The sequence below is a fragment of the Geodermatophilus arenarius genome (assembly GCF_042654585.1).
Lineage (GTDB): Bacteria > Actinomycetota > Actinomycetes > Mycobacteriales > Geodermatophilaceae > Geodermatophilus > Geodermatophilus arenarius.
This window is the reverse complement of sequence record NZ_JBHSGR010000014.1, coordinates 1-56,604: the sequence shown is the minus strand read 5'-3', so window position 1 is coordinate 56,604 and position 56,604 is coordinate 1. Positions and strand designations below refer to the sequence as shown.

The window sequence follows — 56,604 nt, the reverse complement described above, 5'->3', positions numbered from 1 at the left end:
TCGGTGAGCACCAGGCTGCCGACGGCGAACGCGACGCCGAGCGCGACGGCGAGCCACGTCAGCGTCAGCCGGGAGCGGTGCGCGAGCGCGTTGGACCAGGACAGGCGCCACATCGCGATCACGCCCCCACCGGCTCGTCGCGGCGGGAGACGTCGAGGCGGGCGAGGCGGGCCAGCACGGTCTCGGCGGTGGGGCCGGTGAGCTCGTCGACGATCCGGCCGTCGGCGAGGAAGACCACCCGGTCGGCGTAGGCGGCGGCGACCGGGTCGTGGGTGACCATGACGATCGTCTGGCCGAAGCTGCGGGTGGCGTCACGCAGGAACGTCAGCAGCGCGGCGCCGGCGCGGGAGTCGAGGTTGCCGGTCGGCTCGTCGGCGAACACCAGCTCCGGGCGGGCGATCAGGGCCCGGCCGACGGCGACCCGCTGCTGCTGGCCACCGGACAACTGGGCCGGGCGGTGGTCGAGCCGGGTCTGGAGGCCGAGCATGTGCACGAGCTCGTCCGTCCACGCCGGATCCGGCCGCTTGCCGGCCAGGGTCAGCGGCAGCGCGATGTTCTCCGCCGCGGTCAGCGCCGGGATGAGGTTGAACGCCTGGAACACGAAGCCCAGCCGCTCGCGGCGCAGCAGGGTGCGGCCGCGCTCGGACAGCGCGCCCAGGTCGGTGTCGCCGACGAACACCTGGCCGGAGTCGATGTCGTCCAGGCCGGCGAGGGTGTGGATCAGGGTGGACTTGCCCGACCCGGACGGTCCCATGACGGCGGTGAAGTCCCCAGCAGGGATGGTGACGCTGGCCGAGTCGAGGGCGCGGACGGCGGCCTCGCCACGGCCGTGGGTCTTGACCACGTCGACCGCGCGGGCGGCGATCACGGGCCGGGTCGGGGGCGGGGCGGGCTGCGTGTCGGTGACGGTCATCGTCTCTCCCGGGAGGAGCGGGTCGTCGGGGGCGGCAAGCGGGTCGAGGTGGTGGAGGCGGCGGTCAGGCGCAGGGGCACGGGCGGGGGCGTCGCCAGGGCCGGGCCGGGCGCAGGCAGCGGACCAGCCGGGCGTGCTCGGCCTCGCGGATCAGTTCCTGCTGGCGCGAGCGAGTGAGGTGCTCGTGGGTGGAGGTCATGGCGGGCTCCTGGCAAGCGGTGGCGGACGGTGGACTCCGGACGCCGCTGCCCGGGTCGTGGGGCCGGAGTGCCGGTGGACGACCCGGACAGCGGGGTGGCGATGAGGGCTACGGGACGAGGGCGTAGCCGGCCTCGTCGACGGCGGCGGCGATGTCGGCGCGGTCGACCGGGCGGTCGGCAGTGACGGTGACGGTGCCGCTGGCCAGGTCGACGGTGACCGACCGGACGCCGGCCACGCCGGAGATCTCCTCGGTGACCGCCCGCTGGCAGTGCGCGCAGGTCATGCCGGTGACGGTGAAGGTGGTCGAGCCGACGAAGGTGCGGGGCGTGTTGGACAGCACGGGGACTCCTCGGGGTGGTGGTGGGGTCGGGGACGAGAGTCGGCGTGGGGGTGGGTCGCTCTCACCGGGGAAATCGCCGGGATCCACGCCGGGTTCGCCAGGAGGCCGGGAGCGCCGGGTGGCTCAGTGGCCGTGGGCGCCGTGGCCGTGGGCGCCGTGGCCGTGGGCGCCGTGGCCGGCGGCTGCGGCGGCCGGCCGGCCGCCGGGCACGGCGAGTGCGGTGAGGACGAACAGGGCGACCAGGACACCGGCGGCGGCAGCGAATGCGCGCCCGTAGCCGTCGACCAGACCGGCGGAGGTGGCGAGGTCACCGGCGACGGCGGTGAGCCCGGCGACGCCGAGGGCCGCGCCGATCTCGTGTCCGGTCATCATCAGCCCGCTCGCCACGCCGGAGCTCTCGCCCGGCACGTCGCCCATCGCGGCGACCGCGATCGCCACGAACATCGGCCCCACGCCCGCGCCGACGAGCAGGAGGCCGGGCAGCACGTCGGCGGCGTAGGAGGTGCCGCCGGCGTTCGCGGCCAGAAGGAGCGCGCCGCCGGCCATGACGACCAGGCCGCCGAGGACCAGCGTGCGGGCACCGACCCGGCCGACCACCTTCGACGCGGCGGTGGCGGCGAGGGTGATCGCGCCGGCCAGGGGCAGGAACTCCAGGCCGGCCACGACCGGCGAGGCTCCGACGACGTCCTGCAGGTACAGCGAGGTCAGGAAGACGGCGCCGACCACCACGCCGGTGACGCCGGCCATGACCGCCGAGGCGGAGACCAGCGACCGGATGCGCCAGGTCGCCGGGGGCACGAGGGGATCGGTGGTGCGCCGCTCGAACCGGGCGAAGGCGGTCAGCAGCACCGCGGCGGCGGCCAGCGCGAGCCAGGTGCGGGGCGCCGTCCAGCCGGCCGAGCGGGTGGCCTCGATGCCGGACACCAGGGCCAGCAGCCCGCCCACCAGGGTCAGCGCGCCCGGCACGTCGAGCCGGCGCAGCGCCCCCGCCCGGGAGGCGCCCCGGGCCACGGCGCGCAGGGTGCCGAGGACGACGGCGACGCCGATCGGCACGTTGACGAAGAACACCGCCCGCCAGCCCAGTGCGCTGGTCAGCGCCCCGCCGAACAGCACGCCGGCGGCGATGCCGAGGCTGCCGACGGTGCCCCACACGGCGAGCGCCGTCTGCCGCTGCCTGCCGGCGTAGGCGGTCATGACGATCGACAGCGCCGCGGGGGTGAGCAGCGCGGCGCCGGCTCCCTGCGCGGCGCGGGAGACGACCAGCATCCACGGGGCCTGGGCGAGCGCGCTGGTCAGGGAGGCGGCGGTGAACAGGCCGACGCCGGTGAGGAACGCCCCCCGGCGGTCGATCAGGTCCGCGATGCGACCGCCGAGCAGGAGCAGGCCGCCGGAGAGCAGCACGTAGGCGCTGACGGTCCACTGGTAGTCCGCGGCCGAGAGGTGCAGACCGCGGCTGATCGACGGCAGTGCGACGTTCACCACGGAGACGTCGAGGATCACCATCACCTGCGCGGTGATCATCAGACCGAAGACGGTCCACGGCCGGCGCGGCTCGTCGACGGTGGGCACGGTCGGGTGGGCTGACGGGTGCGGGTGGGCGGGCGCCGCCGGTCCGGCGGCGGAGTGGGTCGTCACGGGTTCCCTCCTCGGGAGGCAGGTCCGGGTGTGCCGCCACCGTCCGGCGTGGCGGAGTCCGGTCGCGCCGGTGGTTCCGCCGGGATGGCCTGCCCGCGGGCGACGACCCGTCCGGCCGGGAACCGCGCGGGGAAGGCGGCTCGGTTCCGTCCGGTGGCGCACTAGGGTCTCGGCGTGCTCTCCGGCAGGGACTCCGAGCGGGCAGCCATCGCCGCACTGGTGGACGAGGCGTGGGCCGGCCGGGGCGGGGCGCTGGTGCTGGTCGGACACCCGGGGGTGGGCAAGTCGGCGTTGTTGCGCGACACGGTGGCCCGGGCCGACGGCATGACGGTGCTCCGCACGCAGGGTCTGGAGTCGGAGTCCCCGCTGGCGTTCGCCGCGCTCCACCGTCTGCTGCGCCCGGTCGTGGCCGACTGTGCGCACCACCTGCCGCAGCCGCAGGCCCGGGCGCTGCGGGCGGCCTTCGGTGAGGTCGACGACGGCCCCGGCGACCGCTTCCTGGTCTTCCTGGCCGCGTTGAACGTCCTCGCCGACGCCGGACAGCGCCGCCCGGTGCTCGCCGTCGTCGACGACGCCCACTGGCTCGACGACGCGTCCGCCGCGGCGCTGCTGTTCGTGGCCCGGCGACTCCAGGTGGAGCGGGTCGCCCTCCTGTTCACCGCCCGCGACGCCGACGTGCGCACCTTCGACAGTGGTGACCTGCCCCGCCTCGCCGTCGGGGCCCTCGACGCCCAGGCCGCCGGTGACCTGCTCTCCGCCCGCGCCGGGGTCCCCGTCCCCCCGGAGGTGCGCGACGCGCTGGTCGCGAGCACCGGCGGCAACCCCCTGGCGCTCGTGGAGCTCGCCGGGGCCCTGACGCCGGAGCAGCTGTCCGGCCGGGTGCGGTTGCCGACCCGGCTGCCGCTGACCGAGGGCGTGGAGCGGGCCTTCCTCGACCGCTACCGGCGGCTGCCGGAGCAGGCCCGGACGGTTCTGCTGGTCACGGCCGCCGACGACTCCGGTCAGACGCGGGTGGTGCGGCAGGCGGCCGCCTCCCTGGGAGCCGGTGAGGACGCACTGCAGGTGGCCGAGCGCTCGGGGCTGCTCCAGGTCCGCGACGCCGCCGTCGACCTCCGGCACCCGCTGGTGCGCTCGGCGGTGTACGGCGCCGCCACCAGCACCGAGCGCCGACGGGCCCATCGAGCCCTGGCGGCCGTGCTGACCGGCCCTGACGAGGCCGACCGGCGCGCCTGGCACCTCGCCGCCGCCGTCGAGGAGCCGGACGAGGCCGTGGTCGCCGAGCTCGACGCCGCCGCCGAGCGGGCCCGGGCGCGAGGAGGTCTGGAGGCGGCCGCGTCCGCCTGGGAACGCGCCGCCGAGCTCTCACCGGCCGGGAACGCCCAGGCCGAGCGGCTCTACGCCGCCGCCCGCTCCGCCTGGCTGGCCGCCCGACCCGCCCGGGCCCGGGCGCTGGTCGACGCCGCCGCGGCGCAGGCGCGTGACGCGCTGCTGCTCGCGGACGTCCTCCGGCTCCGGGCGCGCATCGAGTGGAACACCGGCTCGCTGCACGCCGGGCAGCGGATGGTGCTCCAGGCCGCCGCCGAGGTGGCGCCGCACGACGCGCAGCGTGCGCGGGAGATGGCCATGTTCGCCGCGGCGCTGGCCGCGTTCGGTGCGCGCTCCGGCAGCGCCGTCGCCCCTCCGGCCCTGGTCCCCCGCCCCGGGCCCGACGCGCCGGTGCGCGCCCGGTGCTTCTCCGACCTGCTGCACGGCCTCGACGCCGCCGTCCACGGCGACTGGCAGGGGGCGATGCCGCCGCTGGAGGAGGCCTTCGCCCTCGCCGAGCACCTGGCCGAGGAGGACCTGGACCTGCTGCCCAACCTGGGCATCGCCGCGATGTACCTGGGCGACGACGCGTTGACCCGGCGCTACCACGAGCAGCTGCTGACCCGGGCGCGCAGCACCGGCGCCGTGCTGATGATCCTCTACTCGCTGGCCCGGCTCGGCTTCGCGGAGGTGGCCACCGGGCGGTGGACCGCGGCCCGCGCCGCGGCCGCCGAGGCGCTGCCATTGGCCGACCAGTCCGGGCACCGGGGGCTGGCCGCCCTGCCGACCGCGTGGCTGGCGTTGCTGGCCGCGCTGCGGAGCGACGGGGCGGTGGACCGGTACCTCGCCGACGCGGAGCGGATCTGCGCCGATCACGCGCTCGGCATCCTGGCCGAGGTGGTGCCCGACGTGCTGCGGTGGGCCCGTGGCGTGCGCGACGCGGCCGATCCGGCCGCCGCGCTGCACCAGCTGGAGCAGATCCGCCATCCGATGACCCGCCGGCTGGCCGCCACGGACCGCATCGAGGCCGCCGTGCGGGCCGGGCGGCCGCACCCGGCTCACGCCTGGGTGGAGGAGCTGGCCGGCTTCGCCGAGGCCACCGGCTCCGCCTGGGCCTCCGCCGTGGCCGAGCACGGCCGGGCGCTGCTCACCGACGGCCCCGAGGCCGAGCGCCACTTCGAGCAGGCCCTCGCCGCGCACGCCAAGAGCGACCGCCCGCCCGACCGGGCCCGCACCCAGCTGGCGTACGGCGCCTTCCTGCGCCGCTCCCGCCGCCGGGTCGACGCCCGGCCTCACCTGCGCGCCGCCCTCGAGACGTTCGAGGACCTCGGCGCGCAGCCGTGGGCCGAGCGCGCCCGGCAGGAGCTGCGCGCGTCCGGCGAGACCGCCCGCCGTCGCGACGCGTCCACGGTCGTGGACCTCACCCCGCAGGAACTGCAGGTGGCCCGGTTGGTGCGTCAGGGCCTGGCCAACCGGGACGTCGCCGCGCAGCTGTTCGTCAGCCCGCGCACCGTCGACTTCCACCTGCGCAACGTGTTCGCCAAGCTGGGCGTCACCAGTCGCACCGAGCTGGCCGCCCACCCGCTCGACTGACGCCCGCGTCGGCGGCCGGGACCCACCCGGCGGTCTCGCCGGTGCGACGGGAGCTCCGCAGCGCTCGGTACGGTCGGCGCCGTGCTGGCCGGACGGGACGCCGAGCGTGCGCGGATCGCCGCCCTGCTCGACGGCGCACGCGCCGGGACCGGGGGTGCGCTGGTGGTCCGCGGCGTCGCCGGGGCCGGCAAGTCGACGCTGCTGGCCGAGGCGGTGGACGCCGCCGCGGGCATGCGGGTGCTGCGCACCTCGGGCGTGGAGTCGGAGTCGCCGCTGGCCTTCGCCGCCCTGCAGCGGCTGCTGTGGCCACTGCGGACGCTCCTCACCGGGCTGCCGGCGCCCCAGCAGGCCGCGCTCGGTGCCGCCCTCGGCGAGGCGGCCGGTGAGGGCGAGCGCTTCCTGGCGTTCCTCGGCACGCTGAGCCTGCTCGCCGACGCCGCCGAGGACTCCCCCGTGCTGGCCGTCGTCGACGACGCCCACTGGCTCGACGACGCCTCGGCCGCGGCGCTGCTGTTCGTCGCCCGCCGGCTGCAGGCCGAGCGGGTGGCCGTGCTGTTCGCCGCCCGCGACGGCGACGCCCGCCGCTTCGACGCACCCGACCTGCCCGCCGTCGTCCTCGGCGGCATGGCCGGGGCGGACGCCGAGGCGGTGCTGTCCGCGCGGGCCGGCGCCACGGTGGACCCGGCGGTGCGCGACCGGCTGGTGGCGGCCACCGGCGGCAACCCGCTGGCGCTGGTCGAGCTGGCCGGGGTGCTCACCCCCGAGCAGCTGGCCGGGCGGTCGCCGCTGCCCACGCAGCTGCCGCTGACCGGTGGGGTGGAGCGGGGCTTCCTGGACCGCTACCGGCGGCTCGGCGAGCCGGCGCAGCGGTTGCTGCTGCTGGCCGCGGCCGACGACACCGCCCGGCTGACGGTGGTCCGGGCCGCGGCGGAGCACCTCGGAGCCGGTGACGACGCCCTCGACGAGGTGGAGCGCGCCGGGCTGCTGCACGTCGACGGGGACGTGCTCGCCCTCTACCACCCGCTGGTGCGCTCCGCGGTCTACCGGGCCGCCACCAGCGCGCAGCGCCGCGCGGCACACCGCGCCCTGGCCGCGGCGGTCGGCCCCGACGCGGACCGCCGGGCCTGGCACCTGGCCGCCGCCGCCGACCGGCCGGACGAGACCGTCGTCGCCGCCCTCAACGACGTGGCCGAGCGCGCCGCCACCCGCGGTGGCCACGAGGCGGCGGCCGCCGCGTGGGCCCGCGCCGCCGAGCTCACCACCGCGGGCGCGGCCCGTGGCCGGCGGCTGTACACGGCCGCGTCGTCGGCCTGGCTGGGGGCGCACCCCTCCCAGGCCACGGCGCTGGCCGCCGCGGCCGCGGCCGAGCCGCTCGAGCCGCGGGTGCGGGCGCGGCTGCTGACCCTGCAGGGGCAGATCGAGTGGAACACCCGCTCGCTCGACGACGGCTACGACCTCGTCCTGCAGGCCGCCCGGGTCGCCGCCGAGGCGGACGAGGCGATGGCGCAGGAGCTGGCGATGCTCGCCGCCTCACTGGCCGCCTTCGGTGCCCGGTCGCCCCGGGACGTCGACCCGGCCGCGCTGGTCCGCCCCCCGGCACCGGACGCGCCGCCCCGCGTGCGGGCGGCCTCCGCCCTGCTGCGCGGGTTCCGCGCCACCGCCTGCCGGGACTGGGCCACCGCCGCCGAGTGCTTCCGCGGCGCCTTCGCCCTCACCGACGCCGACCCGGTCGACGACCACGTGCTGCAACCCAACCTGGGGGTCGCGGCGATGCTCGTCGACGACGACGAGCGGGGTCTCCGGCTGCACGCCGAGCAGCTGACCGCCGCCCGCCGCGCGGGCGCGCTCACCATGGTCGAGCACGCCCTCACCCGGGGGGCGCAGTTCCAGATCGCCACCGGCGACTGGGCCCAGGCCGCCGGCGCCGCGACCGAGGCGCTGGCGCTGACCGCCGGCACGGGACACCCCGGCCTGACCGCGCTGCCGACCGCCGAGCTCGGGCTGCTGGCCGCCCTGCGCGGGGACGACGCCGCCGACCGCCTCCTGGCCGAGGCGACCGCGATCCGGGAGGCGCACCCGGTCGGGCTCGCGGACTTCCTCGTCGCCGACCTGGTGCGCTGGGCACGGGGCCTCCGCGCCCGGCAGCCGGCGTCGGCCCTGTACCACCTCGAGCAGATCAGCTCACCCGGATACCGCCGCATGGCCGCGCTCGACCGGCTCGAGACCGCGGTCCGCGCCGGCCGCGAGGACCTCGCCCGCACCTGGCTGGGCGAGCTGGAGGACTTCGCCGCGGGCACCGGCGCCCCGGCCGCGCGCGCCGTCGTCGAGCACGGTCGCGCCCTGCTCGCCGGGGACGACGCCGCCGAGGAGCACTTCCGGCGTGCCCTGGACGCGCACGCCGCGTCGCTGCGGACGCCCGCCCGGGCCCGCACCGAGCTGGCCCTCGGCGAGCACCTGCGCCGTGCACGGCGCCGGGTGGACGCCCGGGAGCACCTGCGCACCGCGCTGTCGCTGTTCGAGGAGCTGGACGCGACCCCGTGGGCCGAGCGGGCGGCGCAGGAGCTGCGTGCGTCCGGGGAGACCGCGCGGCGCCGCGACGTCTCCACGACCACCGAGCTGACCGCGCAGGAACGTCAGGTGACGGCCCTGGTCCGGCAGGGCCTGTCCAACCGGGACGTCGCGGCACAGTTGTTCGTCAGCCCGCGCACCGTCGACTTCCACCTGCGGAACGTGTTCAGCAAGCTCGGGGTGGCCTCCCGCGCCGAGCTCACCGCCCTCCCGCTGGACTGACGCGCGGCTGCCCGGCTCCCGGGGACGGCGGGGAACCCGGTGGTTCTCCCGGCGTGACGCCTCCCGTCCGCTCCTAGCGTCCGGCGCAGAGCCAGCCCGGACCGAGGAGCCTCCACGACCAGCACCGCCGCGCACGCTCACCGCGGCCTCGGCTGACCGCACCGCCCGTCCCCTCCCCCACCCCTGCCAGGAGCCGTCATGCCCACCCCCGTCCCCACCGACCGGTCCGTCGACGTGCTCGTGATCGGTGCCGGCCAGGCCGGTCTCGCCATCGGCCACCACCTCGCCCGCCGCGACGCGGACCTCCTGCTGCTCGACGCCGGACCCGAGGTCGGCCACTCGTGGCGCTCCCGCTGGGACTCGCTGCGGCTGTTCAGCCCCGCCCGGTACGACTCGCTGCCCGGCCTCCCGTTCCCCGCTCCCGCGGACACCCACCCGAGCAAGGACGACGTCGCCGACTACCTGGCCGCCTACGCCCGGCGCTTCGCCCTGCCGGTGCGGACGAACTCCCCGGTGCTGCGGTTGCACCGCGACGGCGACGGCGGCTTCACCGCGACCACGCCGACCGGGACGGTGCGCGCCGAGCAGGTCGTCGTCGCCACCGGGCCGTTCCAGACCCCGCACGTCCCGGCTCTGGCCCAGCAGGTGGACCCGGCGGTACCGCAGCTCCACAGCGCCGGGTACCGCAACCCGACCCAGCTGCCCGGCGACGGCCGGGTGCTCGTCGTCGGCGGCGCCAACTCCGGCCTGCAGATCGCCGCCGAGCTCGCCGCCACCCAGCCCGTCACCGTCGCCGTCGGCACCCGGCCGACCGAGCTGCCGCAGCGCATCGCCGGCCGTGACCTGTTCACCTGGCTGGACACGGTCGGGTTCTTCACCGTGCCCGCGCACACCCGCATCGCCCGCCGGCTGCGCGCCCGCGGTGACCTGGTCATCGGCACCCGCACCCGCGACCTGCGCCGCCGCGGCATCGACCTGCGACCCCGGCTCACCGCGGTCACCGGACGCACCGCCCGCTTCGCCGACGGCACCACCCTCGACGTCGACGCGGTCGTGTGGGCGACCGGGTACCGCAGCGACCACTCGTGGCTGCACGTGCCCGGCGTGGTCGTCGACGGGCAGGTCCGGCACGACGCCGGGGTCACCGCGGTGCCCGGGCTGTACTTCCTGGGGTTGCCGTGGCAGACGTGCCGCGGCTCGGCGCTGCTGGGCTTCGTCGGCGCGGACGCCGCCACCCTGTCCGACCGCATGGCCGCCGACGCGCGCGGGTCGCGGCCGCAGGCCGCACCCGGCCGTGGAGAGCCCGAGATCCCGGCGGTCACGCCGGCGTGACGCCTCCCCCGCGTCACCGTCCCGGGTGGGGACCTCGGAGGCGGCCGAGGTGGTCGTGGACCATGCGGATGGCGACCGCGCCCTCCCCGACCGCGGAGGCCACCCGCTTCACCGACCCGTGCCGGACGTCGCCGACGGCGAACACGCCGGGCACGCTGGTCTCGAACTCGCGGACCTCACCGCCGGCGGGGCCGCCGCGCCGGTCGGCGCCGGTCAGGACGTGGCCGGTGCCGTCCCGGTCGATCGCACCGGGCAGCCAGTCGGTGTGCGGCTCGGCGCCGATCAGCACGAACAGGCCCGCGGCGGGGACCGTCTCGGTGTCCCCGCCGTCCCCGTCGCGCACCACCAGGTGGGTCAGCCGCCCCTCACCGCTGCCGCCGACCGCCTCGGCGCCGTGGCGGACGGTGACGTTGGGCGCCGCGTCGATCTCGCGGACCAGGTAGTCGGACATGGTCGCGGCCAGTGAGGCGCCGCGCACCAGGAGCGTCACCCGCCGGGCGTAGCGGGCCAGGTGCAGCGCGGCCTGCCCCGCCGAGTTGGCCCCTCCGACGACGTACACCTCCTCCCCCGCCATCGCCTGCGCCTCCGGTGCCGCGGCGCCGTAGAAGACCCCCGCCCCGACGAGCGCGTCCAGGGACGGGACGCCGAGCCGCCGGTAGGTCACCCCGGTGGCGAGGACGACGGCCCGGCTGGTGACGGCGCTGCCGTCGCTCAGCGAGACGACGAGGCCGTCGCCCGAGGTCTCCAGGCCGACCGCGCGCGGTCCGTAGACGAACTCCGCGCCCAGCAGCCAGGCCTGCTCGTAGGCCCGCTGCGCCAGGTCGGCGCCGGGGATGCCGCGGGGGAAGCCCAGGTAGTTGCGGATGAGCGAGCTGGTGCCGGCCTGCCCACCCATCGCCTCGGCCTCCAGCACGACCGTGCGCAGCCCCTCGGAGGCGCCGTAGACCGCCGCGGCCAGCCCCGCGGGGCCCGCACCGACGACCGTGACGTCGTGGGGCCGCGGGTCCGGCCGGGTCCTGACGCCGAGCGCGTCGGCGATCTCGAGACCGGACGGGTCCTCGAGGACCCGTCCGTCGAAGAGGACGACCACCGGCAGGCGGGCGGCCGGCCGGCCCACCTCCCGCAGCAGCGCCCGGCCCTCCTCGGACGCCACGTCGTGGAAGCCGTAGGCCACGCTGTTGCGGCTGAGCAGGTCCCGGATCTCGTGGGAGCGCGCCGTCCAGCGCTCCCCGACCACCCGGGCCGCCAGGAACCGCGGCCGGTTCGGCAGCGCCCACTGGTACAGGAACTGCCCGATCGCCTGGTGGAAGTGCTCGTCCCCGGGCTGCCAGGGCTTGGTGACCCAGTCGATCTGCCGCAGCACCGACACCGGCAGCACGGGGGCGGTCGACCGGTCGTGCCAGGTGATCAGCACCGACCGTCGCGCCTCCGGGTGCAGCGCCCGCACGCGGTCGAGGAACTCGACGCCGGTCATCCCGGGCATCCACTGGTCGGCGAGGACCAGCGCCACCTCCCCGCCCGCCGCCCGCACCCGCGCCAGGTCGCCGAGCGCCTCCTCCGCCGAGGTGAGGCAGCGGACGTCGTAGTCGGTGCCGTAGCGCTTGGTCAGCTCCTCCTGCACCGGACGCAGCGCGGCCGGGTCGTCGTCCACCGCCATCAGCACGGGCCTGTCCATCGCGTCCCCTCCGCCGGTGACCGCGCAGTGTGCCGCAGGCCGGTTCGCGCGTGGGGTGGGTGCTCGGCCCCCGCCACGGCAGGAGGCCCCGCGGTCGCCGACCACGGGGCCTCCGTGCGTCCTCGGAGCGGCCTGACGTCAGCCGCTGCGATCAGGCGGCCGTCGCGCGGGCGGCCTCCTCGATCAGCCGAGCGACGACGTCGGGCCGGGAGACGGTCACGGCGTGCGACGCATCGACCTCGACGGTGTGCGAGTTCGCCCGCTCGGCCATGAACCGCTGGGCCCCGGCCGGGACGGCCAGGTCCTGGAGCGTGACCAGGGTCCAGGACGGGACGGTCCTCCAGGCCGCCTTCGTCGCCTTGTCCGCGAGCGCGTCGCCGGTGATCGGCCGCTGCGTGACGGCCATCAGCTCGGCGACGTCCGCCGGCACGTCGGCGGCGAAGACCGGCCGGAACCTCTCCTGCTCGATGTAGAGGTCGTCGACGGTCTGCCCGTCGGGACCCTGCACGGGCACCGGGCGCAGCGCCGACCCCAGCTCGTTGCCCGGGAACCTCCCGGCCAGTTCACCGGTGCTCTCCCCCTCGTCGAGCAGGAAGCTGGCGACGAAGACCAGCGCCCTCACCTGCGGGAGCCCCGCGGCCGCCTCGCTCACCACGCTGCCGCCGTACGAGTGGCCGGCCAGGACGACCGGCCCGTCCACGCTCTCCAGGACGTCGCGCAGGAGCGCGGCGTCGCCGTGCAGCGAACGGAGCGGGTTGGCCACCCCGATCACCGGATGGCCGTCCCGCCGGAGCCGGGCGATCACGCCGTTCCAGCTCGACGAGTCGGCGAACGCCCCGTGGACCAGCACCACCGTGGGCGGGGCGGTGCGGGTCTCGAGCGTGCTGCTGGTCATGGCTCCTCCTCATCGGTCAGGCGGGCGCTCCGACGTCGCCCGTCCGGTGGCACCTCTCCTGCGTCCCCCGCCAACGCCTCTGGTATGCGATATATTGCATGCAGGGATGATGGGCAGGAAGGGTCTCCTCCGGGCTTCCTCGTTCCGCCTCGTCCCGCCGTCCGTGCGCCCGGTACCGCCAGGAGGTCCACCCGTGCCGATCCCCCCGACGAGCCCCGGGGTCGACCGCGGCCTGCTGCGCGACGACGTCTACCGCCGCCTGCGCGACGCGATCGTCGACGGCACGTTCACCCCCGGCGAGCAGCTCAGGGACCTGGAGCTCGCCGCCTGGCTCGGCGTCAGCCGGACGCCGGTCCGCGAGGCGCTGCTGCGCCTCGCGCACAGCGGGCTGGTCCTGGCCCGGCCGGGCCGGTCGACGGTCGTGAGCCCGCTCGACGTCCGCGCGGTCCGGGACGCCCGCGACGTCGTCGCGGCGATGCACGAGCTCGCCGTCCGGGAGGCCGTCCCCGTCCTCACCGAGGCGGACCTGGCCGCCATGCGCGACGCCAACCGCCGGTTCGCCGCCGCCGTCGACTCCGGGAACGTCGAGTCCGCCCTCCGGATCGACGACGAGCTGCACGGCGTCCTGGTGCGCATCTCCGGCAACCGGGCGCTCGCGACCGTCCTCGAGCAGTTCACGCCCACGGTGCGCCGTGCGGAGCGGTTGCGGTTCGGCTCCCTCCGCGGCCGGGCGTCGGTCACCCGGCACGACGAGCTGATCCGGCTCTGCGCCGCCGGTGACGTCGAGGGCGCGGCCGCCGTCGCGTACGACACCTGGCACAGCCTGCCGAGCGCCGGGGCGTGACCGCCGGACGGCGGTCGTCACGGGGCGATGACCAGCCCCGCGACGAGGTCGCCGTCCATCGTGAAGCGGTAGCGGAGGTCGACGACGCCGCCGGGGAAGTCGCCCTCCAGCCGGTGGGTGGCGACCCAGTGCGCGTCGTCGACGCGCTCGGCACCGACGAGCTCGGTGGTGTAGCTGAACCCGGCGCCGGCCCCGGACAGGAAGCGCCGGATCTCCTCGGTGCCCCGGTGGGTCCTGCCCTCGTCGACGACCACCGCGGTCGGGGTGAAGGCGCGCAGCGCGACGTCGGCCTCCCGGGCCCGGTGCGCGGTGAGGAAGCCGCGGATCGTCGCGGGCAGCTGGTCGGGCCGGATGCCGGTCGGTGTGGTCACGCCCCGACGGTGCACCCTCCCCCTGGGGGAGGGTCGAGCGGTGGACCCTCCCCCAGGGGGAGGGTGCACAGTGCTCCGGTGCTGGCGATCGGCGAGTTCTCCCGGCTGACCCACCTCAGCGTGCGCACCCTGCGCCGGTACCACGACGCGGGCCTGCTCGAGCCGGCGACCGTGGACGAGGCCACCGGCTACCGCTACTACAGCGCGGACCAGATCCCGACCGCCCAGGTCGTCCACCGCCTGCGCGAGCTCGACGTCCCCCTGTCCGACGTCCAGCGCATCCTGCGCTCCCCCGACCCGGGCGCCCGTGCCGCGCTGGTCTCCGAGCACCTGCAGCGGCTGGAGTCCGAACTGGACCGCACCCGGGCCGCGGTGGCGTCGCTGCGCCGGCTGCTGCGACCGGAGCCGGCCCCGCTCGACGTCGAGGTGCGCGCGGTGCCGGCCACGACCGTGGCCGCGGTCGAGGACGACGTGACGCACGACCAGCTCCTCCCCTGGTACGCCGGCGCCACGGCCGAGCTGGACGCCGTGGTCGGCGAGCCGACCGGCGTCCCCGGAGGGCTGTACGACAACGCGCTCTTCGAGGCCGGCCGCGGGCACGCGCTCGTGTACCGGCCGACGGCCCGGCCGCCGAGCAGCGGCCGCGTGCACCCGGTGACCCTGCCGGCCGTCGAGCTGGCCGTCACCACCCACGTCGGCGAGCACCACGACATCGACGTCACCTACGGCGAGCTGGGGACCTGGGTGGTGGCCAACGCCCTCGCGGTGGCCGGGCCGGTGCGGGAGACCTACCTGGCCGGCCCGCGCGACACCCCCGACCCGTCGGCCTGGCGGACCGAGATCGGCTGGCCGGTCTTCCGCGTGGCCGCGCGCTGACGGTCACCCGCGCGGCGTCAGGCCCCGCCGCAGCTCCTCCAGGGCCTGCGCGAGGCCGACCCGGGGCACCCAGCCCCACCTCCGCGCGCGGTCGGTGAGCAGCTGCCCGGTCCACACCGGCTCGTCGGTCCACTCCGGGGCGACGCCCAGCGCGTCGGTCACCGCGCCGAGGTAGTCCCGCCACGTCGCGGGCTCACCGGCGACGATGACCGGGGTCGTGCCGCCGGCCACGGGGCCCCGCTCCGGGTCGTCGGACGTCGCGACGGCACCGGTGGCGACGTCCGCGACGAAGGCCGCCAGGTCCTCGACGTGCACCCAGGGCCAGGTCTGCGACGGGTCGGCCCGGCGGTCCCCGCCGTCGCGGATCCCCCGCGGTCGCAGCGTGTTCCACACCGAGGTCTCGCCGGTGCCCAGGACCGCCGGCGGGCGGACCAGCACGGTCGTGAGCCCGCCGACCTGTGCCAGCGCGGCGTCGGCGGCGTTCTTGGTGTCGGGGTAGTCGCCGCTGCCCTCGGGCAGGAGGGGGCCGTCCTCGGCGATGTCCCCGACGCCGGCCGAGCGGTCGTAGACCCCCGCCGTGGAGAGGTGCACCAGCCGGGCGACGCCGGAGTCGCGGGCGGCCCGGGCGAGGACCGCCGTGCCCTCGACGCCGACCCGGTGCTGGACCTCCCGCGGCGAGCCCATCGGGTGGACCGTCGTGACGACCGCGTCGGCGCCCCGGGTCACCGCGCGGGCGAGGGACTCGTCGGCGAAGTCGCCGACGTGCTCGGTGACCCCGTCGAGCGCGGGCGCGCCGCCGGCGCGGCGGACCACGGCGCGCACCCGCGCCGACCGCTCGACGAGCGCCCTGCACACCGCGGTGCCCACCAGGCCGTTCGCACCGGTCACCACGACGACGGGAGAGACGGGGGCCATGTCGCCCACCCTGTCAGCGAGCCCCCGACGGCGCTCGTCGGTGGGCCCCTCACGACGAGAGGTAGCGGATCACCGCCAGCACCCGGCGGTGGTCGTCGTCGCTGGGCGCCAGGCCGAGCTCGTCGTAGATGTGGGACGTGTGCTGCACGACCGCCCGTTCGGTGACGGACAGGGTCCGGGCGATCGACGCGTTGGTCCGCCCCTCGGACATCAGGGCGAGCACCTGCTGCTGGCGGGGGGTCAACCGGTCGAGCGCACCGTGGTGCCCCCTGGCGCGGGCGACCATGAGGCTCACGACCTCGGGGTCGAGGACGGTGCCGCCGGCAGCGATGCGGCGGATGTCGTCGGTGAACGTGTCGACGTCGGCGATCCGCTGCTTGAGGAGGTAGCCGACGCCCGACGAGCGGTCGCCCAGCAGCTCGACGGCGTAGGCGCGCTGGAGGTGCTGCGACAGCACGAGGACGGCGGTCCCGGGGTGCTCCCGGCGGATCCTCACCGCCGCGCGCAGGCCCGCGTCCTTGCGGTCGGGGGGCATCCGGATGTCGGTGACGACGACGTCGGGAGCGTGCTCCTCCGTGCTGCGGACCAGCTCGTGGGCGTCCCCGACCGCGGCGACGACGTCGAACCCGGCCGCCTGCAGCACGTGCGTGAGCCCGGTGCGCAACAGCGCCTCGTCCTCGCCGATCACGACCCGCACGGCAGCTCCACCAGCAGCCGGGTGCCCCCGCCGGCCGGGCTGTCGACGGTGAACCGGCCACCGAGGGCGTCGACACGGTCGGCGAGGCCGCGCAGCCCCACCCCACCCTCCTGGGTCGCACCGCCGACGCCGTCGTCGGTCACGCCGATGACGAGCCGCGCCGGCGCGTGCTCGAGCGTCACGGTCAGGGTGGCGGCCGCGGCGTGCTTGACCGCGTTCGTCAGCGCCTCCGCGACCACGAAGTAGGCCGTCCTCTCGACCGTCGCCGGCAGGCGCCCGTCGACCTCGGCCACCGCCAGCCGGGTGGGCAGCGGCACGCGGTCGACCAGGTCCTCGATCGCCGCGGTCAGGCCCCGCTCGACGAGGGCGGCCGGCATCAGGGCGTGCACGATCCCCCGGAGGTGCCGGGCGGCACCGTCGATGCCGACACGGAGGCGCGTCGCCGCGCCGGGGAGATCGGCCGCCCCGTCGACGTGCGCCAGCTGCTGTGCCTCCAGGGCGAGCAGGACGAGCTCCACCTGCAGACCGTCGTGCAGGTCCTGGGCGATGCGCTGCCGCGCCCGGTCGCCGGCCTCGACGAGGCGGGCGCGCGACCGCCGGAGGTCGGCGTGGCTGGCCCGCAGCTCGGCCGTCAGCCGGTCGTGGTCGATGGCGAGGGCGGCCACCTGCCCCGCCCCGCGGACCAGCTCGGCGTCGTCGACCACCGTCGTGTCGTAGACGACGGCGCCGATCCGTCGCGACCCGAGCTCGATGTCGACCAGGTCGCGGTGCTCGCCCAGCGCCGACGCGTCGAACGGTGCGCCGCTCCCGTCCACGAGCGTGCGCCCGTCGCGCGAGGCGTAGACGACCTGCAGCGACGGGTCCCCGAGGACCCGCCCGAGGGCCTCGGCGAGCCGCTCCGGGGTGGCGGCGGGCGAGGCCACCCAGGCACCGAGCTCCTGGATCTCGGCGGTCCTCGCGAACCCCCCGCGCAGCACCGCCGCCGCGAGGGCGACGGGCACCCCGGCGAGCAGTCCGATCTGGAGCCCGACCACCTGCACGGGCGAGAGACCGGCGGACGGACCCAGGAGAGGACCCAGCGGCGTCGCCAGGACGGCCAGGATCCCGTAGGCGTACAGCGGCAGCAGGACCCTCCGTTGGCCGGGCGTCGCGGTCCGCAGCCGCCCGGCGAGCACACCCGCCGTCATGAGCATGACGACCATCCCGGCGGCCCGCTGGAGCCAGGTCCCGGCGGAGAGCAGGTCCACCCGGTGGCCGACGGAGAGCACGCCGCCCGGGCTGGCACCCGCGTCGAAGAGGTAGGTCGGGACCTGCAGGACGAGGGACACCCCGAAGGCCCCCACCACCGTCAGGCGGGAGGTGCGCGAGCGGAGGCGGCCGGACGGGAAGGCGTGCAGCAGCCAGACGGTCACGGCGAGCGGGGTGGTGGCGAGCACGACACCGACCGCCACCAGGACGGGTGTCCCGGTGTTGGCGAGGGCGGCCACGAACCACGAGAGAGCCCCGATGACCATGATCGGGCCGGTCCGGTTGCTCGGCCGGCGGCGCCACGCCTCGAGCCCCGCGGCCAGGTGGACGAGCCCCCCGGCCGGGAACAGGGCGAGCAGCCACCACCCGGCGCCACCCCGGTCGGCGAACAGGGCGATCTCGACGCCGGCGACGACGGCACCGGACGCGCCGATCAGCGCGAGGCCCACCATCAGCGCCCGGGCCAGCGGCGACCGGACACCGCCCCGATGCGCCACCGGTGCAGCATGGCACCGGCGACGTGCGCCCGGTGCGGCGTCGCACCGGCCACGACTCCCGCCGGACCCTGTACCCAGGTCCAGGTGAGCGGGCCACCCCGGTCCATTGGCCGGCGGTCGCGACCTCGCCAGGGTCGGCTACGCCCCCGGACCGGCTCCCCTCGGAAGGTCGACCATGACAGCTGCAGAGCGCTCGTGCGGGTCGCGTCGTCCCCGGTCGGCCGGCTCGCTGACCGCCTCGATCGCGGCCACGGCGGCCGCGCTGCTGGTCGTGGCCCCCGCCCCGGCGCACGCGTCGCCCGGGAACGCGACGGCGTCGTCGGGGGTCCCGGCGTACGCCGTGGCCGTGCAGCCCGAACTCGACCGGATCGTGCGGGACCTGGCGGTCACCGGCGCCGTCGTCCTGGTGCGGTCCCCCGAGCTGGGCGACTGGGCCACCACGACGGGCACCCGGACCTGGCACGGCACCGAGCCGGTCTCGCTCGCCGACCACGTCCGGATCGGCAGCAACACCAAGACCTGGACCGCCACGGTGGTCCTGCAGCTGGTCGACGAGGGCAGGATCGGCCTGGACGACCCGGTGTCGCGGTACCGCCCCGACGTGCCCAACGGGGAGGACATCACCATCGCCCAGTTGCTCGACATGACCAGCGGCCTGGCCAACTACACCACCGACCTCACGCTGAACGAGCAGATGGACAGCAACCCCGGCCGGGTGTGGGACCCGGAGGAGCTGCTCGCCATCGGCCTCGCCGAGCCGCCCGCCTTCCCCCCGGGCGAGGGGTTCCTGTACTCGAACACCAACACCGTGCTGCTGGGCCTGATCATCGAGCAGCTCACCGGGGTCCCGGTGGAGCAGGCCTTCCAGGACCGGATCTTCGACCCGCTGGGGCTGGACGAGACCTCCTTCCCGGCCCGGACCGACGCGTCGATCCCCGAGCCGCACCCGCGGATGTACACCTTCGGCACGAACGTGGAGACGATCGACAGCCTCGTGCTCCCACCCGAGGTCCAGGCCGCGGCCACCGCCGGGACCCTGGAGCCGATGGACGTCACCGACACCAACCCCTCCTGGGGGTGGACCGCGGGCGCCGGGATCTCCACCGCGGAGGACCTCGCCGACTACGTGGAGGAACTGGTCGACGGGTGCCTGCTCAGCCCGCGGCTGCAGCAGGAGCGGATCGCCAGCGTCCAGCCGGTGGACCCGGACGACCCGGCGAGCCCCGGCTACGGGCTCGGCCTGGCCCGCTTCGGGCCCGTGTACGGGCACACCGGTGAGCTCCCCGGGACCAACTCCTTCATGGGCCACGACCCGGTGCGGGACATCACCGTCGTCACCTGGACCTCCACCGCCCCCGCACCCGACGGCGAGGGCCCGGCCGTCGAGCTCGCCAGGACGGTGATCGACGAGCTCTACGCCGGCTGACCGGCACCCCGGCCGGCCGGGTCCCCACGACGGGGCCCGGCCCCGGGACCCCACCCCGTCCCCTCCACGGGAGGAGCTGTTCCTCGTGCGCCGATGGATGCGACCCGCCGCCCTCGCCCTCGCCCTGCTCGCCGGGGCCGGGACGACCGGCTTCACCGCCACCCCCGAGCACCCGGCGGGGTCCGCTCCCGCCCCGGCCGCGACCCTCGACCCGGACCTCGCCGCACGGATCGACGAACTGGCGCGGGCCGCGCTGACCGACGGCGTCACCGGCGCGGTGGTCGGCATCTCCGACCCGGCCCGTGGGAGCTACCTGCAGGCCTACGGGACCGCGGACACCACGGGGACCCCGATGACCACCGACGTGCACTACCGCATCGCCAGCGTCACCAAGACCCTCACCGCCCAGGCGGTGCTGCGCCTGGTCGACCAGGGGCGGCTGTCCCTCGACGACCGCCTGGACGAGTACGTCCCCGACATCCCCCACGGGGACGAGATCACCATCCGGGACCTCCTGGGCATGCGCGCCGGTGTGTACGACTTCGTCGCGGACGAGGACTTCCTGGCGCGGTACGCCGCCGATCCGCTCCTGCCGGGGTGGTCCCCCTACGACGCGCTCGAGATCATCCGCGCGCACGCCGGCGAGGCCACCCCACCGGGCGAGGCGACCGTGTACTCCAACTCGGAGTACGTGCTGCTCGGGCTGGTCCTCGAGCGGGTCACCGGCCGCTCGGCACAGCAGGTGACCACCTCGGTGATCGAGGAGCTCGGCCTCCCGGAGACGTCGTACCCCACGACCGCGGCCCTGCCGGAGCCGTTCGCCCACGGCTACGTGAACACCGACAGCGAGCTGGCACCGCCGGACCCCGGCGCGGAGGAGCCCCGGGACGTGACGTACAGCAACCCCGAGGTCCCGTTCACCGCCGGCGCGGTCGTCTCCACCGTGCCGGACATGCTCCGCTACGCCGAGCAGCTGGCGACCGGGGCGGGCCTCACCCCGGAGACCGCCCGGCTGCGCCAGGAGTGGACGCCGCTCACCTCGAGCGGCATCCGGGTGCAGTACGGCCTCGGCGTCCTCCGGCTCGGGGACTGGGTCGGCCACAACGGCTCGGTCTTCGGCTACAGCGACGTGGTCTCCCACCTGCCGGAGCAGGGGGCGAGCGTGGTGGTGATGGTGAACGCGGCCGACGGAGAGGCCGTCCCCGCGACCGACCTCTGGGGCGGGATCGTCAGGCTGCTGTACCCCGACAGCCTGCCGACCTGGTGACCGTCCGGGCGTCGCGGTCCGCCGCGACGACGGAGCACGGGCGCCCACCCGACCAGGCCGCCGCACCGCCCCGGCCCCCGCGCGACGACCACCCGCGGCACGCCGTCCGCGACGGCGCGCCCGGCACCCTGGCCCCGCACGCCGCCGGGGGCCACACTCCGTGTCCCGCCCTCCTCCTGGAGCTCGCGATGCTGCGGACCCGGTTGTGCGACCTGCTCGACATCGCCGTGCCGGTGGTGGTCGCGCCGTTCGGGCCCTGGGACGAGACGGCGCTGGCGGTGGAGGTCTGCCGGGCCGGGGCGCTCGGCAGCCTCGGCACCGCGCTGCGCCGGCCGTCGGAGCTGCGCGCGCAGTGGCAGCGGGTGCGGGAGGGCACCGACCGCCCCTTCGCGGTCAACCACACCGGGCGGCCGTTCGACCCCGAGGCGTTCGCGGCCACGCTCGAGTTCGCCCCCGCGGCGATCAGCTTCCACATGGGCGTCCCCGCCGACCTCGTCGCGCGTGCGCACGACGCCGGGATCCGCTGGATCCAGGCGGTCGGCGACGTCCGGGCCGCGGAGGCCGCGCTGGAGGCCGGTGCCGACGTGCTGGTCGCCCAGGGCACGGAGGCCGGCGGCAACGGCGGGTGGGTCGGCAGCCTGGTCCTCGTGCCGGCCGTCGTCGACCTGGCCGGGGACGTGCCGGTGGTCGCCGCCGGCGGCATCGCCGACGGCCGGGGCCTGGCCGCCGCCCTCGCGCTCGGGGCGCAGGGGGCGAGCCTGGGCACCCGCTTCCTCGCCACTCCCGAGATGGGCGTCGACCAGGAGTGGAAGGACCGGATCGTGGCCGCGGACGCCACCGACGCGGTCAAGGTCCCGCACAGCGAGCGGGTGATGCCCCGGTTCACCCTCCCGCAGATCGGGCAGCCGTACGCGCCCCGGGCGCTGCGGACCGAGCTGGTCTCCCGGCTGGAGCGGGCGCCGGAGACGGTCGACCCGGAGCGCGTGGGGCACGAGCTGCGCGCCCGCGTGCGGGCCGGCGGCGGCCACGACCTGCTGCCGTTCGCGGGGCAGTCGGTCCAGCTCGTCCACGACGTCGTCCCGGCCCGCGAGCTGGTCGCCCGCCTCGTCGCCGAGGCCGAGGAGGCCCTGCGGACGGCGGCGGGGGCGGTCACGACCGGGCCGGCACCGCGGCCGCGGACCCCGGCACCCCCGGCCGCGCGGGGACCCGTCGACCAGCGGGCGTGAGGGCGCCGCGACGACGCGGCCCCCGCCGGGACCGGGACCGATGCCCCGGCCCAGCGGAGCGAGCGGCGTGCGGTCAGGGGATCCGGTCCGGTATGCGGCGGCCCTCGATGAGCAGGCACACGTGCTGCAGGCCGGCGATCGACGCCGCCTGCAGCAGGGGCAACCGCACGAACACCGCGCCGAGGGGACCCAGGAACGAGGCGAAGAGCCACACCGAGGTCGCCAGGCACAGCAGGCGCCGGCCGGACCCTCCGCTGTCGACACCGCGCCGGGCGAGGGGCAGGACGCCCAGCCCGAAGGCCGTTCCCAGGACCACCGACAGCAGCGCGGCGCTGCGGGCACCCCCGAGCCAGTCCGCGGGGAGGACGCCCAGCACGGCCGCCGCGATCGCGGCCGACCACCACAGGCGTCCCGCCGGGCGGCCGGTTCCGCGGCCCGGCCGCTCGTAGCAGTCCAGTTCGGTGGGCGGGTGCTCGGCGAGCATCCGGGACCGGTCCTCGTAGACCGCCACGGAGGGGTGGTTCCGCCGGACCCGCGCGGTGAGGTCCACCGGCACGGCGCCCGACAGCCAGAGCGCCTCGATCCGGCAGAACTCGGCGCGCAGCCCACGGGTCCCCGCGACGACGTGACCCCAGCAGGAGACCACGGCGAGGACGTGGCGGCTGCGCGGCTGGTCACCGGCCCACTGCTCCGCGCCGAAGGCGTAGAAGCCGCACGTGCAGTCCGGAGCAGGGCTGGGGTGCGGCGGGCGGTCCCCGTTCAGGCAGCGCGCCTCGTTGGCGCCGTCGTGCCAGGGGTCGGTGGAGAACAGCGGGTAGAGGGCACCGTCCGGACCGATCCGGAAGGTGCGCAGCGCTCTGATCTGGCCCACACGTGGCTCGAAGCCACCGTAGGGATCCACCGCTGCTACTCCACGGGCGAGGGATCCCGGGGCGGCTGGGGTCGCTCCGGGGAGACCGGCTCGAGGGGCGGCTCGGGCACGGGCAGGACCTCGATGCGGCGGACTTCCTTGCCGATGTTGCCCACGACACCAGCGTAGGGATCCACTGCGCGATCGGGACGTCTTCCGTCCCCGCGAGCTCGGGCGGTGCCGGGGGCGGCGCACCGTCCCGTGGACGTGCCGTCCGCTCCGCGCACGGGACCGCTCGTCGCGGGGAGCGCCCGGTGGGAGGATCGGGCGTCGGGGACGGAAGGGGTGGCGCCGTGGCCGGGCAGCAGCCGATCGAGCCGAGCGAGATCTACCGGGCGGACGGCAGCCGGGTGCCCCGGCGCCGTGCGCCGCTGGGCACGGTGCCGGCCGCGGTGCGGTCCCTGCTCCCGGCGCTGTCACGCGGCACGACCGCAGGGTCCCTGGTCACCGCCTCGGCGCTCGCGGTCGCGGCGGCCGTCACCGCACGGGCCGCCGAGGCGGCACGCCACGTGCTGGAGCAGGCGGCTCGGGAGGCGCTGTCGACGCGTCCCACCGGGTCGTGGATCGAGGTCTCCGTCACCCGGATCGAGGTGCGCTGGCCGCGCTGAGCCGTGCCGGGCGCCGTGGAGGACGCGGCAGGCGGCGCCACGGAGGTCCGGCACCGTCGCGGGCGGGCTCGCGAGCGGCGGGGTGGACCGGCGTCGGCGTCTCCGGGTGGGGTCGTGTCCCGGCCGGGCGGAGTCCCGTCCCGGGTCGAGCGGACGCGCCGGACTCCCTGGCGCGACCGGGCGACCGGATGTAGCAAGGAGGTCCTGCCGTCGACGAGGGAGCACTCCGATGGCCGACAAGTCGCCCCACGACGACCACGCGACGAAGAGGTCGGGCAAGGCCGTCAAGGCCAAGCGCGACGAGCGCAAGGAGAAGCAGCGGGCCGCCAGGGAGATGGAGCGGCTGATGCGCCCGCGGAAGGCCAAGGCCTGACCGACCTCCGCGGGCAGGACCCCGCCCGCGCCGTCACCGGTCCCCGGGCAGGAGGCCCGGCGTGTGTGCGCGACCGCTCCAGCGCCCGGGGCGCCGCCCTCCACCTCATCCCGGGGCGATGTTCTGGTTGCGCCGGAACAGGTTCGTCGGGTCGTACTGCCGCTTGAGCGCGGTCAGTCGCCGGAGCTTGGTCTCCCCGTAGGCCTGCCTCACCCGGGCCTGCCCCTCCTCCATGAGGAAGTTGACGTAGACGCCGGTGTGGAACGGGGCCAGGGCCGTCCAGTAGTCGCGCGCCCACTGGCGCTGCTCCTCGAAGCCGTCCGGGCCGGCGGTGTTGCCGTTGATGTTGAAGGTGAACCCGGCGGACCGGCCGTTGAAGGCGGTGGCGTCGTCCGGGACCCGGGCGACCGCCCCGCCCATCTGCCACAACGCCACGCTGCTGAGCGGCGAGGTGATCCGGCGGCCGAACTCCACGACGACGTCGATCACGTCGTCGCTGAGCCGCGCCACGTCGCAGGAGCGGACGGAGTACCAGCAGCCGTGCCGGAACGAGGGGTCGAACATCTTCTGGTGCGCCACGAACGGCTTCGGCGACACGACGTCCAGCACCGGCGTCCCGAAGCCCCGCATCGGCGCCAGGACCCGCTGCCCCTCGTCGACGTCGCCCGCGTAGCAGGCCGCCACCGCCACCACCGGCCGGCCGACCAGCTCCGGCGGGACCACCGGCAGGGCCGGGGCGAGCCGCTGGACGACGATCGTCATCAACTCGTCGGGCCCCTCGGCCACCCAGTCCCGGTAGAAGCGCAGGACCCGCTCGGCGTCGTCCGTCGACCAGAAGGTCGCCCCGGCCATCACCTGCGGCCCCAGGGGGTGCATGCGGAACCGGAACCCGGTGACCACCCCGAAGTTGCCGCCGCCGCCGCGCAACCCCCAGAACAGGTCCGCGTTCTCGTCCTCGCCGGCCCGGACGACCTCGCCGTCGGCGGTCACCACGTCCGCGGACAGCAGGGAGTCGACGGTGAGGCCGTCCCTGCGCATGACCCAGCCGATGCCACCCCCGAGGGTCAGCCCGGCCAGCCCGGTGTGCGAGACGATGCCGGCCGGCACCACCAGGCCGTGCTCCTGGGTCCGCTCGTCCAGCTCCCCCAGCAGCACCCCCGCCTGGACGGCCGCCACCCGGGAGTCCGGATCCAGCCGGACGCGGTTCATCCGCCGGAGGTCGATCACCAGGCCGCCGTCGCAGGTGGACAGCCCCGGGAAGCTGTGCCCTCCGCTGCGGACGGCGATGGGCAGCTGCTCGTCGCGGCCGAACCGGATGGCGGCGCGGACGTCGTCCGCGCCCGTGCACCGGGCGATGACGGCGGGCCGGCCGTCGATCGACCCGTTCCAGAGCCTGCGGTGCTCGTCGTACCCGGCGTCCGCAGCGGTGAGGACCTCGCCCCGCAGCGCGGCACGGAGGCCGGCGACGGCGGTGTCGCTGACCGGGGCGGCCGTGGACCGGACGCCCCCGGGATCCGTCGTGGTGGTCATGGGAGAAGTGTCGGGACGACGGGCGGGCGCGACAGGGACCTAGGTTCCACCCTGCTCCCGGCTCAGCCGGACGGGGTCGAGGACGTCGATGTGGTCCCGGTGCGTGGCGATCACCCCGGCCTCGCGGAGCTCCCTCAGCACCCGCACCACCACCTCACGGACGCTGCCCACCGCATCGGCGAGCGCCTGCTGGCTCACGGGGACCGTGAGCACCGGCCGCGTCCCCCCGGCGGTCCGGGACCCCTGGGACGCCAGGTCCAGGAGGTGCCGGGCGACCCGTTGCCGCACGGTGGTGAAGGCGCTGCCGGGGATCTCGGAGATGAAGCTGAGCGCCCGCTCGGCCATCTCGCGCAGGAGCGCGTCGGCCACCTGCGGGTCCTGGGCGGCGGCGCGGCGCACGACGTCGGGCGACAGACGCAGCACCTCGGAGTCGACCACCGCCTGGATCCCCGCGGGCAGGCGGAAGTCGGCCCCGTACATCGACACGACGCCGACGAGCGCTCCGCGACGGGCGTACCGCACGGTCAGGCTGCGTCCGTCCGGCGCCGTGACGAACACGCGGACGAGACCGTCCACCACCAGTTCCAGCAGCTCGGCCGTCTCGCCCTCCCGGTGGATCACCGAACCGGTCGGCACGCGGACGAGACGCGCCCCCGTGAGCAGCCGCTGCTGGGCGGGGGCGGGGAGGCGGGCGAGCTTCGACGCAGCGAGGGCAGCCAGGACGCCGTCCACCCCCGCACGGTAGGTCCCCGGGGCGGGCGGATCCACGGCCGCACCGGGCGCCCCGCGCGGGGCGACCGTCAGGAGCCGGCGGTCAGGCGCCTGCCCATCTGCTCGTGGACGGCCTGGATCGCCTGCAGCGGGCGGATCATCACGCGGAACTCGACGATCCGCCCGGCGTCGTCGCAGCGCACGATGTCGACCCCGTTGACGTACCTGCCCTGCACGCTCGTCTCGAACTCCAGCACCGCGGTGTCGCCCGCGACGACCTGCTTGGTGTACCGGAACGCCCCGTCGGGACCGTCGCCGGCGAGGGCGTCGGCCGCCGCCTGGAGGTACCGCGTGGTGATCGCCCTGCCCTCCTGCGGCGTGAACACCACCGGCGAGTAGAAGACGACGTCGTCGGCGAGCAGCTCGTCCAGGGCGTCCGGCGCCTTGCTCTCCATGTAGCGGTGCCAGCGGGCGACGACGTCGTCGATCACGGGGTGCCTCCTCGGCGGCGGGTCAGCGGACCGTGCTCACGGAGCCTGCCGGGGACCCTGCCGGTCCAGCCAGTCGACCATCGCCGCCCGGGTGGCGGCCGACAGCCGGTGCCAGTCGGCCAGCGGCACCCGCGGCACCCCGGCGGCCCGGCAGGCGGCGGCCACCGCGCCGGCCGGCGCCTCGGGGTCCCAGGCGGGGTCGAGCACCACCGCGGGGCGGTCCGCCGTCGTCGCGAGCAGGTCCGCGAGCGTGTACCCGGGCCGGGCGCGCAGCAGCGGCTCCCCGCAGCTCGGGGCGGTGAGCACCATCCCGGCCGGCGGCACGTCCCCCAGGGCGGACAGGTGCAGCGCCACCAGCGCCCCGGTGCCGTAGGCGGCGACCCAGGCCCGGTCGTGCCCGGTGGCCGCCGCGGCGACGGCGGCCACCGCGGCCGCGTCGGCGGTCATCCGGCCCAGCGGGGAGGAGTCCGGCCCGGGGTGCTCGCCGTGCCGCGAGCCGCTGCCGACCGGGTCGTGGCAGGCGACGGCCCAGCCGGCCGCGGCCAGCAGCGCGGGCAGCGGCTCGGCCTGCTCGTACCCGGCCCGCCACCCGGTCGCGGCGCACGGCGGGCCGAGCCAGAGCACCAGCCCGCGGCTCCTCCCCCCGTCCGGCGGGCGCAGGAGGGTGACCGCGACGCCGTCCGGGGTCCGCAGGTCCTCCTCCCCCGCCCCGCCGGCGGCGGTCCCGGCCGGGCCGAGTGCGGCGCGGACGGCGGCTCGCAGCTCCTCGCCGCGGAACGGGCGTGGCCCCGGGCGCACGCGGTCGGCCGGCCACGGGACCGGTGACGGCGCTCCCGGCGCGCGCCCGGGACGGCGGGGTGCGCCGCCGAGCGCCGCCTGCGCCCAGTCCAGCTGGGCGGCCACCGCGGACCCGTCCGCCCGGTGCCCGCCCGGGCGCAGCACCAGCTCCAGCGCGTCGGGCCGGCCGAGCAGCGCGTGGGCCTCCCGCGCGGCGTCCACCGCGGCGCGGGCGGCCGGGACGCGCTCGACCGGGTCCTCGACCGCCACCGACACCAGCACCGGGCGCGGGGCAGCCAGCGCGAGCAGCTCGTGCGCGTCGGTGGGCAGCCGGTGCTCCCGCCCGGCGAACCAGCGCAGCCGCGGGTGGAACCAGCCCGGGTAGTGCCGGGTGAGCAGCTCCACCCCCTCGCCGAAGTGCCGGTCGGTGCACAGCCGGGCGGGGATGGCGCCCAGCACGCCGCTGGAGCTGGACACGACGCCGGCGAAGCGGTCGTCGAACGCGGCGGCGAGCAGCGCGGTCTTGCCGTTGCGGCTGTGCCCGCCGACGAGCACCCGGCGGGCGTCCACGCCGGCCTGGTCCTGCAGCGCGTCGAGGACCCGGGACAGCGCCCACGCCCGCCAGGCCAGCCGGCCGGCGACCACCGAGGGGAAGGCCCGCTCCACGTCCTCGGTGTCGTCGTCGCCGTCCGCGGCCGAGACCAGGCAGGCCCCCCACCCGCGGGCCAGCGCCGCCTCCGCCCACGACCCGTGGCCGGACTGCAGGAGGTAGACCGGGACGTCGCGGCGCACGCCCGCCGCGGGCACGGGCAGCAGCAGCCGCGCCTGCACCGACCAGCCCGCGCCGACGACGAGCTCGCGGACCTCCACGCCGCCCGCCGTGCGCACCCGGTCGACGCGGGCGGGCGTGCGGCGGGGTGGAGGCGGGAGGTCCCCGGTCAGCCACCGCCGCCAGCGGGCGCGCAGCACCGCCCGCCGCGCCGGCCACCCGGCGGCACCGGCGCGGCCGCCGGGGAGGCCCTCGACCGGGGACCACAGGCCGGTGCGGGCCGGCAGCCGGGCGAAGTCCGGCGCCGGCTCCCCGCCGGCCGCCAGCCATGCCTCGAAGGGCCCGCTCGGCGGCAGGATGCCGGCGAGCTCGGCGGTGTTGCGCCGCCGGCGGGCCGCGGCCGAGCGCCCGTCCCGGGACCGGCTCCCCGGCACCACCTGCGTCATGCGTCCGCACCGTAGGACCGCCCGGTGTCCTGACGCTGTCCCACGCGTCGCGTCGGTGCTGCGCCGGGCCCGTGGGGTTCGGCGGGCCCGGGGCCCGGGCACCAGGGCGGCGTGCGCGTGCTGCTGGTGATCACCGACGAGGACTGGTACGAGGACGCCGGCTACGCGGCCGCGTGGGTGCGGGCGCTGGAGGCGGAGGGCGCGGAGGTCGAGCGGCTGGCCCGGGTGCCGGACGACTGGCCGGTCACCGGCCCGCCACCGGGCCGCTACGACCTGGCGATCGCGCACGTGCTGGTCGAGGAGGTCGTGGCCTACGCGCCGACCTTCGCCCTGGCCACGCTGCTCGAGGCGGCCGGCGTGCCGCTGCTCAACCCCGTCACCTCCCTGGTCGCCTCCGCCGACAAGCTGGTGACCCACGCCGTGTGGGCGGCCGCCGGCGTGCCGCAGCCGGCCGCGTGGGACCTCGCCCGGGTCCGGGAGTGGCCGATGCCGGGACGGCGGATGGTGCTCAAGCCCTCGCTCGGCGACGGTGCCCGCTACGTCGAGCTGGTCGGCGACCTCGACGCCGCCCGTGCGGTCGAGGCCGGCTGGCGGGAGCACGAGGCGGCCGGCGGGCACCGGCGGGGCACGTCGCTGCTGCAGGAGTGGATCGCCGAGCCGGCGTGCGCGCGGGTCTTCGCCACGCCCACCACCACCTCCCTGGTCTACGAGAAGTCCCGGGAGGAGGGGGCGCTGGTCACCCACGGCACGGTGTACCCGAAGGTGTACGAGGCGCCGCCGGAGATGGCGCAGCTGGCCTCGCGGATGGTCGCCGCGCTCGGCGGCGGGCTGATGGGCGTGGACGTGCTCGTCGAGCCGGACGGCCGGCTGCTCGCGCTGGAGGCCAACGCCCCCTTCGGCTTCGACGTCACCGACCCCGAGCAGGGCCGGTGGGTGGCCCGCGCCGCGCTCGCGGTCGCCGAGCGCGCGGCCGCGAACCGCCCGGCGGCGGCCGCGTGAGCCCGGAGGACGGCCTCGACGAGGCGCTGCACCGGCTGCCCGAGCTGGTGCTCGAGCCGCGCTCGGGCTCGGGCGGCTGGGGCGTGCTCATCGGCCCGCGGGCGGACGCCGGCCGGCTCGCGCGCGCCCGTGCCGCCGTCCTGGCCGACCCCGGGGAGTGGATCGCCCAGGAGCCGGTGGCGCTGTCGACCCACCCCACGGTCGTCGACGGCGCGCTCGTGCCGCGGCACGTGGACTACCGGCCGTACGCCTCCTGCGCCGGCGAGGAGACGACCCTGCTGCCGGGCGGCCTCACCCGGGTGTCCCTGACCGGGGGTGAGCTGGTGGTCAACGCCTCGCAGGGCGGCGGTGCCAAGGGCACCTGGGTGGTCGGCTGAGCGTCCCCCGGCGCCGGGATGGGCGAGCATGCACCGGTGGGATCCCCCTCCCGCACCCGCCGGGTCGCGGCCGTGGTCGTGGCCGCCGGGTGCACCGCCGCCGTTCCCGTGTCCGGGGAGCTGTCCCCCGGCGCGCTGCTGGCCGTCGGCGGCACCGGCCTGCTGGCGACGGCGGCCGGGCTGGCCGCGCACGCCGGCGCGGGCGCCCCGCGGGTCGGCCGCCGGGCCCTGCCCTGGCTCGCCTGGCTGGCCGCGGCCCTGGCGTGGGAGGCGGTCACCCTCCTCGACGGCGACCTGCCGGCCCTGAGCGACCTCGCCGACCCGCTCCTCGCGCACCCGGCCGCGCGGGCGGCGGCGACCCTGGGCTGGCTGGCGGCCGGGGCCTGGCTGCTGACCCGGCCCGCGGCTCCTCCGGAGCGGTCGTGACCGGCACCACGGTGTCGGTCACGGCGGTGGTGCTGCTCCTGGCCGCCGGCCTGTCCCTGGAGGTCTCCGCCCGCCGGAGGGGCTCCCCGGCTCCCCTGGCGCAGGCGCTCTCTGCGGCGATGCGCACGACCCCCGGCCGGCTGGCGGTGCTCCTCGCGTGGGCCTGGCTCGGCGTGCACTTCCTGGCCCGCTGACCAGGCCGTCCCGCTCCCGGCCCCTGGTGGACGGCGGCCGGCGGCCACCGCGGCGGGGTCCGCTTCCTGTCACACCCCGGGGCCACACTGTGGCTGTCCGGATCGCACCGCAGGTGTCGCCCCCGCACACCAGAGCCACCGCACACCAGAGCCACCGCACACCGGAGCCACCGCACACCAGCGCCACCGCACCGGCGGGATCCGGGAGGAGGTGAGGACGAGATGAGGACCTACGACCCCGCGGACGGCATCCTCTACGTCCACCTGGCACAGGACGCCGGCGCCCCTCCGTCGCCACCGCCCTCCCCCGAGGAGTGCCGCCGGCTGCCCACCGGCTACCCGAACGTCTCCCTCCGGGCCCGGCTCGCCGGCACCCGGACGACCGCGTCCCGTCCCGCGCTCGTCCTCCTCCCCGGAGGATCGGCAGCGGCCGACGTCCCCGCCCCCGTCGCGGCGCCGCTGCGCCTGGCCCGGTAGCGGGGGGGCGGCCTCCGGGCGCGGCGTCCGGCGACCCCGCAGCCCAGCCCGGCGCCCCCGTCAGTGCCTGCACAGGCACGGCCCCCGGCGCCCCGGGGCCGAAGTGCCCTGGAGCGGCGCGCCCCCGGAGGGCTTGGCTGGTCCCACGGGGGTGCCCGACACACCGGGGAGCCGATCCGATGGTCACCACCCTGCCGGCCCTGACGCCGCTGGAGCAGAGCCTCCTCGTGACGCTCCGCTCCCGGGCGGCGGACGCCCGCTCGCCGCGTCCCGTCCTGGGGGACGCGCTGGCCGACGAGATCGTCCGGGAACTCGGCCCGGACGCCGCCCGGGTGCGCGTCGACGCCAACCTGGTCACCAGCTGCGCGCTGCGCGCCAAGCGGCTCGACGAGATCGCGGCCGACTTCGTGCACCGCCACCCGGACGCCGTCGGGCTGGACCTGGGCGCCGGGCTGGACACCCGGTGGGCGCGGATCGCCCCGCCGCCCACCGTGGACTGGTTCGACGTCGACCTGCCCGCCGTCGTCGCCGTCCGGGACGCCGTCGTGCCCGCCCGCGCGCGGACCCGCACGATCGCCGCGGACGTGCGGGACGGGCACTGGCTGGACGCGGTCCCGGCCGGCCGTCCGGCGGTGGTCGTCGCCGACGGCCTGGTCGGGTTCCTCGACCGGAGCGAGGTGACCACCCTGCTCGACCGGCTCACCGGCCACTTCCCCGCCGGCGAGATCGCCTTCAACAGCTACTCCCGCTTCGCCCTCCGGGCGACCCGGCTCGTGCCCGGCACCAGGGCCGTCTCCGGGCTCCTCCGGTTCCCCGGCATCGACGACCCGCACGAGCTCGAACGCTGGGACCCGCGCCTGCACCTGGTCCGGGAGATCCTGCTCAGCCGGGAGCCCGAGGTCGCCCTGTTCCCGCCGCTGCTGCGCCTCTACCACCGGCTCGCGGCGCACAGCACGGCCTGGTCCCGCCGGGGGACGGTCGTCCTGCACTACCGCTTCCCGCGCTGACCCGTCGTCGCCGCGGCCGGGGCGGCGGGCGCGAGGGCGCGGCCGACGCCGGCCGGGGAGGCGTCGCGTCGCCGCACGCGCGCCGGCCACTCGGCGAGGAGGGCGCGCAGGACCGTCGGCCGCTCGTGGGGCAGCGCGTGCCCGGCGTCGTCGACGACGGCGAGCGTGGCGTGCGGGTGGACGTCCAGCAGGTCCACCGTGGCGGCGTACCCGACCGTGGAGTCCGTCCGCCCGGCCACGACCAGCGTCGGGCCCGGGTAGGGCGGCGCACCGTCCGGGGTGAGCTCCCAGCGGGCGCCGATCCGCGGTGCCCCGGGACGTCGCGCACGCCCGGCAGCAGCGGGCAGACCAGCGCGAGGCCCGCGACCTGCGCCGGGCGCCGCGCGGCCATCGCCCGGGCGAGGTGGCCGCCCGCCGAGTGCCCGACCAGCAGGTACCGGGTCCCCGCCGGTCACCTCGTCGGCGGAGGCGAGCAGCGCGCCGAGGACGTCGTCGGCGCTGCGCAGGGCCGCGGAGCGGGCGTCCGGCCCATCCCGGGCAGGTCGGGGTGGACGCGCCGGAGGCCGGGGACGCCGGCGAGCAGCGGCTCCGAGGACGCCTCGGTCTCGCGGTGGTCGACCTCCGCGCCGTGCAGCACCCGCACGGCCCGCCCGGTCCCGTGCTCCACGCGGTGCACCGCCACCCGGGCAGCCTCCTACCGCGCGGCCACGGCATCCACCGGGACCGGCGCCCCGTCCGGCCGGGCGCGCGCCGGCATCATCGGGCCGTCGCCGGCGGGGTCGAGCACGTCCTCCTCGAACCACGCGTAGCGGCCGGCGAGCACCCGCTGCGCGGCCGCGTACTGGCGGTCGTCGTCGTTGGCCCACAGCTCGCGGAACAGCCGGCCGGCCCGGCGGCGGGCCTGGCCGCAGAACAGGTCGGCCAGCTCGACCGCCTCCTGGCGGCGGTCGGGCCGCTCGCGGGCGAGGGTGTCGGCGTGCACGCAGGCGCAGGCGACGGCGTAGAGCTCGGCACCGATGTCGACGATCCGCCCGAGCAGCCGGCCCTTGCGCTCCAGGCGCCCCTGGTGGCGGGCCATCGCGTAGAAGGTCGAGCGGGCGAGCTTGCGCGCGGAGCGCTCGGCCCAGCGCAGGTGCCCGGCCAGCTCGCCGAACTCGGCGAAGGCGCCGGGACGCCGGCCGGGGCCCGTGGCCAGCGCCGGGAACCACCGGGCGTAGAAGGCGCCCGCCCTCCCGGCGGCCCGCGCCTTGTCGGCCAGGCCGGAGTCGCCGAGCAGGCCGCCCGCGACCTGCAGGTGCTGGTCGACGGCCTCGCGGGCGATGAGCAGGTGCATGATCTCGGTGGAGCCCTCGAAGATCCGGTTGATGCGCATGTCGCGCAGCATCTGCTCGGCCGGCACCGGCTTCTCGCCGCGCCGGGCGAGGGACTCGGCGGTCTCGTAGGCGCGGCCGCCGCGGATCTGCACCATCTCGTCGACGGCGGTCCACCCGAGCTCGGAGCCGTAGAGCTTGGCGAGGGCGGCCTCGATGCGGATGTCGTTGCGCTTGTCGTCGGCGAGGCGGCTGGACACCTCGAGCACCGCCTCGAGCCCGAACGCGGTGCCGGCGAGCCACGCGAGCTTCTGCGCGATCGCGTCGTGCTCGCCGATCGGCCGGCCCCACTGCCGGCGCTCGGCCGACCACTCGCGCGCGATCTTCAGGGCGTACCGGGCCTCCGCCAGGCAGAACGCCGGCAGCGACAGGCGGCCGATGTTCAGCGTGGTGAGCGCGATCCGCAGCCCCCTCCCCTCGCCGCCGATGACGTCGCCCGCGGGGACGAGGACGTCGTCGAAGCGGGTCACCGAGTTCTCGATGCCCCGCAGCCCCATGAACGCGTTGCGGTGCTCGACCGTGACGCCCGGGCGGTCGGTGGGGCAGATGAAGGCGGTGATGCCGCCCCGGTGGCCCTCGGACGCGGGGACGACGGCCATCACCACGACGACGTCGGCGATGGCGCCGTTGGTCGCCCACAGCTTGGTGCCGGTGATCCGGTAGCCGGTGCCGTCGTCGGTCGGGACCGCCGTGGTGCTCATCCGGGCGGGGTCGGAGCCGACGTCGGGCTCGGTGAGCAGGAACGCCGAGACGGCGTCGCGGGCGAGCCGGGGCAGCCAGGTCCGCTTCTGCTCCTCCGAGCCGAACAGCCGCAGCGGCTCGGGCAGGCCGATCGACTGGTGCGCCGACAGCAGCGTCGAGATCGACGAGTGCCAGGTGCCGGCCAGGGCCAGCGCCCGGTTGTAGTACACCTGGCTCAGCCCCAGTCCCCCGTACTCCTCGGGGATCTTCATGCCGAGGGCGCCGAGCTCCCCGAGGCCCCTGACCACGTCGGCGGGGATCCTCGCCTCCCGCTCGATCCGCTGGGGGTCGACGCGCTCGGTGAGGAAGGCGCGGAGGCGCTCGAGGAACGCCTCCCCCTTCGCCACCGCGGCCGGGTCGAGCTCCGGCTGCGGGTGGACCAGGTCCAGGCGGAGGTTGCCGAGGAAAAGCTCCCGGCCGAACGACGGCCGGGTCCACGCGGCCTCGCGGCTAGCCTCGGCGACCTGCTTCGACTGCTCGTACGTGGGGTTCGACGCCATGGGTCAGCATCGCGCCGGTCCCCACGCCGGGACAACGGTCTCCGGCGCCGGGATGCCGTGGAGGCCGGGGAGGCCGGGGAGCGGACCGTGACGGCGCGGAGCCCGGCCTGACCACACCACCCGGGACGGCGTCCCCGTCGGGCCGGAGGAGGTCCTCCCGAGTCGCCCCTCGGACACGGGCCGTGACCTCCACGGCTGGACGGGGGCCGGGATCGCGCGTGCGGGAGGAGGATCGGGCGGCCACCCGGTCGCCGCGTCGTCGGAGGTGTCGTGGACTCCTGCGGAGAGGGCCTGCAGCCCTTCCTCCCGTACGTCCCGTCCGACCTGGTGTCCCGGCGGGCGCTGGAGAGAATCCTGTCCGTCGCGCAGCAGCTGCCGGCCGCACTGGGCGCCGGCCCGTTCGGGCTGGAGTGCCCCTTGGACGGCGCGCCCGTGGCCGACTTCTCGGTCGCGGTCCTGGCATCACGGGGCGATCCGGCGGACCTGTCCCGACTCGGGAGGGCGGACTCCGTCAGGCCCCCGGGGGACGGTCCCGGCTGGGAACGGATCCGCCGGTTCGCCTCCGCGTGGGCGGACGCCGCATCGCCGCTCCACCGTGCCGTCGAGGAGGTCTGGCTGGAGTTCGACGTCGGCTCGGCCCGGCAGGCCGCCGCGCTCACCCCCAGCGTCTTCTTCGACCCGGGACACCCGGGCCCTCGGGATCCCGCGCCGCCCCGGCGGCCCGAGGAGCTCGTCCGGATCGCAGGAGCGGCCCTGGGGATCCTCCAGGGAGGACGCCCCTCCCCCGGCACCCTGTCCGCACTGGCCGAGTTCGTCCGGGTCCTGCCGGCGACCGCCCGGGTGCGGTTCCTCGGCGCGATGATCCCGCGCGCCACCACGGCCGTCAGGGTGGTCGTGGCGGGGATGAGCCTCGGCGACGTGCTCACGTGTCTCCGGCGACCGGGGTCTCGGGGGACCACCGACGGGTTGGCACGCATCGCACCCATCGCGGACCTGGCCGATCGGATGTGGCTCGCCGTCGACGTCGACGAGACCGGGGTGGCCGAGAGGCTGGGCCTCGACTGCTACTGCGGGAGCGGTGCTCCACCGGCAGGGGACGGGGGATGGCCCCGCCTGTTGCAGGCCCTCGTCGAGGCCGGCGTCTGCACCTCCGCCAAACGAGACGCCCTGCTCGGTGCCACGGAGCTGTCGAGCCGCGTCCTCGAGGCGGCCGCGTGGCCCGAGAGCCTGCGGCGGGTCTCGAGGCTCCTGGGCCCGGGGGCCTTCGACCGGCTGGAACTCGACGTCCACCACGTCAAGGTGGTCCTCGGGCCCGGTGCACGCCTGCAGGCCAAGGGCTATCTCCGCGCGGGGTACCGATAGCGCCGGTCGGACGAGTGGAGGACCGCAGGCCCTCGGACCGTGCCCCACGGGCACGCGGACCCGGACGGGAGGGAGTTCATCCCCCCAGCCGCGTCGCGATCTCCCGCGCGCGGCGCTCGGCCGCCACGGATCCCTTCCGCTCGGCGACGGCTGCCGCCTCGTTCGCGGCCGCGGCCGCGTCCGGGATCCGGCCCAGGGACTCCATCACCCGCGCGAGGTTCACGAGGGCCAGCCAGTGCAGGAGCAACCCGTCGCTCCGCTGGATGAGGTCCACGGCCTCCCGGGCGAGCGCCTCCGCGTCCTCCACCCGTCCGCTGCGCGCAGCCACCGTGGAGGCCACCGTCCGCCAGACCATCTGGGAGTACACGTCGTCGGGCGCGGCCGCATCGCGACTCGCCCGGGCCAGGACCGCGGCCTCGTCCTGCCGCCCCACCTGCAGGACCGCCTCGCCCAGGAGTCCGGCGACCGTGGAGAACCACATCACCTCGCCCATCCCCCGCAGCGAGTCGAACCCCGCGCGCAGCACGCGTTCGGCCGCGGCGGGGTCACCGGCGAGGAGCTCCACCCACCCGGCGCTCTGCGCGTAGGGACCCGCCATCCAGACCGTCAGCGCCACCTCGCCCAGGAGGTCGTGGGCCCGTGCCAGGGACCCGCGGGCCTCCTGGGGACGGTCCAGGGCGGCCAGCAGCAGCGCCTCCGCCGTCAGCGCACTCGCCATGGTCTTCTTGTCACCGTCGGCACGCAGCAGCAGCTCGTGACAGTGCCGCAGCCCCTCCTCGCAGGGAGTCGGCCCGGCGCAGATCATCAGGGGCACCCAGGACAGCGCCTCCAGCCGGTCACGCTGGTCCCCGGCCCGGTCGGCGTTCACGCTCGCCCCGGTCCAGTGGATCGCGGCCTCCGCGAACCGGCCCCTCATCAGGCTGACGAGGCCGAGCAGGGACGACGTCATGGCGAGCCCGCGGTCGTCCTGCAGCTCGGTGAAGGCCCGCTGTGCCCGTGCCGCCTCGGCCTCGGCCACCTCCGCCCAGCCGACGGGGTCGGTGAACATCCGCATCCAGAGCCGGAGGACGGTGGCGCGGGCCCGCGTCCCGTGGTCGCCGGCCCCGGCCGCCCCCTCCATCTCCGCCACGACCTGTTGCAGGTCCTCGAAGGCACCGGTCTCCATCAGCGCGGATGCCAGTTGCGGCAGGACGGCGGTCCGCTCGGCCCGCTTCGGGTCGAGCAGCGACACCGCCCGCTGCAGCAGGTTGACGGCTGCGGGGACGTCACCCCGTCCGTGGGCCCGCAGCCCTGCCACCGACAGCTGGGTGAAGGCACGCTCGGCCAGGTCGGCGGAGCGGGAGGACGGCGGTCCCAGCTGGAGCAGCGTGTGGTGGGCCTGCTCGAGGTGGTGGCCCACGATCTCCTCGTGGCCTGCGCCGCCCTCCCCCAGCCGGCTCTGGGTCCAGGCCGCGAAGCGTTCGTGCAGGTCGACACGCTCGGCCTTCGGGATCAGCTCGTAGGCGGCGTCGCGCACGAGGCCGTGGGAGAACTCGAAGGCGTCCTCGTCTCCCGGCTCGTCGGGTCGCGGCTTGACCAGCTGCTTGCGCATCAGTGCCTGCAGGCGGGCCGCCGTCCCGGACGCCTGGCCGTCGTCGCCACAGAGAGCGGCCACGTCGCTCCAGCTGAACACCTGCCCCACGATCGCGGCCCGCTGCAGCACCACGAGCTGCTCCGGTTCCAGACGCTCCAGCCGCGCCGACATCAGGGCCTGGATCGTCGTCGGGATCGGCATGCGGACGACCGAGCGGTCCATCACCCACCGACCGGACTCGAACCGCAGCTCACCGGAGTCGACGAGCATGCGCAGCATCTCCTCGACGAACAGCGGGTTGCCCTCGGCGACCGCGTCGATCCGCGCCTCCGCCTCGGCGTCGACGTGACCGCCGCCGACCAGCCCCTCGACGAGCTGCCGGGTCTCCTCCGCGTCGAGGGGGCGCAGGAAGACGATCTCGGCATTCGTCCGCGGCGTCGTCCAGTCCGGTCGCTCGTCGAGCAACTGCCCCCGCGCCAGGCAGACGACCAGGAGCGGAGCCCGTCCCGTCCAGTCGGCCAGGTACTGCAGCAGCTGCAGGAAGGTCGGCTCACCCCAGTGGACGTCGTCGAACAGGACGACGAGCGGGCCGGTCGCCGCCAGCGTCTCCAGGTACCTGCGGATCGCCCAGAACAGCTCCGGGACGGAGGCCTGCGCCTCGCTGTCCCCGAGCAGGCCCGCCAGGCGGGCCATGACCAGAGCGCTCGTGTGTCCGGGCGGGAGCAGCGCGGCCGCCTTGTCCCTGGCCTGCGCGGGGGGATCCGTGGCGGCGATCCCGGCGGCGTCGCGGAGCACCTCGACGACCGGCCAGAAGGTGATGCCCTCGCCGTAGGGCCGGCAGCGACCGCTCAGCACCCGACCTCGCCCCGCGAGCCGGGCGACCAGCTCGTCGGCCAGCCGTGTCTTGCCGATGCCAGGGTCCCCGACGACCGTCACCAGCTGGCAGCCGCTGCCCGCCGCGCGGTCGAAGGCCGTCAGCAGCCGGTCCAGCTCGTCCCGGCGGTCCACCAGGGCGGCGTCCAGCCGACGCCGCACCCCGGCTGCCCCGGGGATGGTGCGCTCCACCGCCCACGCCGTGACCCCGTGCGGCTTGCCCTTGAGCGTCAGGGAGCGGGGCCCCTCCGCTTCCACGGCGTCGCGGACGAGGTGGTGGGTCGCCTCGCCGATGAGGACCGTGCCGGATGCGGCGGCCTGCTCCAGCCGCGCGGCGGTGGTGACCGTGGGCCCGGTGACGTAGAGCTCCCCGTGGCCGCGCGTGCTCACCAGGGCCTCGCCGGAGTCGATGCCCGTGCGGACGGCGACGGTCCGGCCGTAGGCCCGCAGGAACTCCTCGTCCATCGCCGCGAGCCGGTCGCGGATCTCCACAGCGGCCGTGACGGCGCGCAGCGCGTCGTCCTCGTGGAGCGTGGGGACCCCGAAGACGGCCATGACGGCATCGCCGATGAACTTCTCCACGTACCCGCCGTGACGGGAGACCACCTCGTCGGCGACACGGAAGTAGTCGTCCAGCAGCGCCCGCGAGGACTCGGCGTCCAGGTCCTCGGTCAGGACGGTGGAGTCGACGACGTCGACGAACAGGACCGTGACCAGCTTCCGCACCCCACGGACAGCAGGTGGCGAGGAGCCGAGCTCGTCAGGCGGGCTGCTGACCATGACGCCGCTTCGCTTCCGCTACGGCCGGGGTTCGTCTCGCGCGTCCAGTCTGGTCGCCCCGGTGACGCCGGGACAAGCGGCACCCGCTTGACAGCGACCCGGCGGCTGCGCCCTACTGGCTGCCCCGCCGGCTCCGTCGAGGAGGCGTCCGATGGCGATGGACGACGGCACGAACCAGGAACGCCCCTGGGACGAGGCGCGCAGGGCGCTGGGACGAGTGGCCGAGCTGTTCGACGAGAACCCCGACTTCGATCTCGATGACCTCTACCGGGTGGAGGACTACGAGGCGATACCCGAGGAGGTCCGCCGGACCATCGAGGCACTCGACGCCGACGAGCGCCGGTTCGTGAACCGGATCTTCACCACGCTGGCGAGGAACCACTTCTACCTGGAGGGCCGCCTCGGCCCGCTGACCGGGTACTGATGCAGCCTCGTCCCGGCGGGACGGGCCCGGAGCCGGCGGAGAGCCGCCGGCTCCGCGGCAGACTCGAACTCGTGCTGCCCCTCGCGGTGGCGACCAGCCGGCGGATCGTCGACCACCCCGGGTTGCACGGCGTCTACCCCGAGTTCCTCGTCATGTGGCACGGCATGATCCGGGCGAGCGTGCCCCTCATGGAGACGGCCCTGACCGCGGCCCGGGCCCTCCCGGACGACCCGGTCGCCGCGCCGCTCGCGGACTACCTCGAGCACCACATCCCCGAGGAGCGCGGGCACGACGACTGGCTCCTGGCCGACCTGGAGGCCATCGGCGTCCCTCCTGACCGGGTGCTCGCCCGTGTGCCGTCGCCCCCGGTCGCCGCGCTCGTCGGGTCCCAGTACTACTGGGTGCACCACGTCCACCCCGTGGGGCTGCTCGGCTACATCGCACTGCTGGAGGGGTACCCGCCCGCGAGGCAGGACATCGACCGGATGCAGGCGGTCAGCGGATACGGACCGGAGGCGTTCCGGACGCTCCTGCTGCACGCCGAGCTGGACCCGCACCACGGACGGGAACTGGACGACCTCCTGGACGCCCTGCCGTTGTCCGGGCAGCAGCGGACGCTGATCGGGCTCAGCGGCATGGCCAGCGTGCAGCTGCTCAGCCTGGCGCAGCAGGAGCTGCTCGACCGGTTCTGAACCGGGGCGGCGGCTCCCTCGGCGCCGGTCCGGTGCGCGTGGGCTCCTGACGGTCAGGCGCCGAGGGCCTCCTCCTGCCCGGACGACGTCCGCAGCGCGTCGGTGAGCAGGGCGACCAGCGCCTCGAGCTGCACGTCCGCCGACGAGGACACCTCCTCGTCGGAGCCGTCCAGCGCCCGGGCGGCGAGGCCCGCCTTGGTGTCGATCAGCTCGGCGATCCGCGCGTCGAGGGTCTGGGCGGCGATGATCCGCCACGCGGTGACCGGCTCGGTCTGGCCGATGCGGTGGCTGCGGTCGATCGCCTGGGTCTGCTCGGCGTCGGTCCACGACAGCTCGGCGAGCACGACGTTGGACGCGACCTGCAGGTTCAGCCCCACGCCCGCCGCGGTCAGCGAGCACACCGCGACGTGGACGTCGGGGTCGGTGACGAACGCGTCGACCTCCCGCTGCCGCGCCGCCGGCGTCTGGTCGCCCCGGATGGAGGAGAACCGCACGCCCTGCCGGGCGAAGGTCTCCTCGGCGGCGTCCATGACGTCGACGTGCTTGGCGAAGAAGACGACCTTGCCGGCGCTGCGGGCCAGCTGGGCGGCGTAGTCGGCGGCCAGCCCGGCCTTCGCCCGGCCGATCCGCCGCATCATGCCGAACACGTTCTCGCCGGTCGTGGTGGTGGCGTCCTTCAGCTCGGACCGGGCCACCCGGCGCACCAGGTCGGCGTCGATCCCCTCGACGACGCCGGAGGTCCGCGCCGCGAGCGCGGTCTCGTACTGCCGCACCATCCGGCGGACCAGCTCCTGCTCGGCCGCCCGGATCGACCGGCCGGCTGCGCCGTCCAGCTCGACCGGGAGGTCGGCGATGCGGCGGGCGGGGATGTCGGCGGCGACGTCGACCTTGCGGCGGCGCACGATCCCCAGGTCGATCACGCACTGCCGGGCGGCGGCGGAGAAGCCGCGGTCCGCGGGCGTCAGGCCGGTGTCCTCGAGCGCGTCCATCAGCTCGCCGAGCGGCTTGGCGTCGTCGATCCAGCCGAGGAACTGCCAGATGGCCCGGAAGTCCTCGATGTCGTTGATCAGCGGGGTGCCGGTGAGGGCCATCAGCAGCGGCCGCACGGTGCGCGACCGGATCCGCTCGGACAGCGCGAGGACGTGCTGCGAGCGCTGCGAGGTCTTGTTCTTGATGAAGTGCGCCTCGTCGACGACCATCCCGCGGAAGCCGAAGTCGCCGAGCCAGCCCACGTGGCGGTCGAGGACCTCGTAGTTGACGACGACGACGTCGGCGAAGCCGTCGACCGTCTCGCCGTCGCCCTGCACCACGGTGGCCGGGCGGTGCGGCGTCCAGCGGCCGGCCTCCCGCGCCCAGTTGGTCTTGACGACGTTGGGCACGACGACGAGCAGCGGGTAGGCGTCCGCCGCCTCCGCGGCGAGCAGCGCCTGCGCGGTCTTGCCCAGGCCGGGCTCGTCGGCGAGCAGGAAGGTCCGGTGCCCGGCCGCGGCCGCGGCGACCAGCTGCCCCTGGTGCGGCATCAGCTCCAGCCCGGCCGGGGTGAAGCGGTTCGTCGGGAAGGGCAGGTCCATGCACGCCGGGGCCCCGCCGCCGGCGCGCTCGAAGGAGGTCAGCAGCGGGCCGAGCAGCTCCCAGCCGGCCAGGCGGCGAGGGCGCGGGGCGCGCGGGGCGGCGGCGGAGAAGTCCGGGGCGAGGAACGGGTTGGCCAGCTGCCGGGAGATGACCGACTGCGGCACGGCGCGGCGCTGGGGGGTGGCGGGCTCGTCCGGGACGTCGGCCGGCGCGGCCTCCTCGACGACCGGCTCGACACCGGCGGCCTTCTGCATCTCGCGCACGAGCGACCGGGCCGCGTCGGAGACGACGGCGTCCTCGCCGAGCAGCGCCAGCAGCCCGGCGTCGCGGACGGCGGTCGTCGCGAGGATGGTCGCCACGCCGTCCAGGCGCTTGAGCTGCTCGCTCCGGCGGCCGTCGCTGAGGCCCGTGTCCGCGCGGACGCGGGCGCGCTCGTCGCGCAGCAGCAGCGCGACGGCCTGGAACCGCGTGCGCACGGAGGGCGTCACGCGCCCGCGCCGGGCGGCCGCCTCCACGTCCCGGACGGTGCGGGCGAGCACCGCGACGACGTCGTCGTCACGGCGGCCCCGCCGCTGGTCGCGCGGGGCGCTGCGGCGAGCGCCTGACTGGCGCTGGCCTGGTCGAGCCAAGGATCCTCCTCTGCAGTGCCGGGCACGGTCGCCGCGGCAGCGTCGCGCACGGTCCCGCGGCCGGAGCGGGGACGCTCCGGACGGGGTCCGGTGCCCCGCGTCGGGCGGGGCGCCCGAGGGCGCCCGGGGACCGCGGACGGCGGCCCGGGAGCCCCGGCCGGCGGGAGGTCGCCGTCGGGCGACCCGCTCCGGTCCCGGGGGCGGGGCCTCCATGGTGTCAACACCCGGGGAGCCGCGCTGTTCCCGGGCCCTCCCCAGCCGGCCGGACGGGACCGGTCGTGGCCGAACCCCTGGTCCGACCGTGACGCAGGTCACACCATGGCGGGATGACGCAGCCGTCCCCCGCGGTGCCCGGGTGGGCCGCCCGCGCGCTGTCCACCGTGTTCGACCCCTGCTGCCGGGAGAAGGGCATCTCCGTCGTCGACATGGGCCTGCTCCGGTCGGTCGACGTCCGCGACGGCCACGTCCGGGTCGAGCTGCTGCTCACCTCGGGCTGGTGCCCGTTCGCCGCCCGGGTGGTCAGCGACGTCGAGACGGCGATCCGGCAGCAGCCCGGCGTCGAGACCTGCGAGGTGGAGGTCGTCTGGGACGAGGCCTGGACGACCGACCGGCTCTCCCCCGCGGCCGCCCGCCGGCTGCGGTCCCTCCCCGACCCCGTCGCCGTCCCCGACCGCGACGCCTTCCTCACCGCCCACCGCTCCCGGCCGCTCGGCCCCAGCCCAGGAGGACGACCATGATCGGCGACGCATTCGTGTTCGACGGGGTCGCGCACCCGTTCAACTTCACGGCCAAGAACGCGTTCGGGTCACCGGGGCAGATGTTCGCCAACCACCTGTACGCCTTCCACACGACGCTGACCCCGGACGGCGAGCCGACGCTGTCGGCGGAGGAGTTCCTCCGGGAGTGGACGCCGGCCGACATCCGGCAGATGGTCTACGAGCAGTCGGACACCGACATGCTGGCCGCGATGCCGCTGCCGTTGACCGACCTGTTCCGCGACGGGCTCTCCCCGTGGGAGACGTGCGCGGAACTGGCGATGCGGGACCCGGACCGGACGGTGTTCTGGGGCTCGGTGAACCCGCTCGAGGGACGCCGGGCGCTGGACCTGATGGAGCGCCAGGTCGGCGAGTTCGGCGCCAGGGCGTTCAAGTTCTACAACGTCCGCTACGACTACGGCTCCCCGTTCCCGTGGCGGATGGACGACCCGAGGGTCGCCTTCCCGGTGTTCGAGAAGGCCCAGGAGCTCGGGGTGAACCTCATCGGCGTGCACAAGGGCGTGCCGCTGGGGCCGCAGCCGGTCGAGGCGACCCAGACCTGGGACATGGACGGCGCCGCGGCCGCCTTCCCGGACATCAACTTCGTGATCTTCCACGTCGGGCTGCCGTTCATCGACGAGACCTGCTGGCAGCTGATCCGCTGGCCCAACCTGTACGCCTCGCTGGCGGCGACGATCAACTTCGTCGTCCGGGCGCCGCGGATGTTCGCCGAGATCCTCGGCAAGCTGCTGTTCTGGTGCGGGGAGGACAAGATCGTCTACGGCTCGGAGGCGCCGATCTTCCACCCGCAGTGGGCGCTGCGGGCCTTCATGGACTTCTCCATCCCGCAGGACCTGTGCGAGGGCTACGGCTATCCGCAGCTCACGGACGTCGCCAAGCGGAAGATCCTCGGCGAGAACCTGCTCCGCCTGCACGGGTTCGACGTGGAGGAGACGAAGGCGCGGCTGGGCCGCCCCCAGCAGCACTGATCCCGCGTCGGGGACGGAGGACGATCCGGCCGGCGGCGCTGCCGGGCAGCCGCGGCGGCTCGCCGTGCTCGGGGAGCGCGTGCGCGCGGGGCTCCTTGCCGCCGCCTCGTCCGGTGACCGTCCGTGCCCGGCTCACGGCGGAGTGAGCGACTCGCCCGGGGACCCGGGAGACCACGCCGCGGAACTGGCAGGTGTCGTGCACCCGGCACCGGGACTTCGGCGACAGCGGACGCACGGTCCCCCTGGTGACGCCTGCGCGGACTGTCGATCCTCACGGCCTCAGATCCGAGGAGGTCCCCGTGAACCGCTCCGCGCTCGTGTCGTCGCTCCTCACCGGCGCCCTGCTGCTGGCCGGCTGCTCGGGCGGAGCGGACGGCACGGCCTCTCCGACCACCGGCAGCTCCGCGAGCCCCTCCGTCGAGGCGTCCGCGACCCCGCCGCCGGCACCGGCCGACGCGACCGACGACGGCACCACGACCGACGACGGCACCACCACCACGGACGACGGCACCGCGGACGACGACGGCACCGCGGACGACACCACCGCCGCCGACGACGACGGCACCGCCGCGGGGACCTCGGCGCCCCAGGACCCCGGTGACGAGGGCACGGGTGACGAGGGCACGGGCAACGGGACCGAGGGCCTCCCCGGCTGGCCGATCGAGTCCACCCCGACGCACGGCGCCCTCCTCTGGGCCGCCTACGTCGCCGTCGGAGCACCCGGCGACCCCGCGCTCCAGCAGGTCCTCGCCGACGTCCAGGAACTCTGGCCGGGCGCCGGCCTGGGCGAGCTGGCGTGTGACGAGGGGGCGGCAGAGGCGCTGGGCCGCGACCGGTCGGAGCACGCCGTCGCCGTGTACTTCCCCACCGAGCAGCACGTCACCGAGTTCCGCAGGCGCTGGGAGGCGCCGTTCGTCGGGGCCGTCCGGGTGACCACGCTCTGCGCGGACTGACGGCGGGCGCGCCGGGCGGTGGGCGCCCGGCAGTCGCGGGCCGGGCACGACGTCGAGGTGGCGCCGGGCCCGCACGGCACCTCCCGCACCACGGGCCGGCGCGCCGCCCCTGCGCTGCCGGGAGTGACCGGGAACCCGTTGGCGGCCGAACCGTTGGTGCCCCAACGTCCTACCCTGGCGGGGTGACCACGAGCCAGACGCCGCAGGCTCCCGCCGGGTCCGAGGACCTGCGCGCCCTCGCCTCCGAGGACGTGCTCGCCCTCGACCGGCAGGTGTGCTTCGCGCTCTCGGTGGCCGCGCGCAACGTGGTCGCCGTCTACCGTCCCGTCCTCGAACCGCTGGGCCTGACCCATCCGCAGTACCTGGTGATGCTCGCGCTGTGGCAGCACGGGTCGCTGTCGGTGAAGCGGCTGTCGGGGCTGCTGCAGCTCGACCCCGGCACCCTCTCCCCCCTGCTCAAGCGGCTCGAGACGGCCGGCCTGCTGCGCCGTGAGCGCGACCCCGCGGACCAGCGCAACCTGGCGCTCGCGCTGACCGAGGAGGGGCTGGCGCTGCGTGCCCGGGCCGAGGCGATCCCGGCCGGCGTCGTCGAGCGTCTCGGCATGCCCCTCGAGGAGCTGGTGAGCCTGCACGGGGCCCTCGCCCGGGTGATCGCCGCCTCGCAGGAGGCGCTGGCCGCCCGCGATCGAGCGTGAACCGCCCCGACTGTCGAGTCCGACACATGGTCCACCAATGCTTGGTGCCCCATGGGATCCGGGGGATGATGGAGGCGTGGCCGTCACCGAGCAGGAGCACACCACCGACATGACCCAGCCCAGCCCGACGTCCGCCGCGCCGGCCGACCCCGTCGTCCGCCCCGCCCCCCACCGGTGGCTGTGGTACGCCCTCGGCGGCGGACTCCCCCGGCGCAACCGCGGCTGGGTCCTGTTCGACACGACGACGAGCACCTGGTGGGCGCGCCACGTCGTGCGCAGCCTCGTGCAGATGGCGGTCCCCATCGCCCTGGTCATGCTGCTGCTGCCGGCCGGCTGGGGGCTGCGGCTGGCGGCGGCCGGCGGGGGCATCGCGCTGGGGATGGTCTACTCGCTGGCCTACATGGTGGAGGCGACCGAGAACCGCGTGGTCAAGGCCGGCTACCCGGTCGGCACCGCCGCCGCCCACCGCGAGGCCCGGTGGGAGGCGCGCGAGCAGCGCGACCGGCAGCGCCGCCAGGCCGCGGCGGCCCGGCGCGCCGCCCGCTACCGCGACCGGACGGGCCGCTAGGTGCGCAGCCGCCGGGTGCACTGACCGGCGGCTCCGGTCGACGGCGGGTACCGCAGTGCTGGTGCCCGCCCCCTTCCCGGGAGCACACTGCCCTCCGTGGCCTCGGCGCCGGCCACGTCGGCCGGGAGCGCACGCCGCCGGCTCCGGGAGGAGCCCCCGCGGCGCAGCCGTCCTCGTGCCCGTCCCGGGGACGTGCGGTGAGCGGCCGGCACCGCGACCCCGCGACCGGGTCCCCACTCCGTCACCGCCGGGAGGACGTCGCCCCGGCACTCGCGGGCGCGGGGCGGACCACACCCGGCACCCTCGCCCACCTGATCGCCGTCCACGGACGCCGGCCGACGGTCGCGGCGATGCTGCTGGTCGCGATGGCCCTCCCCCTGGTCGGGCTGGTGTTCCTGCTGCGCAGCGACTTCGAGGGGCTGCACTGGACCGGGCCGGCGCTGCACTTCTCCGTCTTCCTGACCGTCGGGGCCGTGGCGGCCAGCCTGTCGCTGGTCGCCGGGGAGGCGGCCCGCCGGCGCGGGGACGCCCGCGTCCTGCTCCTGTCCCTGGCGTTCCTCGCGACCAGCGGCTTCATGGCGCTGCACGCCGTCGGCACCCAGCACGTGCTCACCCACGACGCGCTGCCCGGCTTCACCGTCGCCATCACGACCGGGCTGCTCGTCGCCGCCCCCTTCGCCGCGGCCTCGGCGCTGGTGGACGCTCGGCCCCCGGCCGAGGCGTGGGTGGCGCGCCACCGGCGGGCGCTGCGCGGCGCCGTCCTCGGGTCGATCGTCGTCTGGGGGCTGTGGTCGGTGGCCGAGTGGCCGCCGCTGCAGCAGGTGAGCGCCGAGGGCGGGGAGCACGTCGCGCTCACGGCGGCCGCGGCGGTCGGCGCGCTCCTCTACCTGCTGGCGGCGGTCCGCCTCTGGTGGGTCAACCGGAGCCACTTCGGGCTGCTGCTCTTCAGCGTCGTGGCCTGCTACGGCCTGCTCGCGGAGGCCCTGGTGGGGGTGGCGCTGGCCGGCGAGCGCAAGTGGCACCCCGCCTGGTGGGTGTGGCACGCGCTGATCGTCATCGCCTACCTCCTGGTCTTCGCCGCCGCGCGGCGCGAGTGGCGCGACGAGCGCTTCCGCACCCTCTACCTGCCGACGACGCGCGAGCACCGCGGCGAGGTGTCCGTCCTGGTCGGCGACCTGGCGGGCTTCACCACCTTCACCGCCCGGCGCGACGCGGTGGAGGTCGCGGCCATGCTGCGCGCCTACTACGAGCGGGCCGCGCCGCTGATCTCCCGGAGGTTCGGCGGCGAGGTGGAGAAGTTCGCCGGCGACGGCGTGTTCGCCACGTTCAACCGCGCCGGGGACCAGCCCGACCACGCACTGCGCGCGGTGGAGGCGGCCGCGGCGCTGCAGGCGGAGGTGGCGCGGATCCGCGCCGAGCACCCCGACTGGCCGGGGCTGCGGATCGGCGTCGAGAGCGGCCCGGTCGTGTTCAGCGAGATGGGCGGCAGCGGCTACCTGGTCTACCCCGCCGTCGGGGACACCGTGAACGTCGCGGCCCGGCTGCAGCAGCACGCCCCGGTCGGCGGCGTCCTGGTCGGCACCGGGACGCGCGACCAGCTGCCGGGCGCGGTCGACCTCGTGCCGGTGACGGGACTGCAGCTCAAGGGCAGGGACGCGGCGGTGGACGCCTACCTCGTACAGCTCCCCCTGCGGACCTCCGCCGTCCCGGCCCCGCGGCCCGGCGGCAGGCGCGGCGCCTCCTCGGCCCGGTCCGCGCGCTGACCGGCCCGGACGGGCGGCCCGCCCGGCGTGGTCGAACCCGGTGCGGGACGGGGCGGTCCGCTGGCACGGTGCCTCCTGCACGGGGGGAGGCGCAGGCGACGTGGCCGCGGCGAGAGGAGCCGACATGGGCACGAGGGAGGTGGCGCCCCGGGCGGCGCACGCGCTGGCGACGCTCCTCGGCGCCGACGGGTTGCCCGTCCGGCTGCGGGCCTGGGACGGCAGCGAGACCGGCCCGGCGGGCGCACCGGTGGTCGTCGTCCGCTCGCGGCGGGCGTTCCGCCGGGTCCTGTGGTCGCCGGTCCAGCTCGGCCTGGCCCGCGCCTACGTCGCCGGCGACATCGACGTCCCCGGCGACGTGTTCGCCACCCTCACCGCGCTGGGCGTGCTCGCGACGTGGGGACAGGGGGAACCGGCCCCGCCGCTGCGCCCGTCCGCGCGCTGGGCGCTGCTGCGCACCGCCGCCCGGCTGGGCGCCGTCGGGCCGCCGCCGGCCCCGCCGGCGGAGGAGGCCCGCGTCGGCGGGACCGGGCTCCGCCACTCCCGCGGCCGGGACGCCGCCGCGATCGCCCACCACTACGACGTCGGCAACGACTTCTACGCCCTCGTCCTCGGGCCCACGCTGGTCTACTCCTGCGCGGTGTGGACCGACGAGCGCACCGGCCTCGACGCCGCCCAGGAGGCCAAGCTCGACCTGGTCTGCCGCAAGCTCGGGCTCCGGCCCGGGATGCGCGTGCTCGACGTGGGCTGCGGGTGGGGCGGCCTGGCGTTGCACGCCGCGCGCCGGTACGGCGCCGACGTCGTCGGGGTCACGCTGTCCGCCCAGCAGGCCGCCCTGGCGCGCGAGCGGGTCGCGGAGGCGGGCCTGGCCGGCCGGGTCGAGGTGCGGGTGCAGGACTACCGCGAGGTCACCGACGGGCCGTTCGACGCGATCGCCTCGATCGGGATGGCCGAGCACGTCGGCCGGCAGCAGATGCCCGGGTACGCCGCGCACCTGCGCGACCTGCTGCGCCCCGGCGGCCGGCTGCTCAACCACGCCATCGCATGGCGCGACGGGCGGTGGCGGCCGGACCCGGACTCGTTCATCGCCCGCTACGTCTTCCCCGACGGGGAGCTGCTGGGCCTGGCGGAGACCGTCGGCGCGCTGGAGGACGCCGGCCTGGAGGTGCTCGACGTGGAGGCGCTGCGCCGGCACTACGCGCTGACCCTGCGCGCCTGGGTCGCCCGGCTGGAGCGGCACTGGGACGAGGCGGTGGCCGCCGCCGGCGAAGGGCGCGCCCGGGTGTGGCGGCTGTACATGGCGGCGTGTGCCCTGGCGTTCGAGGCGGGGACCATGGGCGTCGACCAGGTGCTCGCCCAGCGGCCCGGCGGCGCGCCGCCCCCACTGCGGCGCACCGCGTGGGTGTGAGCCTCAGGCGACGTCCTGCGCCGGCGCCCCCGGACCCGGCTCGGCGAGGATCCAGCCGGTGCGCCCGTGCAGCGGCGGGGTCTTGGTGCCGTCGGTGAACCAGACGACGACGCCGCCGTGCGCCCGGCAGCGCGAGCGCACCACCCGGACCCGGCCCCCGCGGGCGGTCTTGACCGGCCGGACGAGCGGGAGGCCGAAGTCGGTGCCGATGACGTCGCCGGTCAGGACCGGCTCCCCGGCGGACAGGTGGGACGTCGGGACGGTGGTCATCAGTGCCTCCGGGATGTTCTTCGAACGTGTGTTCGATGGTGCACCCGAGGGGTGACGTCGCGCCACCGGGTCCTCAGTCGGGCCGGATCCCGTTCCGCGTGACCCGGATCGTCGACGCGCTGCGGGTGCGCCGGGTGGGCACGACCTCGCCGAGCTCGGCCAGCCGCTCGACCGCGGCGTCCTTGTCGACCTGCGTGCGCATCCCGCCGCCGGACCACTCGCAGTGCAGGTCGCCGGCCGGCCCGGAGCGGCCCCGCAGCCGCTCGCGGGCGAACTCCTTGTGGCGCCGCGCCTCGTTCTCCGCCGCCCGCCAGGCGTCGTAGTCGTGGACGGCCTCCACGTAGTCGGCGTCGGTGACCGTCAGCCGGGACTGGCGGGACACCTCGCCCTCCGTCTCGGGGTCCACCGGCGGCCCCCAGCACAGGTCGAGGAACGGGCACCAGTCGCACATCCCGTCCACGCCGGGCCCGAACCCGTCGCGCGGGACGGCGTCGACGCCGTCCTCCTCCACGGTGGCGTAGACGTCGGTCAGCCACATGAGCGCCTCGGCGGTCAGCGCCGGGTCGTGGTCGGCCTCGAAGACGACGTCCTCGCCGGAGTCGCGGGACAGGTAGCGGATCCGCAGGCCCTCGACGTCCTGCCCGTCCCCCGACGGCAGCCGCCGGTCGGCGGTCTGCCCGGTGCGCAGCAGCCACCCGTAGAGGGCCACCTGGAACCAGTGCCGGACCGGCACGCCGCGGGTGAGGACCCGCTCGAAGCCGAACCGCGACGTCGTCTTGAGGTCCTCCACCACCGGCTCGTGCCACCAGTCGCAGCGGCCCTTGACCTGCTCGCCCCGCAGGCCCACCTCGGTCAGCCCGCCGTACTGGCGGCGCAGCGCCCGGAGCACCCCGCGGTGCAGCTCGGTGCCGATGAAGGCCTGCAGCCCGGCGCGGGCGTTGGTGGGGCGGCGGCGGGCGATCCGGTAGGCCGCCCGGCGGCGGCACTCGCCGACCTCGGAGGCGCCGATCATCCGCTGCCGGGAGCGGGCCCGGCGGCTGTCGAGGTCCCGGACCGCCGCGGCCAGGCTGGGCGCGGCCCGCCGCTCGGCGGCGCTGGGGCGCGCGGGCAGCACGGCGGTCACCGTCCCGCCTCCCGGAGGAGGCGGCGGAGCGGGGCCGGGTGGACCGGCCCCGCTCCGTCCCGCGGCTCAGGCGACGTCCGCACGACCGTCGTCGCCGTCCCGGCGCTCGGCGATGACCGCGCGCACCAGTGCGGTCAGCCGCTTGGTGGCCACGTGCTCGACGGACCGGCCGAACCGGGCGCCGATCTGCTCGTCGGTCACGCCCAGGCTCTCCAGGCTGGCCAGCACGCCCCGGCGGGCCGCGGTGTTCCGCCGCTCCCGCGGGTCGTCCGGGGTCGGCGAGGACTCCAGCAGCGGGTTCGCCGGCGCGGCCTCCTCGGCGTCGGGCCGGGGCGCCGAGACGGCGGCCTGCGCGGCCGCCGCCGCGGCCTGGGCGGCCTGCAGCACCGCGGCGGGCGTCTGCGGGACCGACGGGTCGCCGGCCGCGACCCGGCGCCGGCCGGCGGGGTGGGCCTCCACCGACGCCTCGACCAGCTGCTCGTGCCGGGCGCGGATCAGCTCCGCGACCGTGTACGAGCCGCCGGCGGTGGGGACGTCGGCCTGCAGCAGGCCGTTGCGGTTGGCCTCGGTCCAGACCGCGCGCAGCTCGTCGTCGTCGCGGGCGTCGTCGATCCGCGCGACCAGGTCGGCGGCGTCCGGCTCGCCCCGCCCGCCGGCCCGGGCGGCCGGGCGGGCCTGCTGCGCCTCCTCGGTGCGCTCGTGGTCGAGCAGCCCGCCGCCGTGGAAGGAGACGAGGTCGCGCACGTGCGCGGTGCCCGGGTCGCACTTGAGCGCGTCGAACACCAGCCACTCCAGCAGCCGGCCGGAGGCCTTCGGGTCGGTGACCTCGCGGGCCGGGTCGTCGTTGGGCTTGATGCCCACGTGCACGCTGCGCGCGCCGACGATCAGCGGCCGGCGGCCGCGGCGCAGCCGCATCCACACGCTCGCCGCGTACGGGAACTCCCGGTGGGTCTGCACCGACCAGGTCTTCTGCCCCTCGATCGGGCGGCCGTTGCTGTCGACCTCGGTGACCTCCTTGCCGCGGGCGGTCACGACGACGATCCCCGGGAAGGTGAGCAGCTCGGTCTGCAGCTTGCGCCAGCGGGCGCCGGCGTCGTTCCACAGGTTCTGGCTGATCGTCACCTCGGCGTTGGGGTCGCGCTTGAGCAGCTCGCGGTTGCGGGCGGACTTCGCGGCGCGCTCGCTGGCCCAGTCCTTGAGGCCGTCCCAGATCGCCGAGCCGGTGTCGATGCCGAGCACGACCGGGGGCTCGCCGGCGTCGGAGGCGCGGCGGGCCTCGGCCTTGACCGCCTGGACGGCGGCGAGCACCGCGGCGTAGGAGCCGTCGTGCTCGATGAGCTGGTACCTCGCACCGGGGATCGCGCCGTACTCGTCACCGGCGCCCTCGTTGAGGTCGATCCAGTAGAGCGCGCCGATCCGGTCACTGCTGCTGAACTGGGCCAGCGCCCAGCTCTTTCCTGCCTTCTCCTCGCCCTCGAGGAGGATGCACGGCCACGGCACGCGGCCGGTGGGCTTGCGGGTCTTGAGGCCAGGGACGGCCATGTCGGACTCCTTGATGACACGGGGAAGATGTCGATCCCGAACCTACGGAGGGGTACCGACAAAACGGCGTGTCGACTTGACACCCCGTCCCGGGAACCGCGTCAGTCCTGGTCCGGGCCGTCGTCGGAGGACACCCGGCCGCGCAGCCGGTGGGCGAGGGCGGTGTGCCGGCGCCCGGAGCCGGCGGCCCGCACGGCCTGGGCCAGCGCCCGGGGCGAGCCGACCAGCACGACGAGCTGCTTGGCCCGGGTGACCGCGGTGTAGAGCAGGTTGCGCTGCAGCATCATCCAGGCGCTGGTGGTCAGCGGGACGACGACGCACGGGTACTCGCTGCCCTGCGAGCGGTGCACGGTGACCGCGTAGGCGTGCACCAGCTCGTCGAGCTCGGCGAAGTCGTACTCGATCGCCTCGTCCTCGTCGGTGACCACGGTGACCTTCTGGTCCACCGGGTCGATCGCGGTGACGACGCCCTGGGTGCCGTTGAAGACGCCATTGCGGCCCTTGTCGTAGTCGTTGCGGACCTGGGTGACCTTGTCCCCGACGCGGAACACCCGCCCGCCGAAACGCTTCTCCGCGCGGTCGGGCCGCGCCGGGGTGAGCGCCTCCTGCAGCAGCTCGTTGAGCCCGGCGGCCCCGGCGGGGCCGCGGTGCACCGGGGTGAGCACCTGGACGTCGCGGCGCGGGTCGAGGCCGAACCGGGCCGGGATCCGCCGGGTGACGACGTCCACGGTGAGCCGGGCGGCCTCCTCGGCGTCGTCGGTGGGGAACAGGAAGAAGTCGTCGAGGCCCTGCACCTGCGGCGGGGTGCCGGCGTTGATCCGGTGGGCGTTGGTCACCACGCCGGACCGGCTGGCCTGCCGGAAGACCTGCGTCAGGCGCACGTGCGGCACCGGGGTGCCCTCGGCGAGCAGGTCGCGCAGCACCTCGCCGGCGCCGACCGACGGCAGCTGGTCGACGTCGCCGACCAGGAGCAGGTGCGCGCCCGGCGGGACCGCCCGCACCAGCTTGTTGGCCAGCAGCAGGTCCAGCATCGAGGACTCGTCGACGACGACCAGGTCGGCGTCGAGCGGCCGGTCCCGGTCGTAGGCGGCGTCGCCGCCGGGGCGCAGCTCCAGCAGCCGGTGGACGGTCACCGCCTCGACCCCGGTCAGCTCGGTGAGCCGCTTCGCCGCCCGGCCGGTCGGTGCCGCCAGCACGATCCGCGCGCCCTTGGCCTTCGCGAGGGTGACGATCGAGCGCACCGTGAAGCTCTTGCCGCAGCCGGGTCCGCCGGTGAGGACGGCGAGCCGCTCGGTCAGGGCCAGCCGGACGGCGTCCCGCTGGCCGGGCGCGAGCTCGACGCCGGTGCGCCGGTGCAGCCAGGCCAGCGCGGCGTCCCAGTCGACGGTGGCGAAGGCCGGCATGCGGTCCTCGGCCGCGGTGGCCAGCCTCCGCAGCCCGGCGGCGAGGGAGACCTCGGCCCGGTGGAAGGGGACGAGGTAGTGGGCCACGGTGGGCGGGGCGCCGTGCGCGCCGGGCAGCTCGTCGCGGATCAGTCCCTGGTCCGCGACCAGCAGGGCCAGGCAGTGGCGCACCAGGTCGGCGGGGACCTGCAGCATCTCGACCGCGCGGGCCATGAGCTCCGGCTCGGGGAGGAAGCAGTGGCCCTGCCCGGTCGCCTCCGAGAGCACGAACTGCAGGCCCGCCTCCACCCGCTGGGTGCTGTCGTGCGGGATGCCGACCGCGGCGGCGATCGTGTCGGCCGTCTTGAAGCCGATGCCCCAGACCTCGGCGGCCAGGCGGTAGGGCTCCGTGCGGACGACGCCGATCGAGGCGCCGCCGTACTGCTTGTAGATGCGCACGGCGAGCGAGGTGGAGACCCCGACGCCCTGCAGGAAGACCATCACCTCCTTGATGGCCCGCTGCTCCTCCCAGGCCTCGGTGATCAGCCGGGTGCGCTTGGGGCCGAGCTTGGGCACCTCGGCCAGCCGGGCCGGCTGCTCCTCGATCACCCGCAGCGCGTCGGCCCCGAAGTGGTCGACGATCTGCGCCGCCAGGCGCGGGCCGATCCCCTTGACCAGCCCTGAGCCGAGGTAGCGCCGGATGCCCTGCACCGTGGCCGGCAGCACGGTCGTGTAGTCCTCGACCTGGAACTGGCGGCCGTACTGGGGGTGCGCGCCCCAGCGACCGCGCAGCTGCAGCGTCTCCCCCGGCTGGGCGCCGAGCAACGAGCCCACCACGGTGACCAGGTCACCTCCGCGCCCGGTGTCGACCCGGGCCACGGTGTAGCCGGTCTGGGCGTTCGCGAACGTGATCCGCTCCAGCGTCGCCTCCAGGACCGCCCCCGTCCGCGCCTCTGCCACTCGCCGTCCCCTCGCTGCTCCGCCGTCCTCCCCCGATCGTCACACCACCCGATGACGAAATCCGCGGAGCGCACAGAACTGTCGGACGGTGCTCGTAACCTCCGGACGCTCACCTGAGCGATGCACTGACAACACGGAGGACCGGATCATGGCCGGCGACACTGTCATCACCGTCATCGGCAACCTGACCAGCGACCCCGAGCTGCGTTTCACGCCCTCGGGAGCGGCGGTTGCCGACTTCACCATCGCCTCGACCCCCCGCACCCTGGACCGCCAGACCCAGGAGTGGAAGGACGGCGACGCGCTCTTCCTGCGCTGCAGCTGCTGGCGCCAGATGGCCGAGAACGTCGCGGGGTCGCTGACCCGCGGCTCCCGGGTCATGGCGCAGGGGCGCCTCAAGCAGCGGTCCTTCGAGACCAAGGAGGGCGAGAAGCGCACCGTCATCGAGCTCGAGGTCGACGAGATCGGCCCGTCGCTGCGGTACGCGACGGCGACCGTCGCCAAGGTCGCCCGCTCCGGGGACGGTCCCGTTGGGGGTCCCGGTGGCGGACAGGGTCCCCGGGAGGTCCGCAACGGTGCCGGCCGGGGCAGCTCGCCCGATCCCTGGGCCGCGGCGCCGGTCGGCGGCTTCGCCGAGGAGGAGCCGCCGTTCTGACCGGGACGGTGCCGGCTTCGCGGTCCCTGACCCCGGGGCCGGCACCGTCCCGGCGCCCGGCTCGCCCGGGCCCGCTGCCTCGAGCGCGGGCCCGGGCGGGCTCCGTCGACCACGTGCGGCTGTGATCCCGTCGGAGCGCCGACCGACACGGCGCGCACGGGGACCCGGCGCGCCGGGCACCGCCTAGCCTCGGACCCGTGGCGTTCACCGTTCCCGACGCCCACCTCCTCGCCCTGGCCGCCCACGAGGGGCAGACCGACGAGCTCGGCCGGGACCTCTACCTGGCGCGTCTGCGACCGATCGCCGAGTCGCTGCGGCCGTACGGGCCGGAGGCGGAGATGGCCGGCGTGCTGCAGGACGTCGCCCGGACGACCGCGGACCATCCCGATCCCGCCCGCCGCTACGACCTGCCCCGGCTGCTCGCCCTGGGTGTCCCGGCGGTCGTCGTCGAGGCGATCGACGCCGTGACGCCCCGTCCGGGCGAGCCCTACATCGCCGGCCTCATCCGGCGGTGTGCGGCGCACCCGCTCGGCCGCCTGGTCAAGCTGGCCGAGAACCAGCACCTGCTCGCGGCCGCCGCCCAGCAGGCAGCCACCGACCCGGCCCGGGCGCGCAGCCTGCGGGAGGGCCGGTACCGGCCTGCGCGGCGGATCCTGCTCGCGGCCGAGGCCGCGGACCCCGTCCACGGCCGGCGCGTCCTCGTGTGAGGACATCGGCGAGGATTTCGTCAGGACGCAGCAGCGAAGCCGCTGCAGCCACGCGGTCCTGCCCCCGCGCTCTTCTGAGGAATGCCGGAAGGGCCCCGCACCGTGGTGGTGGGGGGCCCTTCCTGTGAATGGTTGTCCGGCGGCGTCCTACTCTCCCACCCCGTCTCCGGGGCAGTACCA

Annotated in this window: 53 protein-coding genes (1 of these 53 only partly in view); 28 read left to right on the top strand and 25 right to left on the bottom strand. The window is 76.2% G+C overall.

The annotated features are described in order from the left end of the window. The 5 genes from ACFO3M_RS13705 to ACFO3M_RS13685 all read right to left on the bottom strand — a co-directional run. A protein-coding gene (locus ACFO3M_RS13705) for an FtsX-like permease family protein (protein WP_387989705.1) crosses the window boundary here: on the bottom strand, positions 1-113 show its beginning. Its footprint begins 2,416 nt before the window's first position; only the first 113 of its 2,529 coding nucleotides appear in the window; it begins with the start codon at positions 111-113; its stop codon lies off the left edge, out of view. A gap of 5 nt (positions 114-118) precedes the next feature. Next, entirely contained in the window at positions 119-913 is a 795-nt protein-coding gene (locus tag ACFO3M_RS13700; RefSeq protein WP_387989507.1) for an ABC transporter ATP-binding protein, read from the bottom strand. Positions 914-977: 64 nt separating this feature from the next. Further along, entirely contained in the window at positions 978-1,112 is a 135-nt protein-coding gene (locus ACFO3M_RS13695) for a hypothetical protein (protein WP_387989504.1), read from the bottom strand. A gap of 108 nt (positions 1,113-1,220) precedes the next feature. Beyond that, positions 1,221-1,454 (bottom strand): heavy-metal-associated domain-containing protein, encoded by a 234-nt coding sequence (locus ACFO3M_RS13690; protein ID WP_387989501.1) that lies wholly within the window; start codon positions 1,452-1,454, stop codon positions 1,221-1,223. Positions 1,455-1,577: 123 nt separating this feature from the next. Next, positions 1,578-3,089 carry an MFS transporter gene (locus ACFO3M_RS13685; RefSeq protein ID WP_387989498.1) on the bottom strand — a complete coding sequence of 504 codons (1,512 nt, stop codon included), beginning with the start codon at positions 3,087-3,089 and terminating at the stop codon, positions 1,578-1,580. Positions 3,090-3,263: 174 nt separating this feature from the next. Here ACFO3M_RS13685 and ACFO3M_RS13680 point away from each other — a divergent pair, with 174 nt between their 5' ends. From ACFO3M_RS13680 to ACFO3M_RS13670, 3 genes are all read left to right on the top strand, one after another. Continuing rightward, positions 3,264-5,987 (top strand): helix-turn-helix transcriptional regulator, encoded by a 2,724-nt coding sequence (locus ACFO3M_RS13680; RefSeq protein WP_387989495.1) that lies wholly within the window; start codon positions 3,264-3,266, stop codon positions 5,985-5,987. An 81-nt stretch (positions 5,988-6,068) separates the two neighbouring features. Further along, a complete protein-coding gene (locus ACFO3M_RS13675) occupies positions 6,069-8,777 on the top strand; it encodes an ATP-binding protein (protein ID WP_387989492.1) in 2,709 nt (902 codons plus the stop codon). A gap of 198 nt (positions 8,778-8,975) precedes the next feature. Beyond that, on the top strand, positions 8,976-10,109 hold the full coding sequence (locus ACFO3M_RS13670) for a flavin-containing monooxygenase (protein ID WP_387989489.1): 1,134 nt from the start codon (positions 8,976-8,978) through the stop codon (positions 10,107-10,109). Between the two features lie 13 nt (positions 10,110-10,122). On the opposite strand, the gene ACFO3M_RS13665 is transcribed toward ACFO3M_RS13670, so the two are convergent. Both ACFO3M_RS13665 and ACFO3M_RS13660 read right to left on the bottom strand, forming a co-directional pair. Further along, complete coding sequence (locus tag ACFO3M_RS13665) at positions 10,123-11,784, bottom strand: NAD(P)/FAD-dependent oxidoreductase (protein WP_387989486.1); 1,662 nt, start codon at positions 11,782-11,784, stop codon at positions 10,123-10,125. A gap of 151 nt (positions 11,785-11,935) precedes the next feature. Next, a complete protein-coding gene (locus ACFO3M_RS13660) occupies positions 11,936-12,679 on the bottom strand; it encodes an alpha/beta fold hydrolase (protein WP_387989483.1) in 744 nt (247 codons plus the stop codon). A 193-nt stretch (positions 12,680-12,872) separates the two neighbouring features. On the opposite strand from ACFO3M_RS13660, the gene ACFO3M_RS13655 reads away from it, so the two are divergent. Next, positions 12,873-13,523, top strand: a complete 651-nt coding sequence (locus tag ACFO3M_RS13655) for a GntR family transcriptional regulator (protein WP_387989480.1) — start codon at positions 12,873-12,875, stop codon at positions 13,521-13,523. A gap of 17 nt (positions 13,524-13,540) precedes the next feature. On the opposite strand, the gene ACFO3M_RS13650 is transcribed toward ACFO3M_RS13655, so the two are convergent. Next, positions 13,541-13,894 (bottom strand): nuclear transport factor 2-like protein, encoded by a 354-nt coding sequence (locus tag ACFO3M_RS13650; protein WP_387989477.1) that lies wholly within the window; start codon positions 13,892-13,894, stop codon positions 13,541-13,543. Positions 13,895-13,972: 78 nt separating this feature from the next. Here ACFO3M_RS13650 and ACFO3M_RS13645 point away from each other — a divergent pair, with 78 nt between their 5' ends. After that, a complete protein-coding gene (locus ACFO3M_RS13645; protein WP_387989475.1) occupies positions 13,973-14,770 on the top strand; it encodes a MerR family transcriptional regulator in 798 nt (265 codons plus the stop codon). 3 nt (positions 14,771-14,773) lie between these two features. Here ACFO3M_RS13645 and ACFO3M_RS13640 read toward each other — a convergent pair whose 3' ends face one another. The 3 genes from ACFO3M_RS13640 to ACFO3M_RS13630 are packed head-to-tail and all read right to left on the bottom strand — an operon-like array spanning position 14,774 to position 18,127. Beyond that, positions 14,774-15,685 carry an NAD-dependent epimerase/dehydratase family protein gene (locus tag ACFO3M_RS13640; protein ID WP_387989473.1) on the bottom strand — a complete coding sequence of 304 codons (912 nt, stop codon included), beginning with the start codon at positions 15,683-15,685 and terminating at the stop codon, positions 14,774-14,776. A 49-nt stretch (positions 15,686-15,734) separates the two neighbouring features. Beyond that, complete coding sequence (locus ACFO3M_RS13635; protein WP_387989470.1) at positions 15,735-16,382, bottom strand: response regulator transcription factor; 648 nt, start codon at positions 16,380-16,382, stop codon at positions 15,735-15,737. Beyond that, complete coding sequence (locus ACFO3M_RS13630; protein ID WP_387989467.1) at positions 16,370-18,127, bottom strand: sensor histidine kinase; 1,758 nt, start codon at positions 18,125-18,127, stop codon at positions 16,370-16,372. The genes ACFO3M_RS13635 and ACFO3M_RS13630 overlap by 13 nt, the downstream gene beginning before the upstream one ends. Positions 18,128-18,302: 175 nt before the next feature. Between ACFO3M_RS13630 and ACFO3M_RS13625 the strand changes: the two genes are divergently transcribed. The 3 genes from ACFO3M_RS13625 (at position 18,303) to ACFO3M_RS13615 (ending at position 22,046) form a co-directional block, all read left to right on the top strand. Beyond that, positions 18,303-19,553 carry a serine hydrolase domain-containing protein gene (locus ACFO3M_RS13625; protein ID WP_387989464.1) on the top strand — a complete coding sequence of 417 codons (1,251 nt, stop codon included), beginning with the start codon at positions 18,303-18,305 and terminating at the stop codon, positions 19,551-19,553. 85 nt (positions 19,554-19,638) lie between these two features. Beyond that, positions 19,639-20,820, top strand: a complete 1,182-nt coding sequence (locus ACFO3M_RS13620) for a serine hydrolase domain-containing protein (protein ID WP_387989461.1) — start codon at positions 19,639-19,641, stop codon at positions 20,818-20,820. A gap of 188 nt (positions 20,821-21,008) precedes the next feature. Next, entirely contained in the window at positions 21,009-22,046 is a 1,038-nt protein-coding gene (locus ACFO3M_RS13615; RefSeq protein WP_387989459.1) for an NAD(P)H-dependent flavin oxidoreductase, read from the top strand. A gap of 73 nt (positions 22,047-22,119) precedes the next feature. Here the strand turns inward: ACFO3M_RS13615 and ACFO3M_RS13610 are convergent, their stop codons facing one another. Beyond that, positions 22,120-22,917 (bottom strand): hypothetical protein, encoded by a 798-nt coding sequence (locus ACFO3M_RS13610; protein WP_387989456.1) that lies wholly within the window; start codon positions 22,915-22,917, stop codon positions 22,120-22,122. A gap of 332 nt (positions 22,918-23,249) precedes the next feature. Between ACFO3M_RS13610 and ACFO3M_RS13605 the strand changes: the two genes are divergently transcribed. Together ACFO3M_RS13605 and ACFO3M_RS13600 are read left to right on the top strand one after the other, a co-directional pair. Beyond that, positions 23,250-23,564 (top strand): hypothetical protein, encoded by a 315-nt coding sequence (locus ACFO3M_RS13605; protein WP_387989453.1) that lies wholly within the window; start codon positions 23,250-23,252, stop codon positions 23,562-23,564. Positions 23,565-23,793: 229 nt separating this feature from the next. Further along, positions 23,794-23,937: a hypothetical protein gene (locus ACFO3M_RS13600; RefSeq protein WP_387989450.1), complete on the top strand. Its 144-nt coding sequence runs from the start codon at positions 23,794-23,796 to the stop codon at positions 23,935-23,937. A 105-nt stretch (positions 23,938-24,042) separates the two neighbouring features. On the opposite strand, the gene ACFO3M_RS13595 is transcribed toward ACFO3M_RS13600, so the two are convergent. The 4 genes from ACFO3M_RS13595 to ACFO3M_RS13580 form a co-directional block, all read right to left on the bottom strand. Beyond that, positions 24,043-25,467, bottom strand: coding sequence for an FAD-binding oxidoreductase (locus ACFO3M_RS13595; protein ID WP_387989447.1), 1,425 nt, complete (start codon positions 25,465-25,467; stop codon positions 24,043-24,045). A gap of 39 nt (positions 25,468-25,506) precedes the next feature. Further along, positions 25,507-26,199 (bottom strand): Crp/Fnr family transcriptional regulator, encoded by a 693-nt coding sequence (locus ACFO3M_RS13590; protein ID WP_387989444.1) that lies wholly within the window; start codon positions 26,197-26,199, stop codon positions 25,507-25,509. A 68-nt stretch (positions 26,200-26,267) separates the two neighbouring features. Further along, the gene (locus ACFO3M_RS13585) at positions 26,268-26,669 is read right to left on the bottom strand and encodes a nuclear transport factor 2 family protein (RefSeq protein WP_387989441.1); all 402 of its coding nucleotides are present in this window, start codon (positions 26,667-26,669) and stop codon (positions 26,268-26,270) included. 36 nt (positions 26,670-26,705) lie between these two features. Further along, positions 26,706-28,661 carry a glucuronyl esterase domain-containing protein gene (locus ACFO3M_RS13580; RefSeq protein ID WP_387989438.1) on the bottom strand — a complete coding sequence of 652 codons (1,956 nt, stop codon included), beginning with the start codon at positions 28,659-28,661 and terminating at the stop codon, positions 26,706-26,708. A gap of 111 nt (positions 28,662-28,772) precedes the next feature. Here ACFO3M_RS13580 and ACFO3M_RS13575 point away from each other — a divergent pair, with 111 nt between their 5' ends. From ACFO3M_RS13575 to ACFO3M_RS13550, 6 genes are all read left to right on the top strand, one after another. Beyond that, on the top strand, positions 28,773-29,660 hold the full coding sequence (locus ACFO3M_RS13575) for an ATP-grasp domain-containing protein (RefSeq protein ID WP_387989435.1): 888 nt from the start codon (positions 28,773-28,775) through the stop codon (positions 29,658-29,660). Further along, on the top strand, positions 29,657-30,037 hold the full coding sequence (locus ACFO3M_RS13570) for a circularly permuted type 2 ATP-grasp protein (protein WP_387989432.1): 381 nt from the start codon (positions 29,657-29,659) through the stop codon (positions 30,035-30,037). The genes ACFO3M_RS13575 and ACFO3M_RS13570 overlap by 4 nt, the downstream gene beginning before the upstream one ends. 36 nt (positions 30,038-30,073) lie before the next feature. Beyond that, entirely contained in the window at positions 30,074-30,463 is a 390-nt protein-coding gene (locus ACFO3M_RS13565; protein WP_387989429.1) for a hypothetical protein, read from the top strand. Next, on the top strand, positions 30,460-30,657 hold the full coding sequence (locus ACFO3M_RS13560) for a DUF6186 family protein (protein WP_387989426.1): 198 nt from the start codon (positions 30,460-30,462) through the stop codon (positions 30,655-30,657). The genes ACFO3M_RS13565 and ACFO3M_RS13560 overlap by 4 nt, the downstream gene beginning before the upstream one ends. 222 nt (positions 30,658-30,879) lie before the next feature. Beyond that, positions 30,880-31,134 carry a hypothetical protein gene (locus ACFO3M_RS13555; protein ID WP_387989423.1) on the top strand — a complete coding sequence of 85 codons (255 nt, stop codon included), beginning with the start codon at positions 30,880-30,882 and terminating at the stop codon, positions 31,132-31,134. Positions 31,135-31,313: 179 nt separating this feature from the next. Then, on the top strand, positions 31,314-32,141 hold the full coding sequence (locus ACFO3M_RS13550) for a class I SAM-dependent methyltransferase (protein WP_387989420.1): 828 nt from the start codon (positions 31,314-31,316) through the stop codon (positions 32,139-32,141). Here ACFO3M_RS13550 and ACFO3M_RS13545 read toward each other — a convergent pair. The 3 genes from ACFO3M_RS13545 to ACFO3M_RS13535 all read right to left on the bottom strand — a co-directional run bounded on the left by ACFO3M_RS13545 (position 32,123) and on the right by ACFO3M_RS13535 (position 34,752). Further along, positions 32,123-32,380: an alpha/beta fold hydrolase gene (locus tag ACFO3M_RS13545; protein ID WP_387989417.1), complete on the bottom strand. Its 258-nt coding sequence runs from the start codon at positions 32,378-32,380 to the stop codon at positions 32,123-32,125. The genes ACFO3M_RS13550 and ACFO3M_RS13545 overlap by 19 nt on opposite strands. Positions 32,381-32,592: 212 nt before the next feature. Then, entirely contained in the window at positions 32,593-32,823 is a 231-nt protein-coding gene (locus ACFO3M_RS13540) for a hypothetical protein (protein WP_387989414.1), read from the bottom strand. 12 nt (positions 32,824-32,835) lie between these two features. Beyond that, entirely contained in the window at positions 32,836-34,752 is a 1,917-nt protein-coding gene (locus ACFO3M_RS13535; protein ID WP_387989411.1) for an acyl-CoA dehydrogenase family protein, read from the bottom strand. A 270-nt stretch (positions 34,753-35,022) separates the two neighbouring features. On the opposite strand from ACFO3M_RS13535, the gene ACFO3M_RS13530 reads away from it, so the two are divergent. Beyond that, complete coding sequence (locus tag ACFO3M_RS13530; RefSeq protein ID WP_387989408.1) at positions 35,023-36,114, top strand: hypothetical protein; 1,092 nt, start codon at positions 35,023-35,025, stop codon at positions 36,112-36,114. A gap of 76 nt (positions 36,115-36,190) precedes the next feature. Here ACFO3M_RS13530 and ACFO3M_RS13525 read toward each other — a convergent pair whose 3' ends face one another. After that, positions 36,191-39,286: an ATP-binding protein gene (locus ACFO3M_RS13525; RefSeq protein ID WP_387989405.1), complete on the bottom strand. Its 3,096-nt coding sequence runs from the start codon at positions 39,284-39,286 to the stop codon at positions 36,191-36,193. Between the two features lie 205 nt (positions 39,287-39,491). Between ACFO3M_RS13525 and ACFO3M_RS13520 the strand changes: the two genes are divergently transcribed. Further along, positions 39,492-39,764, top strand: a complete 273-nt coding sequence (locus tag ACFO3M_RS13520) for a hypothetical protein (protein WP_387989402.1) — start codon at positions 39,492-39,494, stop codon at positions 39,762-39,764. A gap of 71 nt (positions 39,765-39,835) precedes the next feature. After that, positions 39,836-40,456: an iron-containing redox enzyme family protein gene (locus ACFO3M_RS13515; protein ID WP_387989399.1), complete on the top strand. Its 621-nt coding sequence runs from the start codon at positions 39,836-39,838 to the stop codon at positions 40,454-40,456. A 53-nt stretch (positions 40,457-40,509) separates the two neighbouring features. On the opposite strand, the gene ACFO3M_RS13510 is transcribed toward ACFO3M_RS13515, so the two are convergent. Next, entirely contained in the window at positions 40,510-42,657 is a 2,148-nt protein-coding gene (locus tag ACFO3M_RS13510) for a DEAD/DEAH box helicase (RefSeq protein ID WP_387989396.1), read from the bottom strand. Positions 42,658-42,983: 326 nt separating this feature from the next. Here ACFO3M_RS13510 and ACFO3M_RS13505 point away from each other — a divergent pair, with 326 nt between their 5' ends. The 7 genes from ACFO3M_RS13505 to ACFO3M_RS13475 all read left to right on the top strand — a co-directional run bounded on the left by ACFO3M_RS13505 (position 42,984) and on the right by ACFO3M_RS13475 (position 49,785). Next, positions 42,984-43,394 carry a metal-sulfur cluster assembly factor gene (locus tag ACFO3M_RS13505; protein ID WP_387989393.1) on the top strand — a complete coding sequence of 137 codons (411 nt, stop codon included), beginning with the start codon at positions 42,984-42,986 and terminating at the stop codon, positions 43,392-43,394. Next, entirely contained in the window at positions 43,391-44,401 is a 1,011-nt protein-coding gene (locus ACFO3M_RS13500; RefSeq protein ID WP_387989390.1) for an amidohydrolase family protein, read from the top strand. The genes ACFO3M_RS13505 and ACFO3M_RS13500 overlap by 4 nt, the downstream gene beginning before the upstream one ends. Positions 44,402-44,700: 299 nt before the next feature. After that, the gene (locus ACFO3M_RS13495) at positions 44,701-45,354 is read left to right on the top strand and encodes a hypothetical protein (protein WP_387989388.1); all 654 of its coding nucleotides are present in this window, start codon (positions 44,701-44,703) and stop codon (positions 45,352-45,354) included. Between the two features lie 182 nt (positions 45,355-45,536). Beyond that, positions 45,537-46,049 carry a MarR family winged helix-turn-helix transcriptional regulator gene (locus tag ACFO3M_RS13490; RefSeq protein ID WP_387989385.1) on the top strand — a complete coding sequence of 171 codons (513 nt, stop codon included), beginning with the start codon at positions 45,537-45,539 and terminating at the stop codon, positions 46,047-46,049. A gap of 76 nt (positions 46,050-46,125) precedes the next feature. Next, on the top strand, positions 46,126-46,617 hold the full coding sequence (locus ACFO3M_RS13485) for a DUF5313 family protein (protein ID WP_387989382.1): 492 nt from the start codon (positions 46,126-46,128) through the stop codon (positions 46,615-46,617). 350 nt (positions 46,618-46,967) lie between these two features. Further along, positions 46,968-48,380 carry an adenylate/guanylate cyclase domain-containing protein gene (locus ACFO3M_RS13480; protein ID WP_387989380.1) on the top strand — a complete coding sequence of 471 codons (1,413 nt, stop codon included), beginning with the start codon at positions 46,968-46,970 and terminating at the stop codon, positions 48,378-48,380. A 124-nt stretch (positions 48,381-48,504) separates the two neighbouring features. After that, a complete protein-coding gene (locus tag ACFO3M_RS13475; protein ID WP_387989377.1) occupies positions 48,505-49,785 on the top strand; it encodes a class I SAM-dependent methyltransferase in 1,281 nt (426 codons plus the stop codon). A gap of 3 nt (positions 49,786-49,788) precedes the next feature. Here ACFO3M_RS13475 and ACFO3M_RS13470 read toward each other — a convergent pair whose 3' ends face one another. The 4 genes from ACFO3M_RS13470 to recD2 form a co-directional block, all read right to left on the bottom strand. After that, the gene (locus ACFO3M_RS13470; protein ID WP_387989374.1) at positions 49,789-50,055 is read right to left on the bottom strand and encodes a hypothetical protein; all 267 of its coding nucleotides are present in this window, start codon (positions 50,053-50,055) and stop codon (positions 49,789-49,791) included. A gap of 73 nt (positions 50,056-50,128) precedes the next feature. Continuing rightward, positions 50,129-51,178, bottom strand: a complete 1,050-nt coding sequence (locus ACFO3M_RS13465; RefSeq protein ID WP_387989371.1) for a PD-(D/E)XK nuclease family protein — start codon at positions 51,176-51,178, stop codon at positions 50,129-50,131. Between the two features lie 66 nt (positions 51,179-51,244). Continuing rightward, the gene (locus tag ACFO3M_RS13460) at positions 51,245-52,720 is read right to left on the bottom strand and encodes a hypothetical protein (protein WP_387989368.1); all 1,476 of its coding nucleotides are present in this window, start codon (positions 52,718-52,720) and stop codon (positions 51,245-51,247) included. 101 nt (positions 52,721-52,821) lie between these two features. Continuing rightward, positions 52,822-55,062: an SF1B family DNA helicase RecD2 gene (recD2, locus tag ACFO3M_RS13455; protein ID WP_387989365.1), complete on the bottom strand. Its 2,241-nt coding sequence runs from the start codon at positions 55,060-55,062 to the stop codon at positions 52,822-52,824. A gap of 148 nt (positions 55,063-55,210) precedes the next feature. On the opposite strand from recD2, the gene ACFO3M_RS13450 reads away from it, so the two are divergent. Together ACFO3M_RS13450 and ACFO3M_RS13445 are read left to right on the top strand one after the other, a co-directional pair. Next, positions 55,211-55,717, top strand: coding sequence for a single-stranded DNA-binding protein (locus ACFO3M_RS13450; protein ID WP_387989362.1), 507 nt, complete (start codon positions 55,211-55,213; stop codon positions 55,715-55,717). A gap of 197 nt (positions 55,718-55,914) precedes the next feature. After that, positions 55,915-56,424, top strand: a complete 510-nt coding sequence (locus ACFO3M_RS13445; protein WP_387989359.1) for a phosphohydrolase — start codon at positions 55,915-55,917, stop codon at positions 56,422-56,424. The last annotated feature ends 180 nt before the right edge of the window (positions 56,425-56,604 follow it).

Excerpts from the sequence above, each read along its gene's own strand:
- ACFO3M_RS13700 (WP_387989507.1), bottom strand. The coding sequence starts at position 913 with ATGACCGTCACCGACACGCAGCCCGCCCCGCCCCCGACCCGGCCCGTG.
- ACFO3M_RS13695 (WP_387989504.1), bottom strand. The coding sequence starts at position 1,112 with ATGACCTCCACCCACGAGCACCTCACTCGCTCGCGCCAGCAGGAACTG.
- ACFO3M_RS13670 (WP_387989489.1), top strand. The coding sequence starts at position 8,976 with ATGCCCACCCCCGTCCCCACCGACCGGTCCGTCGACGTGCTCGTGATC.
- ACFO3M_RS13665 (WP_387989486.1), bottom strand. The coding sequence starts at position 11,784 with ATGGACAGGCCCGTGCTGATGGCGGTGGACGACGACCCGGCCGCGCTG.
- ACFO3M_RS13660 (WP_387989483.1), bottom strand. The coding sequence starts at position 12,679 with ATGACCAGCAGCACGCTCGAGACCCGCACCGCCCCGCCCACGGTGGTG.
- ACFO3M_RS13640 (WP_387989473.1), bottom strand. The coding sequence starts at position 15,685 with ATGGCCCCCGTCTCTCCCGTCGTCGTGGTGACCGGTGCGAACGGCCTG.
- ACFO3M_RS13625 (WP_387989464.1), top strand. The coding sequence starts at position 18,303 with ATGACAGCTGCAGAGCGCTCGTGCGGGTCGCGTCGTCCCCGGTCGGCC.
- ACFO3M_RS13615 (WP_387989459.1), top strand. The coding sequence starts at position 21,009 with ATGCTGCGGACCCGGTTGTGCGACCTGCTCGACATCGCCGTGCCGGTG.
- ACFO3M_RS13600 (WP_387989450.1), top strand. The coding sequence starts at position 23,794 with ATGGCCGACAAGTCGCCCCACGACGACCACGCGACGAAGAGGTCGGGC.
- ACFO3M_RS13595 (WP_387989447.1), bottom strand. The coding sequence starts at position 25,467 with ATGACCACCACGACGGATCCCGGGGGCGTCCGGTCCACGGCCGCCCCG.
- ACFO3M_RS13580 (WP_387989438.1), bottom strand. The coding sequence starts at position 28,661 with ATGACGCAGGTGGTGCCGGGGAGCCGGTCCCGGGACGGGCGCTCGGCC.
- ACFO3M_RS13555 (WP_387989423.1), top strand. The coding sequence starts at position 30,880 with ATGAGGACCTACGACCCCGCGGACGGCATCCTCTACGTCCACCTGGCA.
- ACFO3M_RS13550 (WP_387989420.1), top strand. The coding sequence starts at position 31,314 with ATGGTCACCACCCTGCCGGCCCTGACGCCGCTGGAGCAGAGCCTCCTC.
- ACFO3M_RS13535 (WP_387989411.1), bottom strand. The coding sequence starts at position 34,752 with ATGGCGTCGAACCCCACGTACGAGCAGTCGAAGCAGGTCGCCGAGGCT.
- ACFO3M_RS13520 (WP_387989402.1), top strand. The coding sequence starts at position 39,492 with ATGGCGATGGACGACGGCACGAACCAGGAACGCCCCTGGGACGAGGCG.
- ACFO3M_RS13505 (WP_387989393.1), top strand. The coding sequence starts at position 42,984 with ATGACGCAGCCGTCCCCCGCGGTGCCCGGGTGGGCCGCCCGCGCGCTG.
- ACFO3M_RS13500 (WP_387989390.1), top strand. The coding sequence starts at position 43,391 with ATGATCGGCGACGCATTCGTGTTCGACGGGGTCGCGCACCCGTTCAAC.
- ACFO3M_RS13480 (WP_387989380.1), top strand. The coding sequence starts at position 46,968 with ATGCTGCTGGTCGCGATGGCCCTCCCCCTGGTCGGGCTGGTGTTCCTG.
- ACFO3M_RS13475 (WP_387989377.1), top strand. The coding sequence starts at position 48,505 with ATGGGCACGAGGGAGGTGGCGCCCCGGGCGGCGCACGCGCTGGCGACG.
- ACFO3M_RS13470 (WP_387989374.1), bottom strand. The coding sequence starts at position 50,055 with ATGACCACCGTCCCGACGTCCCACCTGTCCGCCGGGGAGCCGGTCCTG.
- ACFO3M_RS13460 (WP_387989368.1), bottom strand. The coding sequence starts at position 52,720 with ATGGCCGTCCCTGGCCTCAAGACCCGCAAGCCCACCGGCCGCGTGCCG.
- ACFO3M_RS13450 (WP_387989362.1), top strand. The coding sequence starts at position 55,211 with ATGGCCGGCGACACTGTCATCACCGTCATCGGCAACCTGACCAGCGAC.